43 protein-coding genes, 1 other RNA gene, 1 pseudogene and 1 other annotated feature (2 of these 46 running past the window's edge) are annotated in these 57,671 nt (G+C 52.4%); of the genes and pseudogenes, 3 read left to right on the forward strand and 42 right to left on the reverse strand.

Translation table 11 applies throughout. From position 1 onward, the window contains the following. On the forward strand, positions 1-335 hold the 3' end of the coding sequence (locus tag QTL79_RS02555; protein ID WP_346353371.1) for a cyclic nucleotide-binding domain-containing protein. 361 nt of this gene lie to the left of the window's left edge; only the last 335 of its 696 coding nucleotides appear in the window; the start codon falls outside the window, past its left edge; the stop codon is at positions 333-335. A gap of 290 nt (positions 336-625) precedes the next feature. On the opposite strand, the gene QTL79_RS02560 is transcribed toward QTL79_RS02555, so the two are convergent. The 32 genes and pseudogenes from QTL79_RS02560 to QTL79_RS02715 all read right to left on the reverse strand — a co-directional run bounded on the left by QTL79_RS02560 (position 626) and on the right by QTL79_RS02715 (position 45,386). After that, positions 626-1,411, reverse strand: a complete 786-nt coding sequence (locus tag QTL79_RS02560) for a hypothetical protein (RefSeq protein ID WP_346353372.1) — start codon at positions 1,409-1,411, stop codon at positions 626-628. 577 nt (positions 1,412-1,988) lie between these two features. After that, entirely contained in the window at positions 1,989-2,390 is a 402-nt protein-coding gene (locus QTL79_RS02565; protein ID WP_346353373.1) for a hypothetical protein, read from the reverse strand. Positions 2,391-2,455: 65 nt separating this feature from the next. Beyond that, the gene (locus QTL79_RS02570) at positions 2,456-2,869 is read right to left on the reverse strand and encodes a hypothetical protein (RefSeq protein WP_346353374.1); all 414 of its coding nucleotides are present in this window, start codon (positions 2,867-2,869) and stop codon (positions 2,456-2,458) included. 102 nt (positions 2,870-2,971) lie between these two features. Next, positions 2,972-3,169 (reverse strand): annotated as a pseudogene (locus QTL79_RS02575) (hypothetical protein); the annotation flags it as partial. Positions 3,170-3,745: 576 nt separating this feature from the next. Next, complete coding sequence (locus QTL79_RS02580; RefSeq protein WP_346353375.1) at positions 3,746-4,084, reverse strand: DUF7957 family protein; 339 nt, start codon at positions 4,082-4,084, stop codon at positions 3,746-3,748. A gap of 11 nt (positions 4,085-4,095) precedes the next feature. After that, entirely contained in the window at positions 4,096-12,276 is an 8,181-nt protein-coding gene (locus QTL79_RS02585; RefSeq protein ID WP_346353376.1) for a hemagglutinin repeat-containing protein, read from the reverse strand. A gap of 127 nt (positions 12,277-12,403) precedes the next feature. Beyond that, on the reverse strand, positions 12,404-14,107 hold the full coding sequence (locus tag QTL79_RS02590; protein ID WP_346353377.1) for a ShlB/FhaC/HecB family hemolysin secretion/activation protein: 1,704 nt from the start codon (positions 14,105-14,107) through the stop codon (positions 12,404-12,406). A 362-nt stretch (positions 14,108-14,469) separates the two neighbouring features. Next, positions 14,470-14,817, reverse strand: a transfer-messenger RNA (tmRNA) gene (ssrA, locus tag QTL79_RS02595). Between the two features lie 87 nt (positions 14,818-14,904). Next, on the reverse strand, positions 14,905-15,279 hold the full coding sequence (locus tag QTL79_RS02600; RefSeq protein ID WP_346353378.1) for a pyridoxamine 5'-phosphate oxidase family protein: 375 nt from the start codon (positions 15,277-15,279) through the stop codon (positions 14,905-14,907). A gap of 152 nt (positions 15,280-15,431) precedes the next feature. Next, a complete protein-coding gene (locus QTL79_RS02605; RefSeq protein WP_346353379.1) occupies positions 15,432-15,806 on the reverse strand; it encodes a pyridoxamine 5'-phosphate oxidase family protein in 375 nt (124 codons plus the stop codon). 202 nt (positions 15,807-16,008) lie between these two features. Beyond that, on the reverse strand, positions 16,009-16,482 hold the full coding sequence (gene smpB, locus QTL79_RS02610; RefSeq protein ID WP_346353380.1) for an SsrA-binding protein SmpB: 474 nt from the start codon (positions 16,480-16,482) through the stop codon (positions 16,009-16,011). Between the two features lie 31 nt (positions 16,483-16,513). After that, positions 16,514-18,886: a ribonuclease R gene (rnr, locus tag QTL79_RS02615; RefSeq protein WP_346353381.1), complete on the reverse strand. Its 2,373-nt coding sequence runs from the start codon at positions 18,884-18,886 to the stop codon at positions 16,514-16,516. Then, a complete protein-coding gene (locus tag QTL79_RS02620) occupies positions 18,883-19,284 on the reverse strand; it encodes a PaaI family thioesterase (RefSeq protein WP_346353382.1) in 402 nt (133 codons plus the stop codon). Before QTL79_RS02620 ends, rnr begins: the two co-directional genes overlap by 4 nt. Positions 19,285-19,286: 2 nt before the next feature. Next, on the reverse strand, positions 19,287-20,012 hold the full coding sequence (locus QTL79_RS02625; RefSeq protein WP_346353626.1) for an alpha/beta hydrolase: 726 nt from the start codon (positions 20,010-20,012) through the stop codon (positions 19,287-19,289). Positions 20,013-20,238: 226 nt separating this feature from the next. Next, positions 20,239-21,594: a TrpB-like pyridoxal phosphate-dependent enzyme gene (locus QTL79_RS02630; RefSeq protein WP_346353383.1), complete on the reverse strand. Its 1,356-nt coding sequence runs from the start codon at positions 21,592-21,594 to the stop codon at positions 20,239-20,241. A 202-nt stretch (positions 21,595-21,796) separates the two neighbouring features. Beyond that, positions 21,797-22,054 (reverse strand) — a binding site (T-box leader). Between the two features lie 470 nt (positions 22,055-22,524). Then, positions 22,525-24,525, reverse strand: a complete 2,001-nt coding sequence (locus QTL79_RS02635; RefSeq protein WP_346353384.1) for a sodium-translocating pyrophosphatase — start codon at positions 24,523-24,525, stop codon at positions 22,525-22,527. Between the two features lie 156 nt (positions 24,526-24,681). Further along, complete coding sequence (gene secG / locus QTL79_RS02640) at positions 24,682-24,912, reverse strand: preprotein translocase subunit SecG (RefSeq protein ID WP_346353385.1); 231 nt, start codon at positions 24,910-24,912, stop codon at positions 24,682-24,684. A gap of 512 nt (positions 24,913-25,424) precedes the next feature. Then, the gene (gene eno, locus QTL79_RS02645; RefSeq protein ID WP_346353386.1) at positions 25,425-26,705 is read right to left on the reverse strand and encodes a phosphopyruvate hydratase; all 1,281 of its coding nucleotides are present in this window, start codon (positions 26,703-26,705) and stop codon (positions 25,425-25,427) included. Positions 26,706-26,729: 24 nt separating this feature from the next. Continuing rightward, positions 26,730-28,265: a 2,3-bisphosphoglycerate-independent phosphoglycerate mutase gene (gene gpmI, locus QTL79_RS02650; RefSeq protein WP_346353387.1), complete on the reverse strand. Its 1,536-nt coding sequence runs from the start codon at positions 28,263-28,265 to the stop codon at positions 26,730-26,732. 12 nt (positions 28,266-28,277) lie between these two features. Next, positions 28,278-29,027 (reverse strand): triose-phosphate isomerase, encoded by a 750-nt coding sequence (tpiA, locus tag QTL79_RS02655; protein ID WP_346353388.1) that lies wholly within the window; start codon positions 29,025-29,027, stop codon positions 28,278-28,280. A gap of 28 nt (positions 29,028-29,055) precedes the next feature. Then, positions 29,056-30,240, reverse strand: a complete 1,185-nt coding sequence (locus QTL79_RS02660) for a phosphoglycerate kinase (RefSeq protein WP_346353389.1) — start codon at positions 30,238-30,240, stop codon at positions 29,056-29,058. Positions 30,241-30,311: 71 nt separating this feature from the next. Further along, positions 30,312-31,319 carry a type I glyceraldehyde-3-phosphate dehydrogenase gene (gap, locus tag QTL79_RS02665; RefSeq protein WP_346353390.1) on the reverse strand — a complete coding sequence of 336 codons (1,008 nt, stop codon included), beginning with the start codon at positions 31,317-31,319 and terminating at the stop codon, positions 30,312-30,314. 73 nt (positions 31,320-31,392) lie between these two features. Beyond that, a complete protein-coding gene (locus QTL79_RS02670; RefSeq protein WP_346353391.1) occupies positions 31,393-32,415 on the reverse strand; it encodes a sugar-binding transcriptional regulator in 1,023 nt (340 codons plus the stop codon). 292 nt (positions 32,416-32,707) lie between these two features. Further along, on the reverse strand, positions 32,708-34,450 hold the full coding sequence (pyk, locus tag QTL79_RS02675) for a pyruvate kinase (RefSeq protein WP_346353392.1): 1,743 nt from the start codon (positions 34,448-34,450) through the stop codon (positions 32,708-32,710). Positions 34,451-34,473: 23 nt separating this feature from the next. Further along, entirely contained in the window at positions 34,474-36,393 is a 1,920-nt protein-coding gene (gene phnD / locus QTL79_RS02680; protein WP_346353393.1) for a phosphate/phosphite/phosphonate ABC transporter substrate-binding protein, read from the reverse strand. A gap of 83 nt (positions 36,394-36,476) precedes the next feature. Then, entirely contained in the window at positions 36,477-37,688 is a 1,212-nt protein-coding gene (locus QTL79_RS02685; protein ID WP_346353394.1) for an anaerobic glycerol-3-phosphate dehydrogenase subunit C, read from the reverse strand. Between the two features lie 17 nt (positions 37,689-37,705). After that, entirely contained in the window at positions 37,706-38,950 is a 1,245-nt protein-coding gene (gene glpB / locus QTL79_RS02690) for an anaerobic glycerol-3-phosphate dehydrogenase subunit GlpB (RefSeq protein WP_346353395.1), read from the reverse strand. Beyond that, on the reverse strand, positions 38,937-40,553 hold the full coding sequence (gene glpA, locus QTL79_RS02695; protein ID WP_346353396.1) for an anaerobic glycerol-3-phosphate dehydrogenase subunit GlpA: 1,617 nt from the start codon (positions 40,551-40,553) through the stop codon (positions 38,937-38,939). The genes glpB and glpA overlap by 14 nt, the downstream gene beginning before the upstream one ends. 317 nt (positions 40,554-40,870) lie before the next feature. Continuing rightward, positions 40,871-42,364 (reverse strand): glycerol kinase GlpK, encoded by a 1,494-nt coding sequence (gene glpK, locus QTL79_RS02700; RefSeq protein WP_346353397.1) that lies wholly within the window; start codon positions 42,362-42,364, stop codon positions 40,871-40,873. Between the two features lie 115 nt (positions 42,365-42,479). Beyond that, positions 42,480-43,238, reverse strand: a complete 759-nt coding sequence (locus QTL79_RS02705; protein ID WP_346353627.1) for an MIP/aquaporin family protein — start codon at positions 43,236-43,238, stop codon at positions 42,480-42,482. Between the two features lie 811 nt (positions 43,239-44,049). Then, positions 44,050-44,634 carry a glycerol-3-phosphate responsive antiterminator gene (locus tag QTL79_RS02710; RefSeq protein WP_346353398.1) on the reverse strand — a complete coding sequence of 195 codons (585 nt, stop codon included), beginning with the start codon at positions 44,632-44,634 and terminating at the stop codon, positions 44,050-44,052. Between the two features lie 95 nt (positions 44,635-44,729). Further along, positions 44,730-45,386 (reverse strand): MgtC/SapB family protein, encoded by a 657-nt coding sequence (locus QTL79_RS02715; RefSeq protein ID WP_346353399.1) that lies wholly within the window; start codon positions 45,384-45,386, stop codon positions 44,730-44,732. Between the two features lie 159 nt (positions 45,387-45,545). Between QTL79_RS02715 and QTL79_RS02720 the strand changes: the two genes are divergently transcribed. Next, positions 45,546-45,908, forward strand: a complete 363-nt coding sequence (locus QTL79_RS02720) for an ArsR/SmtB family transcription factor (RefSeq protein WP_346353400.1) — start codon at positions 45,546-45,548, stop codon at positions 45,906-45,908. A 19-nt stretch (positions 45,909-45,927) separates the two neighbouring features. Continuing rightward, positions 45,928-47,997, forward strand: coding sequence for a heavy metal translocating P-type ATPase (locus QTL79_RS02725; RefSeq protein WP_346353401.1), 2,070 nt, complete (start codon positions 45,928-45,930; stop codon positions 47,995-47,997). Between the two features lie 144 nt (positions 47,998-48,141). Here the strand turns inward: QTL79_RS02725 and rpoN are convergent, their stop codons facing one another. The 10 genes from rpoN to QTL79_RS02775 form a co-directional block, all read right to left on the reverse strand. Continuing rightward, positions 48,142-49,503 carry an RNA polymerase factor sigma-54 gene (gene rpoN / locus QTL79_RS02730; RefSeq protein WP_346353402.1) on the reverse strand — a complete coding sequence of 454 codons (1,362 nt, stop codon included), beginning with the start codon at positions 49,501-49,503 and terminating at the stop codon, positions 48,142-48,144. Between the two features lie 67 nt (positions 49,504-49,570). Then, positions 49,571-50,581: a hydrogenase expression/formation protein HypE gene (gene hypE / locus QTL79_RS02735; RefSeq protein ID WP_346353403.1), complete on the reverse strand. Its 1,011-nt coding sequence runs from the start codon at positions 50,579-50,581 to the stop codon at positions 49,571-49,573. Next, positions 50,578-51,675: a hydrogenase formation protein HypD gene (hypD, locus tag QTL79_RS02740; RefSeq protein WP_346353404.1), complete on the reverse strand. Its 1,098-nt coding sequence runs from the start codon at positions 51,673-51,675 to the stop codon at positions 50,578-50,580. The genes hypE and hypD overlap by 4 nt, the downstream gene beginning before the upstream one ends. Next, positions 51,656-51,886, reverse strand: coding sequence for a HypC/HybG/HupF family hydrogenase formation chaperone (locus tag QTL79_RS02745; protein ID WP_346353405.1), 231 nt, complete (start codon positions 51,884-51,886; stop codon positions 51,656-51,658). Before QTL79_RS02745 ends, hypD begins: the two co-directional genes overlap by 20 nt. Beyond that, positions 51,877-54,141: a carbamoyltransferase HypF gene (gene hypF / locus QTL79_RS02750; RefSeq protein ID WP_346353406.1), complete on the reverse strand. Its 2,265-nt coding sequence runs from the start codon at positions 54,139-54,141 to the stop codon at positions 51,877-51,879. The genes QTL79_RS02745 and hypF overlap by 10 nt, the downstream gene beginning before the upstream one ends. A gap of 97 nt (positions 54,142-54,238) precedes the next feature. Then, entirely contained in the window at positions 54,239-55,588 is a 1,350-nt protein-coding gene (gene scfB, locus QTL79_RS02755; protein ID WP_346353407.1) for a thioether cross-link-forming SCIFF peptide maturase, read from the reverse strand. A gap of 312 nt (positions 55,589-55,900) precedes the next feature. Further along, positions 55,901-56,041 (reverse strand): six-cysteine ranthipeptide SCIFF, encoded by a 141-nt coding sequence (scfA, locus tag QTL79_RS02760; protein WP_346353408.1) that lies wholly within the window; start codon positions 56,039-56,041, stop codon positions 55,901-55,903. 63 nt (positions 56,042-56,104) lie between these two features. Next, entirely contained in the window at positions 56,105-56,605 is a 501-nt protein-coding gene (locus QTL79_RS02765; protein WP_346353409.1) for a hypothetical protein, read from the reverse strand. A gap of 69 nt (positions 56,606-56,674) precedes the next feature. Beyond that, on the reverse strand, positions 56,675-57,157 hold the full coding sequence (locus tag QTL79_RS02770; protein WP_346353410.1) for a chemotaxis protein CheD: 483 nt from the start codon (positions 57,155-57,157) through the stop codon (positions 56,675-56,677). Further along, positions 57,154-57,671, reverse strand: partial view of a CheB methylesterase domain-containing protein gene (locus QTL79_RS02775; protein WP_346353411.1) — the 3' portion only. The gene runs 157 nt beyond the window's last position; 518 of the gene's 675 nt are visible here — the last part of the coding sequence; its start codon lies beyond the right edge, outside the window; it ends in the stop codon at positions 57,154-57,156. The genes QTL79_RS02770 and QTL79_RS02775 overlap by 4 nt, the downstream gene beginning before the upstream one ends.

Raw genomic sequence — 57,671 nt, forward strand, 5'->3', positions numbered from 1 at the left:
ACACGCCGTTTTTGCGTTTTATGACCGCCCTGCTCTGTCATAAATTAATCCGCAACAATCAAAACCAATCCATCAACCTGCATTACACCGTCGAGCAGCGCCTAGCCAGCTATATCCTCTGCAGCCAAGATCAACACTGTTTTCGTGAAAATCACACCCGGCTAGCCGGCTATCTCGGCTGCAGCCATCGCCAATTGCTCCGCGCCATTCGCCACTTTTGTGAACAAGGCTGGCTCGCCAAAGACGACGTCGGCTACCGCATCTGCAATCCGTCAGCGCTGTCCGCGTCAGCCGGAAACGACCTCTACGAGACGCAGCCCTTTCCCTATCCGTAAAAAAACACCCGGGATCAACGCACTGTGCCTTGATCCCGGGTGTTTTCGCGATATCGTCAAGCGCTGCTAGACGCAAAAGGGACAGTTCGAAATCACTGAAAAAACCGCTACTTTTTAGATGCTTTCAGTCAGTATATTTTCGAGTTTCAAAAATGTGTTTTAAGGTAGTTTGGAAGATCAATAGCAGTTTGATGGCTCCGTGCCAGCTACTTTTTCAGTGGTTTCGAACCGTCCCCTTGCTTCTTCCTCGGGGGTCTTCATTTCTTTTTTTAATGGTAGACCCTAGGAGTTCATTGTTGCTTCATTTCCATAATAAACTCCGGCAGCAAATAAAACGCTTTAGAAAAACAAACGGTTTCTTTATTTTTCATCGTAACCTTATTGTAAAAAAAACATTTTTCGACTTTTTCTATTTCTCCTAAGGAAAGTACTTTAACCTGACCATCCTTTTTTCTAATGATTATATTTTCAGCTTCAATAAAAACGCTACTCATTTTATAGTAAGGTAGTCCTATACAGGCCAACGCGAACAGAATAAAAACACTATAAAATCCCCATAAATTAAATAGATCAATGTACATCACCCCTATTGCGATAACAAATACTAGAAACCCCCAAAGACTCATCATGAATGGAGCCATCGCATATTGTCCTGCAGGAGTATATGTAACACTAATATTAACACTATCGCTATTTTTGTTCATGGAAATTAATTTTCTATCCATATCCCACTTACTACATACGATTATTCTATTCATTCCTTTTTTTGCAAGTTTAACGATTTCTTTATCTTCTAAGCATATTTCTTCGGTTCTATTTTCAGTTCGTATTTTGACTAGTATAGTTTGAGCAATAAGAATGCTTCGATCAAATCCGCCTTCAATTTTTTCCACCTGTGAAAAATCAATTATCGATTCATCCGATTCTTTTTTTATTCCAATTTCCTCAACAGTCGCTTCCACTCTACAGCGTCGAAGGGCATCCCACAACTCACGCAAAAGTATATACCATAAAAATCCAATATGCGAAATTTGAACTAAAATGACAAACATTATTACATCTAAAAATCTATACAAAACTCTTCCTCCATTTTTATTTTTTTTAAAAAGAGAGACAATTGATTAGTACAAACAAGGGAACGGTTCCTTCGTTTGATTTTCATGTTATCTTTGCCGACTATCCTCTCACAAAATAATATGAGCAATCTCACTCTCGGCATTTTCACCCATCCGTTTTCCTCTATTTTATCATCATTCGGCAACGCCCTGTTACCCATTAAAAAACGCCTGACGATTATCATCATCAGTGTGACTTAAATCATAAAATGGCCACTTCTGATAGCATATCTTGTCCATAACGTTCAAAAAACCTCGTTTATTATGTTGTTACGTAATCTTTCTTGAATCATAAAATGGCCAAAGCAACAAAGAAATGGGGCCTTTTTGAGGTCTGAATGCGAAGAATGCAACAAAGCCAATCGGATTTTTTCACGTCCGTCACGTTGGCTTTGTTTTTTTGTCGTAGAAATGAAAAATGGCCCACGACATAATGCCGTGAACCACTGATTTCACTGGGCTCTTATGCTGTTATCTGTTGCTAGGCCGTTTGAGTGCAAATTCTGCGGCCTGGCTTTTTGTGCTTTTTTCCGGAGAATCAATTTATTTTCTCAACAATCGGCTCTGCTGTTGCAAGGACTTCAATGATTTCGTTTCCCGTAAGGAACGCATAATGAACTATATTGAATGTTTCGTAGATACTAAATGTTTGCTCATTAAACCACTCAATATAATCTGATTGAGTTACTTTAAATAACATCCATTCAGTATAAAAAGCCTTTCCGTAAGTTTCATCCAGAAAATCGATCAATTTCAATCGCTTTCCCTCATCTGTAACTCTAAATGCCAGTACACCCTCTTCAAAAGAAATTTTCAATTTTTTTTGCCACATTTCATTCACAAAAAATAACGTTAATCCGTCTTTATCATCAATCGTTCTGCAACCAAATAATTTAATGGGAGTATCATTTATAGGCTCCCATTTATTCCACATTTCCATCCGTATCACTCACCGCTCCTTCACTGGATTCTAGGGGTCAGGCTTGACTTGTTTAATAAATTGACTTATTTTTTAGATTTCCCCAACCATTCTTTGTGTACTCGTGTGACAACCGCCGGATCAATCTGCAGGTGTTCCGCAATTTCTGCCCGCTTCATATCACTGCGCAGAATCGCTTCCACGATCAACTGCTTGCGTATTTCTACCCGCCCGCGTTTTCGCGACGGCTCCAGCAGTTGTTGCGAGGAAATGTTCTCTCTTAAGCTTAGTTCCTCTACCAATTCCGTCCAGCTCGTTTTTTTCGGAAGGTTTTCCACTTCTTTTATTTTTTCGCTTGTTTGATTCATCCTCTCTTGATAGCTGGGGCCGTCACCATATTCCGCCTTTCCGACTTCAATTCCCATTAAGCGCTGATATTCGTGAATCGCTTTGCTTTTCTGCCCGTTTATCATTCCCAGAATAAAATTCGTTTCAACCAAACCCTTCGCGCCTTTTGATATAACGAATGACTGCTCCAACGATAATGGAGCCCTTCTGTCATTCCGCTTTTACAGGATTTTGATGAATATAGCAAAGCAGCGTCAGCAAATAAGTATTTTCGTTACACAGTTTTGCTTTATATCGTTGCTCAAATACGTGGCCGCTTCTCCCATAGCGTTGGTTATAATATCGAGTGTACCGTTGTTGGATTCCTGCATAATTTTTGCCAATTCAACTTCTTCTACTTGAACCAGCAGATGTGCATGATTATCCATAATCACATACGCATACAGATGAAAACCATATTTCTCTCAATAATCTGCTATGATTTGCAGGTACTTTCTTTTTTCTTCTTCATTCAAAAAAACTTGCGCTCGATTATTCCCTCGGACGATCACATGGTAAATGGCCGTTTCATAGTGGATCCGCTGCTCTCTCGCCATGCCCATCACCTCTGTTAGTTTCGTCTCTTCTGTTCTAGACTAACAGACGTTTTTAAACAAGTCAATTTTCCCCAATAACTCAAGCCTGACCCCAAGAGTCACTGCCGCCCCGCAAACGGTTTTGAAGTGCGGATGTCATCTTTGCCATACATTGTTTAAATCTGCTGATTTGCTCGTTTTTTCAAAGGTTACTTTGCGTTATTTTGCGTTATTTTGCGTTAAAAAACGCATGTTTTTTAATCGATTCACGGCAAAATTCACGGCAGATAAACCTAATCTCAGCCGAATTCACTCGCCCCCTCACCGCCGAGTTAGCCCGTGTTGGGTAAATATGAAAAATGGCCCACGGCGTAATGCCGTGAACCATTGATTTCATTGGGTTCTTATACTGTTGTCTGTTGCTAGGCCGTTTGAATGCAAATTCTGCTACAGCTATTTTACAATCTTACATCCTATTATTTTTCCAGTCCTCACATCTATCATATAACTTCTCCCATAAAAATCCGAAGCATGTAAAACTCCATCTTTCACCCCCATCTGCTCATATGGCAAATTTTTCAATTCTGGATAAAGCGCATTCAAATTTTCTGACTGCCATATTACTTCTCCATTTTTATTTAAGCAGTAAATATTATTAATATCATCCGCCGTAAACGGTATTCCTAGAAGGACTATTATTGAATCAAAACGTTCAATTGTATCCCTTATATTAAAATCAAACTTGACTTGTCTTGAATTAATAACAAGTGTGCTCCCTTTTACTTCATACATCGCTTCCCCTCCTAATCTAAAAGTCTTTCATTTGTAAAATTACCCACTCTTTTTCCAATCAGATCATATTGCGTACCGCCACCATTTCCCCAACCTTCAAGAGGATTAACTTCCCCGACTCGTACATGTGTGCCTGCATCCAATTTGACATCACACATATATCTTGGAGTATTGGGTAAAGCAAATTTATCTTGAATTTGCTTTGCTGTAAGTCCCTCAATGTCTGATGCTTTCATAACCCAACCTCCATACATACCTGAACCACCTGGCGTATTGTCATACACACGTACAAAGGTTGTATCGTTTCTCAATTCTATCTCTTTTACGACTGTTCCTGGCTTATATGGAGGCTTATAGTCTGGTTTTACATTATCTCTAAACCATTGGTTTGTTTCTTCTGCCGAAAAAGTTTTAACGTCCTTAAACTTTATGGCATTACTTACTCCACCAGTACCGTCTCCTATTGCATTTCTAAAATTCCCAACACTTATATCCGTGGCAGATACTGCAATCTTACCTGCTGAACGCAATGCTGCTGCCGTCGCAAGAATATCTACTGCCAACTCTGCCGTTTTGGTTCCTTTTTCCGTCGGGTCTGTTATTGTCTCTATTTCAGCTTCACGTCTTGTCCAATCTTCCAGAGTAACTTGATACATCTTTCCACCTACTGTAACAGCTACATCTTGAAGACTATTATCCTTAACAAATTGGATGCCATTTAAAATTGCGGCATCAATTTGTTTTGGTTGGACTGTCAATAAAAACTGCGAAACATCATCCGCCTTGTTTTTTAAACCAACTCCAACTCCCCATGTAAAGTTTGCTGCATATTCCACTGCAGATCCGGGTGGCGGCGACTGTGTCGTATACCACGGAATATTCGTCGCTGGATCTACGATTGACCATTGTCCATTGATTTTTACGAAAGTAGGATCTGCTTGCCCAGCCAGCACGTCACCTTTAATCGGCAAGCCAGAGACAGGCCAATCCGCGCCATCTGCAAAAATACATGGAGTACCCGCGCTATTGTATCGATCCTCAAACTTATACCCCTGGCTAATCAGATAATCGCCTCGGCCCGGCAGATTGGTGCAAACCGTTCCATCAACTTTCACCCATTGCCCTCTATCATTCCAGTTTCCGCCATTCGCAATCGCATTCTCTAGCGTTTCAAGGGGAGTCGGCGTCGGCTCATGAACCGGTATCGAAGGCGTTATTGTCGGAACATACGTCAAATTTGTCGATGCAAACATGTTTAATGCGCCTTGCAAATCGCCAAAGTCTGTTGAATGACCTGTCATTTTTGCCAGACGTGTTAGCTGTGTCAACAATGAGTCCTCTATGTCTTCTCTCATAAAAAAGTTATTGTTGCTGTTGGTCTGACTTTCATTGGTGTAGTCTGCCATGATTTTATTAACTTCACTAAAATCATGCGTATCCTTAGCCCTATCCAATGCTTCTTTTAATCGTCCTGCAAAAAGCTCTTGTCGATCATGCGACAGCCAGTTATTTCTTATCTGACTCAGCGCAATAAACGCCCCAACATTACCGCTGCCGCCCGTCAAATCAGAGGCCACCGCGCCAATTAAAGCCGATACCCATTGTTGCATGGCCGGGTCTTTGATCTTCATGATATACGTCATGGCCAGCTGGCTAAGACCGGCTGCTGCTGCGCCTTGGCCGAAGCCACCGCCGCCGAGCTGGGACATGATGCCGCCGACGACCATATCGACCGCGGCTTTTTCGGGACTGCCCTCTTTCAGTTTCATGTTGCCCACTGCATCATAAGCGACTTCGCCAAACAGTTTGATGAGTTGCTGTTGTTCTTCGACTGTTTGTTTGTCAAAGATTTTACCGAGCGCATTGATGGATTGTTTGGAGTCGCGACTCAAGGTGCTAAGGTCTTGTTTTTGATTGGCTTTGTCTTTGATTTCAATTGTTCCCAGCGCAATGGCGGATGTCGTGGTACTGTCGGCCTTACCGCTTACGGTTGGGCCAATGACCGGCGTTAAGCCTTGGTTCTTATAGTTTTTCGTATCTGTTTTCTGATATTTTTTGGAATCATAGGCCACGCCAAAGCTGCTGGCCTCATACGCCGCCTTGTTATGAATATCCGACCACGTCAACGTCCCGGTGGTGAGTTTGTTTTTCTCCGGCGTGGCGTTAGAGTCGATGACCGCTCCTTTGAGGTCGGTGTTTTTCCCAACAGTGACGGTAAAGCCTTGTTGTCCGGCGTAGATTCCGGCTTGGTTGGTAACGGAAGCATAGTTGGAATTTGTTTTACTGCTGTTGAAGGAACCGGTGACGCCGTTGTTGGAAACGTCTTTTCCACTTTTATCTTTTCCGTCTTTTTGTCCAACGGTAAAACCAAGTCCAATGCTGTCGTTCTTCGCGTTGTAGTTGTCGATATCCTGCTGGCTGGCGATGTTGAGATTGCCGCCGACGTTAACGACGACTTTGTCGCCTTTTACTTTGGAGCCGAGGATGTTGGTATCGTTCCCTGAGGTCACGGTCGCGGTGCCGCTGGCATCGATTTGGCTGGCGACGTTGGTGACGGTGTTGCCGTTTTCTTTGCCGTTGCCGCTGCCGAAGTTGCCGAAGAAGCCAACACCGATGGTGCCGCCGACAGACCAGGAAGAGGAGGTCGATTTGGTATCGAGCTGTGTTTTGTCTTGCGCTGCCGAAATGTTCACATTTCCTTTGGTCGACTCTAGGGTGACGTCGGTTCCTTTTATTTTGGTTCCGGTCAGGTTCAGGTCGCCTTCGGTGGCTGTGATTTTGACGTTTCTTCCGGCGGTAATGTTGGAGAGGTTTGTGGTTTCGTTGTGGATGTTGGTTTCGATTTTATTTTCGCTGCTGCCGACGCTGATGCTGACGCCGACTTTTGTGAGTTTTGTCGGGTCAGTCATTTTGCTTAGGTCTTGTACGGCTTTGTAGCCGTACAGGGCTTTTAGGCGTTCGTCTTTGACGCTGGCCGCAGCGTTTATGTTGCCGTATGCGCCAAGTACGCTGTCGACGATACCGCCGCCGACGGATACGGTCAGACCGCTTTGTTTGGATTCGTATTTGCTGTAAAGATCGCTGGTGTCGGTGGAGTTGGCAATGCTGACTTCTTTGCCGGTGATGGTGGTATCTAAACCGCTGACCATTTTTGTGCCGACGCTGTCGACTTTGTTACCGGCTGTGATGGTGAGGTTGCCTTTTTCGGAACCGACGAGGCTGCCGCGATTTGTCAGTGTTTTTTGTTCGGTATTCATTTCTTCCATGCGCGAACCGATGGTGATGCCCGCGCCGCCGGTGCTGAAGACGCCGGAACTTTCGGTGTGCCGGTAGTGTTCTTCTTGGCTGTTTTGTTGGGCGGCGAGGAGTTTGACGTCACCTTTTATAGCGGTTAGAGTGACGTCATTTATGCCGACTACGTCGCTGCCCTGCACTTTAAGATTGTTGTTGGCCGTGACGTTGATCCGGTCGCCGGAGAGGCTGCTGCCCACGGCCAAGTTCGCGAGGGTATGGTCGACTTCGTCGCTTTTGGAGGAGGAGAGGAATCCGCCGCCTGCGTTATGCAGTTCGCGTCTGGATTCGTGCTTTTCTGTTTCTTCGCTGATGGTGACGTCTTTATCGGCTGTGACGGTGATTAATCCTTTTGTACTGGCAACCGAGCTGCCGCTGATGTTGATGTTGCCTTTGTCTGCGGCAAGGGGTTGGGTCGCATCGACGGCTTTGACCGCGTTTAGGCTGACGTTGTTTGTGGCCAGGAGATTGGTGCCGATGACGGTTTCGTCGTAGTTGTTTTCTTTGTAGTCGCTGCCGTTATGGTTGTTGCGCACGGCGCTGGTTTTTATGTCTTTGACGGCGCTGATGTTGAGGTTGCCATTGGCAGTGACGGTTAGGGTATCGTCGGCGCTGACTTGTGCGCCGCGCAGGTTGGTGTCGTTTTTGCTGGTCAAGGTTATGTTTTTGCCGCTCACAGCGCTAAGGACATTAAGGGTGTCGCTATGGTCATAGGCGGCACTGTTGCTGGCCCGGTCGCTGCCGGTGTTGTGGGTCTGAACGGCGGCGATCTCGAGGTTATGGCCTGCGTTTATGGTAAGGTTTCCGCTCGCAGAGCTTACGCTGCCGCCACGCAGAGCAATGTCGTTACCGGAACTTAGTTTGACGTCGCCTTCGGCGGATATCTTGCCGGTAGCAACGACGGTGTTGCTGCCGCTCCAGTTGTGCGAGGCATCGCGATAGGATGCGCTGACTTCGCTTGTGGCCGCTTCGTTTTTGATGTCATGCGCGGCGTAGGCAAGAATTTGTTTGCCGCCGATGTTGCCGCCTTGGTTAAGGAGATCGTTTTTGGCGTTCAGATTGGTCAGGCCTTCGCTGCCGATCTTGCCTCCCGCTTGGTTTTTGATGTCGCGCGCTTCGATGTAGGTGCTGGCTCCGGCTACGCTCATATCGGTGTTTCCGGTATCGGCTTTGCCAATGCCTTTGCTGGCAAGGATGCTGCCGCTGTTGGTCAAATCGCCGCTTAGGCGGATGTCAATTTTATCGGCGGCAATCAGCGCGCCGCTGTCGGTTAGTTTAAGATTGTTACCTTGCGCTAGGTAGACGACGGGCACGAGCGCTTTCTGGCTGGAACCGTCGGGTAGTTTGACGTCTTGTTCGACCAGCCAGACCATATCACTGGTGAGCTTGGCTATCTGGTCTTTAGTCAGAGCCACGCCAAAGGTCAGGTTGAAGGCGGTAGCTTCTGCCGCCGCATGATCGAGCAAGGCTTTGTATTCTTCGTCAGCGCTGGCATAGCCGGTTAGAAATTGCCGTCCGGTCAGTTGGTTGACTTGTTGCGTCACCAGTTGCTGTTCGTAGAAGGCATCGCCGATGCGTTTTGCTGTCGTGGCGGGGTCCAAATGAAGCGCGCTAAGCAAATAGTCGCTGGAAATGAAGCTTTGATAGTTGGCAAAGCGCGAATCGGTTTCTACTAAGAAGTGAGCGGTTGGGTCTTTTTTCATGGTGTACAAACCGTTCAGACTGCCGAGGTTCATGCCTGTTCCCTGCTGCAAGGCGTCTACGGTTGTCGGTTTAACAATGGTCAACGCATGTTGTGCCGCAAAGGTCGGCGCGTTTAGTGTCGGTGTGGAACCTGGCTGCGGTCCCGGCGTACCGTCAGGCCGCTGTTGGATATTGGCAACGCCGTTACCGACGAGGTTGATGCTGCCGGCAGTAAAGGTGGCCGGTAGCCCGTCGCCGATTGGTTTTGTCACGACAAAGGGTCCTGTCGTCTGCCAGCCGTCCGAGGATTCGGTGTGCCCGTCACCGCCGGTTTGGAAGAGACCGCGAAAGTAAGAACGGACAATCGAGGTCGTCGTCTGTTTTAACTGATAACCCTGGTTTTGCAAGTTGGCGACCTGGCCATTGACCGCACCGCCAACTGCGATTTCGCTATATTTGTTGAGAAACTGCTGGCCGATGTTCAAGTTAAAATCTTGTCCGACGTGAAGTTTGCCTTTAACTGGCGTACCGCTGATGTATTCGGTCGCAATCGATGTGCTGGTGGTACGTGAATTAATCGGGCTGTCACAGTGATAAGTCGTCATTTTTTGCCAGTCTTTATCCGGATGCAAATATAGGTTTGGATCATAGCCTGGGTAGAAAGAAATCACATAGTTTCCGTTTGCATCAACTTTCATACTGTTGCAATAGGCAGTTGTTTGACCTGCAACCTTTCCCGGCCAATCTAGCGGCCCACGTCCATCTGAATACTGAACTGTCGCATTCCAGGTCCACGCACTAGGCCTTTGCTGTATTATAGGTATCGTAACTGGAACATCGTTAAAAGTAACTTTACTCTGACTTACATCAACTGCAATAACCTTATCCTTGGGCACAGTTACACTCACTGGATAATAAGCTGTATATGTAGAACGATCCTCAAAGTCACCATATGATATTAGCTGTTCTCCTTCAGTAGTCCCAAGTCTTGGGCTCTCTTTTACATAATGCGCCCAATACGTAAAATGGGGCGTCCGCGTCAACACCTTATCCGGCTGCTGTACGGTATTGGTTCCGATTGTCACCGGACTGCTGACGTTGTTGAGCTGCGTAGCAGTGATGTTCAAATTTTTCCCCGCATCAATCATCGCGCCCTGGTTGGTGACCACGGCAGTCGGATTGGTCAGTTTGCCGTTGCTGTCCACGGTCTGATCCGCGGCGATGTTGAGGTCGCCCAGAGCGATAATGGTTGCGTTATCTTGGTTGGTCAGCGTGTTTTTCGTCCACAAGTTCATTGTTCCAGCAGCGCCGATGACGGCCTGACTGCCTTGGTTGGTAAGATTGTTTGAGTTGATGGTGACCTGATTGCCAATAATGGTTGCATTGTTGGTGACGTCTTGTCCCTTGATTTCGACTTGGTCGCCTTCGATGCGTCCGTTGTTGGTTAAGTTGGCCGCGGCAGTCAAGTTGGTTGTCTTAGCGTTGATTTTCCCTTGGGCCGCATTGGCTAGGTTGGCTGCATTTATGGTCAAGGTCTCGCCGGATGTCAAGGTACCTTGGTTGGTGAAGTCTCCGTTGACGGTGAGGGTAAAGTCTTTTTTCGCCGACATGTCGTTGCCGGGATTGGTTATGCTGCCGGCGGTAAGCGCGAGTTTTCCTTCACTGTTAATTTTACCGGCACTGTTGTTTAGGTTGGCGGTTAGGTCTATTTTTAGGATTCCCGCTGCTTCACTCTTGTCTATGGTTCCGTTTTGGTTATCGAGCGCGGCGGCGCGCAAGGTCATGTCTTGCACGCTTTTTATTTCCCCGTTGTCTTTGTTTGTAATTGCGCCTTCGGCGCTGGCCTCCAGTTTACCTGCAGCGTTGAGTTTGCCGGAGTCATTGCGAATTGTCCCTTTGGCGGTTAGGGTCAAATTGCCGCTGGTTTGGAGTACGGCTTTGTCGCTGTGGTCGATATCACCTTGGGTTGCGGTCAGTTGTACGTCACCGCCGGCAAAGGTGTTTGCCTTGGCCAGATTTAGGTTCGCTCCGGTTAGGCTGAGGTTGCCGGCGGCTTTATTTTCGCCGTTCAGGCTTAGGGTATTGCTGGCCGTGACGGTCAGGTTTCCGCTCGCAGCCAGGGTCTTGTCTTGTTTAACGCCCGCTGCCAGAGCGCCCGTGGATTGGACGGTTTGGCCGTTCAAATCCAGATGGCTTCCCGCGCCAATAAAGCCGCTGTTTTGCAACGCGGCTTGGGTGTTGATTGTCGTCGTACCCGCTGCGTACAAAGTGCCTTGGTTCGTGACGTCGCTTTGTCCGCTAATCTGTACGTTCCCCCCGGCGGTGGTATTTCCGGTGAGATTGATTTTACCGTTTTGTTCAAGCCGAATATCGCCGCTGGCTTGGATTGTGCCTTGGCTATTCACGCCGACGCCGGTTTCGGTGCCGACGAGGGTGATTTTACCGGCGTACATGCCGCCGAGGGCCGCTACGTCGAGGGCGACGGCGGGTTTGGCTTCGCTGGGGTTAGCACTGATGGCCGCTGCCTGGCTGTTGGTCGCATTGACTTGGTTTGCGCCGGTGATGATGTTGAGTTCGTTGGCGTTGAGTTGTGCGTTGAGGTTGACGGAGCGTGCGATGATATCGACGCGGTCGGTCGTACTGGCATCGAGACCGCTGCCTTCGATCGCGATTTGTCCGCCGGTAACGCGAAAGGCTTCGAGGCTGCCGCTGCCGCCGAAGAAGGGGGTACCGGTGGTGAGGACGGCCCGGTTCACGTTAATAAAACCAAACCCATTGCCGACGATGCCGTTGGGGTTGGCTAGAATGAGGGTGGCTCTATTGCCGGCGATTTCTTGGAATCCGTTTAGGTTGGTGGGCAGTTTGCCGGTGACTTCGTTTAGAATGATCTGGGCGCTGCCGCCGCGCAGGTTGGGGTTGCCGGTAATCCAGCCTGCAAGCTTCGTGTTAACGAGACCGACACCGTTGTTGTAGATGATGCCGTTCGGTCCGACTTGGAGGTTCAGGTATTGGTTGTGCGACAGACCATTGGCGTTGGGCGCTAGGATCTGTACGACGGTGGTTCCGTTGGGCGCTTGGATGACGCCGGGATTTTTCCCGTTGCTGGGGTCGACGACGACTTCGGTCGCGGCGAGGACAGGTTGGGTGGTGAAGATGAGAATGAGTATCCATACTGCGAGTTGACGGACAAAGCCCACTCCCTTGTGCTTTGCTTTCATGCGTGTAATCTCCCCTTTATTCTTTTTTGCTCCCATTTTGCTTGTGATTTGGGTTTTCTGCTTTGGTTTTTCTTTGTTTTTCTCGTTTGTTTTTTTATTTATCGCTACGCAAGCTGCGCTCTTCTCCCTAGAGCTGCCAGCTGCATTGGAAACCGAAGGTGGGGTTGTCGCTTGTCATGGTCGGGGGTAGTTTGAGGGGCCAACCGACGAAGAGGTCGAGGTTGGCGCTCCCGATGGGGCCGCGTAGGCCGATGACGGCTCCCATGAGGTCGTTTCTGGTTTGGCTATTGGCGCTTGGGCCGCTGACGCGTCCATAGTCGAGGCCATAGTAGATTTCGCGTCCGTTTTCGCTAAGGGGAAAGCTGAGTTCGTTGCGCAGGTACCAGCCGTTTTCGCCGAGGAGGGTTTGTTCGCCGTCAAAGCCGCGTACGGTATAGCGGTTGCCGATGCTGAAGCATTCGCCGCCGTAGATGCGGCTGTTGGTGTATTGGCCGCGTAAGGTCATGTTGTAGCGGGCTTCTTTGCCGAATATTGTTACAGGGGCGTTGAGGTCGATTTCGGCAGTCCATAGTCCGTATTGGCTGGTGTAGGCTCCGCCGGATATGGCGTTGTCGTCTTGGGGACCGAACCAGGGCATGCCGCGCCGGTAGGCGATTTGGTAGTCCCAGGTGGCTTTGCCGATGTAGCGACGCTGGGAGAGGCCGAGTTCTAAGGAGGTGGTTTGTTTGCGCTGGTTGGTGATTTCAGCATCGTTGATGAAGTTGTGTCCGTTGTTTAGGGCGAGTTTCAGGTTGAGGCTGGTTTTGCTGGTTTTGTCGCGTTGTAGAATGCGTTCGATTTTGACCTCACCAGTTTCGCTTTCGCCGCTGTATTTGATGTCGCCGCCGAAGGCGGGAATGGTTTGTTTGTAGTTGCTGGTGCGGTAGCTGAGGGTGTAGGTGTAGTAGCCGTCGGGTACGGACCAGTAGAGGGAATGGCCGCCGGTTCCTTTGACGCTGGAATCGTCTTGGGCGTCGTTATTGAGGCTGATGTTGAAGAGGTCGTTTTTGCCGAAGAGGTTGTCGACGCTGTAGGTGTAGGAGGATTGAAGCTTTCCGGTGGCGCGGCTACCGGAGTCGTCGAGGGAAAGAACGAGTTTGTCGGCGACGCTTCGTTTCATGGTGATGACGACATCACTGGTGCCAGGCTTTTTACCGGGCAGGAGTTTGAAGTCGACGTCCTGGGAGGGTACGCGTTTGAGTTGTTCGAGGCCTTGTTCGAGGTCGCGCAGGTTTAAAAGGTCGCCGGTCGTACAGGGGAATGCCCCGCGCCAGTCGGCGCGGGCGACGGGTTCGGCAAAGCGAATGTCGCCAATGTATCCGGCGACAAGCTGAAGTTTTAGGGTGCCGCTGGCGAGGTCTTGTTCGGGTACGAGAATCCGGCTGGTGATGTAGCCGTGATCGATGAGGGCGTTGCTAAGGCGTTTGACAATGATGTCGATGCCTTGTTTGCCGATTTTTTTGTTGGCGTAGCGGTTGGCTTCGGCTTGAAGCCAAAAAAAGCGACGTGCATCGTCGCCGCTGATTTGAATGTTGCTGACAAGAAAGGCGGGGCTTTCGTCGGGCAGACTTTGCTCCTGGCTGGGTTTGTCTTTGGATTGTAGGAATACGTCACGGCTTTGCTGGCGCTGCTGGCGTTCTTGTTCTTGCTGGCGCGCGCGGCGCAGTTGTTCGTCGTCGTCACCGGGGGCGGCGAGTGCGGTGTTGGCTGCGCAAAAAAGGACGGCAACCGTTAGTACGAGCTGACTGATGGTCTTTTTCCAGGAGGATTTCGGAGTTTGTTTGGTAAGCAAAAGCATTCTCTCCATTCTTATCTTGCTATTCGCATAAAAAAAAATAGGCCTAAGCCTATTTTCATGTTTATATGGTTTGTTTTAGGCTAGATTGACCCTATTATAGGACATTTATCTCATTTTTGCTCGCTTAAAAAACTTTTTCAATCATTTTTAAGTATGTGTTAAGTTTTGGAAATTGTTTTGATGAGGAAGAGAAGACAGCTTTTTGTAGTTTTTTGTGTGTTTTTTTTGGGGGGAATTCTTTAATACTTTGAAAGAAGTATACCTTTGCCGCAAATAAATTGGAACCATCTCCTTGCCCGGAGGCAAAGCTATGGTTCCAATCACAATCAAGCGTTACGAATCGATTCGATTCGATTTGGTGGAGGCGAGGAGAATCGAACTCCTGTCCAGAAGTATCACCATATAGGTTTCTCCGAGCGCAGTCTACAATTTAAATTTCGCCCCGTTGCCGCCTATAGACAAGCTGCGCTGGCGCTATCTCGTTAAAGTTTCCCAGTCGGCCCGCGGAGAATGAGGCCTCAGGTATCCTGCATTATGACGTCCTATCCCGCCCCACAGGACGAGGGAGAGTAGAACGTTAGCATTAAGCTGCTAAAGCGTATTCGTTGTTTGCGTTTACTTATTTTCCACCGTGTCAACGGGCTGATGGAACCCCGGCTCGCTGCCTATACCACAACCACCCCTGTCGAAACCAGTACGCCCCCTTTTTAATATCGAGGAAATGCGCCCATCTCCTCTTCTTTAATTATAACACAGCTTACGCCGCTTGAACACTGGCAATGCGGCATTCATCAACTGCCGTAACCGATCAGCGGCAGGACTTTTTCGATGCGGAAGAAAACAAGATAGAGATTTTCACTCTTCGTCTCATCCTTCGGGCAATAGCGGCGCAGCGAAAAGAGCAGCTCTGTGTTCATTTCCTCGCGCACGCGGCGCAGATAGAGACGCTTGCCTCCCATCTTCTCCTTCTCGATGAAGAGATAGCACGCGGACGGATTCTCCGTCACATTGTGATGGCTTTTGCGTTCGCGCATGATGAACGCGATCATCCCGTCGTCCATGAAATGCGGCGTCGCATAGACCGCCGAATTGACTACCCCGTGACTGTCGGCCGTGGACAATATGCCATGCCCCTTTACGGCGGCAAAGTACTCTTTCAGTTCCATGACAAGACCTCCTTTGACTTAAAAAGTGTTTTAACCCATTATAAAAGATATTGGCATAAATTTCTATAGATAATATTTATTATTTAGAAATAACTTTGTATACAATTTAAAATGACCCCGGCTTTTTTCGCCGGGGTCATTTTTATGAAACGCTAAGAACCGTAGCCGATCAAAGGGCGCACTTGTTCGATGCGGAAGAAGACCAGATACAGATCCTCATCGATCGTCTCGTCCTTCGAGCAGCGCCGACGCAGTTTGAAGAGCAGCTCGCTGTTCTTTTCTTCTTTGATGCGCCGCAGATGCAGACGTTTTCCTTCCATCTTGCCTTCTTCAATGAACATATAACAGGCGGACGGATTGTCGACCACGTTATGATGGCTGATACGATGGCGCATGATAAAAGCGACGTTATGCTCATCCACGAAATGCGGCGGCGCATAGACCGCCGAATTGACCACGCCGTGCACATCGGCGGTCGACAGGATACCGTGCCCGCGCGCAGTGGCAAAGTATTCTTTCAGTGACATGATTCATACCCCCTCCATCAAACTAGCCTCTCTTTCCATTATAAAAGATATCGCCAAAAATTTCCAGAAATAATATTTACAGGTTGACAGACCCGCGTTTTTTTAAAGACGCGGTTTCAACACGACGAGGGGGAGAAGAGATAATGGCAAAGAAAAGCTGTCTTTCGTAGGCTGAAGCCTCTCAAAAGACAGCTTTTCTTTGTTATTCGCGCTGCCGGTCGCGCATTTCGCGTTCCATATCGCGTTTGGCGTCTTTTTCGGCCAAATCGTGACGCTTGTCGTACGTCTTCTTACCGGTCGTCAACGCCAGTTCGACTTTGACTTTGCCGCGCGTAAAGTAAAGTTTCAGCGGCACGAGCGTGTAGCCTTTTTCCTGCACCTTGCCGACCAGTTTGTTGATTTCATAGCGATGCATCAGCATCTTGCGCACGCGAAGCGGTTCATGATTGAAGCGGTTGCCCTGCTCATACGGGCTGATGTGCATGTTGTGCAAGAACAGCTCGCCGTTGTCGATCCGGGCATAGGCGTCTTTCAAATTCGCTTTGCCGGCCCGCAGGGATTTGACCTCGGTGCCGGTGAGGGCGAGACCGGCTTCAAAGGTCTCGTGGATGTGATAGTCATGCCGGGCTTTGCGGTTCTCCGCCGCGATTTTGATGCCCGCAGCTTTTTTTTCCAAGGGCTGCGCCCTCCTTTCGTTAGCTTACTCTTTATTCTTTCGTCTTTTTCGCTTTTTTCGGGCCGCGCCGCCGTTTCTTGTGATGCTTCTTGCCGGATTCGGCTTTCGCCGCCGGTGCGGTCAAATCGAGCAGCTGCGGTGCAGCGCCTTCGATTTTTGCTTTGCCCAGCTTATCGCTGCGCTTTTTATCGCGTCCCCGATCCAACTTGGCTCGTCCGCGTCCCTGCCCTTTCTTGGACGGCGCAAACGCTTTGCCGCGCGAGGTGTGTCCTTCCTTCAGCAGCAGGAAATCGATCTGGCGGTCATCGACGCTAACGCGGTAGACTTTGACCTTGACTGCGTCGCCCAAACGATAGACGTTTTTCGTCCGCTGGCCGATCAGGCAAAACTGGTCTTCGATGTATTGATAATAGTCGTCATCCATCGTCGCCAGGCGCACCATGCCTTCGATGCCGATTTCCAGTTCGACGAACATGCCAAACGACGTGACGCCGCTGACAAAGCCGGGCATAGTTTCGCCGACGAAGCGGGCCATGTACTCGGCCGCCTTAAGATCGACCGTGTCGCGCTCGGCTTCAGCTGCCGCACGTTCGCGCTGCGAGCAGTGCTGTACGAGTGGAGGCAGTTCCGCAGTCAGCTGTTCTTTGCGCTTTTCCGAAATGCCGCCGCTCTGCCAACTTTCGCGCAGCAAGCGGTGCACGATCAAATCCGGATAGCGACGGATCGGCGAGGTAAAATGCGTGTAAAATTCGGCCGCCAGGCCAAAATGCCCAAGATTGGCCGCTTCGTAACGCGCCTGCTTGAGCGAACGCAGCATCACGGTGCTGAGCATCCGTTCTTCCGGTCGGCCAATCAAACCCTGGAGTACTTTTTGCAGCGCCATCGGCTTGATCTCGGCGATGTTTGGAATCGTATGGCCGAAGTTATGCAACATGTTGTTGAGGCGGATCATCTTGTCTTCGTCCGGTTCTTCATGCACGCGATAGACAAAGGGAACTTTTAATTTGTTCATATGCTCAGCCACGGTTTCATTGGCAATGAGCATGAATTCTTCGACGATCGATTCGGCCAGCGTTCGTTCGCGTTTTGTAACGGCGACCGGCACGCCCTGTTCGTCGAGTTTTATCTTAAGTTCCGGGAAATCAAAATCGATCGCGCCGCGTTTCATCCGCCGCTTGCGCAGAATCGCGCAGAGCGTTGCCATGTTTTCCATGTGCGGCACAAGTTCCTTGTATTCTTCCGCCAGCGCCGCATCCTTGTCGACGAGAATTTTTTTCACGATCGTATAGGAAAGGCGACGGCAGACGCGGATCACACCGGGAAAGAGTTCATGCTTCACAACCTGGCCATGCGCGTCGATCTCCATGTGCGCGCCGAGAATCAGGCGGTCTTCGTTGGCGTTCAAACTGCAGATGCCGTTCGAAAGACGGGTCGGCAGCATCGGCACGACGCGGTCGGCCAGATAGACGCTGGTGGCGCGATTGCGGCCCTCGACGTCGAGCACCGAATTTTCCTTGATGTAATAGCTGACGTCGGCAATATAGACGCCGAGCAGATGATTGCCGTTCGCAAGCGGTTCGACATAGACGGCGTCATCGAGATCCTTTGCGTCTTCGCCGTCAATCGTGACGACCGGCAAGTGGCGCAGATCTTTGCGTTGCGTGAGCTCGTCTTCTTTGATCGTGAGCGGTACGCGCTTGGCGGCGTTCAAGACCTCCTCGGGAAAATCGACCGGCAGGCCGTGCTGCTTGATGATCGACAGCACTTCGACGCCCGCCTCGCCCTTTTGCCCGAGGAATTCGACGATGACGCCTTCGGCGCTGCGCCGCGCTTGCGGCCAGGAAGTGATCTCCACGACGACCTTGGCGCCGGTTTTCATATCACCGACATTGCTCTGCGTGATAAAGATATCCTGCCCGATTCGTTTGTCATCGGGCGTAACGAAACCGAGACGCGCGTTGGCTTCAAACGTGCCGACGATGCGGCTGTTGGCGCGTTCCACGATGCGCACGATCTCACCCTCGCGCGATCGCCCGCCCGCCGTACCGCCGCGCCCCAGACGCACGACGACCCGGTCGTTGTGCATGCCGCTGGCCAGATTGTCGGTTGCGATATAGACATCCTCTTCCTTGACGCCGTCAGGCGGCAGATCGGGAATGACAAAGCCAAAACCTTTTGCGGTCAGCGTAAGACGTCCGACGACGAAGCCGAGCCGTTCCGGCAGACCGTATTTCCCCTCTTCGCTTTTGCAAAGCGCCGCTTCGTCTTCGAGTTCCTGCAAAACTTCCCAGACCTCTTTTAGCGCATTGCCTTTTAACGCCAGTCCCTCGATCAACGTTTCGGCGCTGATCGCCTTGGCCTTCTCCTGTTTAAAAAAGGCCAGCACTTGTTGGCGCATCTTCATATTGATTCCTCCTTGGCCGCCATCACGGTGGCCTTGCCTTCGGCTGTAATTGTGCCATCCGGCAATCGTATTTCTCCTGCCATTTCATACATTCGGCCGCGCTTTTGCACGATGCGCGCCGTCGCGGTCAGCGGCTGACCGATCGGTGTCGGTTTTCGGTAGCGTACCTCAAGGCGCGCCGTGACCGCATTGAAGCCCAACGCATATATATAGCCAGCCATCACTTCATCCAGCACGGTGCTGACCAAGCCGCCGTGCATAATGCCGTCATAGCCCTGATGTTCCTGTTTCGGGGTCAGCGTCGTGCGATACTCTTCGCCGACTTGTTCAAATTCCAACTGCAAGCCGATCGGATTCAGTTTGCCGCAGGCAAAACACCAGTGATTGCGTTCTTCCATCTTCATCCCTCCAAAAAGCGGGTCACGGCCTCGTAGACCTGATCCCGTTCCATATCGAGCGTCACGATATGTCCCGATCTTTCCAGCCAGACAATTTCCTTCTCTTTACTGGCAATCCGCGCATATATATATTCAACGCTTTCCGGCTTCACCGTATGCTCGCGCCGCCCTTGCACCAAAAGCGCCGGTACGCTGACGCGCGGTAAAAATTCTTCCGCCTGCCTGATCAAGTCCAAAAGGCTGCTCAGGCTTCTGAGCGGCGTATAATCGTAATGAACCAGGTAGCAATCTTCGATTCCGGCGTAACGTCGCCGTTTCTTCGGCGCATAGCTGCGAAAAATCCGGTAGAACGGCAAACGCGCAATCCGTTTATCATAAAGAAAAATCGGCGCGCTCAGAGCCGCGACCTTCTCCACCGGCTGCAGCGCAGCCAAACGCAGCGACAGCAACGCACCGAGCGACAAACCGACGACCTGAACCGAATCGCAAAGGCCGCGCAACAAATGATAACCGTCTTCCACGCAGGCGTACCACTGATGCCAGTTTGTCTGCGCCAGTTCTTCCACCTTCGTTCCGTGTCCGGTCAGACGCACGCCGAGCACAGTAAAGCCGCGGCCATGCAGATGATCGCCTAAGAGTCTCATTTCAGCCGGTGTTCCGGTAAAACCATGCACCAGCAGCACGCCGCGCCGTCCGCCCGGCAATAAAAAGGGCTCAGCCCCCGTCATCAGAGCCAACGGCAGCGCCTCCTTCACATAAGCATTAATACTTTATTATACCATAAAGAAATTAATGTATGGTGGTAACGTTATTGAACCACAGATGCCTTTGCTATCACAGAAGTTACAGCGCGGCTTATCAGTACAATAAAAGGAAGACACGAAGAAGTTCGTTTATAGAAACATCTTCGTGTCTTCCCATTCTTCCTAGCTTCGTGTTAAAACTCCACCGTTCCTATACGTTCGGCAGCGACTCCAAGCTGGCGGCGAGATCTTGCGCGCCGCAGGGAACGTCCTGCAGATCGCCTGCGAAATAGCGGTCGTACGCCCCCATATCGAAGTGCCCGTGACCGGAGAGGCAAAAGAGAATCGTCCTGGCTTCGCCCGCTTCCTTCGCCGCCAGCGCTTCGACTATCGCGCCCTGAATCGCATGCGCGGATTCAGGCGCAGGCACCAGTCCTTCCGTGCGGGCGAAGAGGAGCGCCGCTTCAAACACTTCCTGCTGATTATAGGCACGGCCTTCGATAAAGCCGTCGTGGTACAGCTGGCTCACGAGCGCCGATTCACCGTGGTAGCGCAGTCCGCCCGCATGGATGCCGGACGGCATGAAGTTATGTCCCAGCGTATACATTTTCGTCAGCGGCGTCAGTTTGCCAAGATCGCCGTAATCGTAAGCGAACGTCCCCTTTGTCAGCGTCGGGCAGGCGGTCGGCTCGACGCCAACGGCTCTGACCTTGCCGCCGTTAAAGCGGTCTTTAAGGAACGGAAAGGCAATGCCGGCAAAATTGCTGCCGCCGCCGCACGCTCCGACAATCACGTCGGGATAGGCGTCGAGTTTTTCCAGTTGCTTCTTGGCTTCGAGCCCGATCACCGTTTGATGCAGTATGACATGGTTCAATACACTGCCCAGCGCATAATTCGTATCGGCGCGCCCGGCAGCTTCTTCGACCGCTTCCGAGATCGCGACGCCCAAACTGCCGTGTGAATCGGGATCTTTCGCCAAGAGACTGCGACCCGCTTCCGTCAGATTCGACGGGCTTGGAATCACGTCCGCACCGAAGATTTTCATAAAGGAACGGCGGTACGGCTTTTGATGGTAGCTGACTTTTACCATGTACACCTTGCATTCCATGTCGTAGAAACTGGCCGCAAGACTGATCGAACTACCCCATTGTCCGGCGCCGGTCTCGGTCGTCAGGCGGGTAATCCCGGCCTGCTTGTTATAATACGCCTGCGGAATCGCAGTGTTAACCTTGTGACTGCCCGCCGGACTGGTTCCTTCATTCTTATAGTAAATCTTAGCCGGCGTGCCGAGCGCTTTTTCCAAACCATAGGCGCGCACCAGCGGCGTCGGTCTCCAGATGCGGTACTTTTCCACCACTTCTTCCGGTATATCGATCCAGCGTTCCTGGCTCACTTCCTGTTTAATCAGTTCCATCGGAAAGATCGGCGCCAAGTCTTCCGCCTTTAGAGGCTGCATCGTTCCCGGATGCAGCGCCGGAGCCAATTTGTTCGGCATATCGGCTTGAATGTTGTACCACTGGCGCGGAATCTCCGCTTCGCTTAACGTCACTTTCTTTTCCATCGTCATATAGTCTGCCTCCCAATTATTATTGTTTTAAAAATTATTTTGAACCACAGATGGCTTCGCCATCACGGAAGCCGCATTGCGGCTTAACGGTTTACACCATGGCGGCCAACGGACGCCTGCGTTTCGCGCAGCGAACTGTGTCGCCGCAGGCGACTGTGGTTAAAACGGCCAATAAAAAAACTCCCGTCGCTCTTGCTTATGCAAAAGGGACGAGAGTTATCTCTCGCGGTGCCACCCTAGTTGATCATTCTACGAATGATCCTCTCCGTCAAAGTACGGGACAAAACGTCCGATACCCGCTTCCTGATAACGGCGGAAGAATCCCGGCAGCGCCTACCCCAAAAGGCTCGGACTGCATCTCCTGGGCCCATTCCATGAACTGAGCTTTATCGGCCTCCCACCCCCGCCGACTCGCTGAAAACCTCTTTTTTCATGTACTCTTCCCATTCGTCGATGTTGTTGTTTTCAATTCGTAAACTATTGTCATTTTAACAGAGACATCATTCTTCTGTCAAGAAACTTTTCTGGATTAATCGCCGATGGCTACGCAATCTTCGCAGGGTATCGTCATGGCCATTCCTCTGCGTTTCCCAAGCCCCGCGTCAGTGGTTTTTCCTGGCCATGGAGGACAAGGATGTCGGACAGGGAATGATTGGCAAGTTCGCCGAAACTGGCGACAGGGATGTCGCCGGCAGGCAGCGCGCCCGGACGGCGCATTCTGCCTGGAATTTCGCTGGACGCAGCCTTTCATGACCATGTCCGACCCGACGTCCGTTTGGGCCAGGTAAAACCACTTCTGCGGACAGAGCTAAAGACCTCATTATTTTCATCATTACCAAGTTAAATTTGCTAAAGCAAGCACCTCTCACGCTTCTCGCACAAAAAGACGCCCTTGCCAGCAATATGCCGACAAAGGCGTCTTCTCATTTCTTACATGTACAAAAGCGGCGCAATGATCAAGGAAATCGTACCGGCAACTTTGATCAATGGGTTCATTGCCGGTCCGGAGGTATCCTTGAACGGGTCGCCTACGGTGTCGCCGATAACGGCAGCCGCATGCGTCGGGGTTCCTTTGCCGCCATGATGGCCGCTCTCGATGTATTTCTTCGCATTGTCCCAAGCGCCGCCGGCGTTGGACATGAAGATTGCCATCAACACGCCCGCCACGGTTGCGCCCGCTAAGAAGCCTGCCAACGCTTTCGCTCCCATGATGAAACCAACCGCCAGCGGACAGCCGACTGCCAAAAGACCGGGAACCAGCATCTCTTTGATCGCTGCCTTGGTGCTAATATCGACGCAAGCCGCATAATCCGGCTTGCCGGTGCCTTCCATGATGCCAGGAATTTCCCGGAACTGACGGCGCACTTCGCCGATCATTTCAAACGCCGCTTTGCCGACCGCTTCCATCGTCAGCGCACAAACCAGGAACGGCAGCGTGCCGCCGAGGAAGAGGCCGATGATGACGTTCGGTTCGGTCAGGTTGATGACCAAGTGGCCATTCGAAAGTAAATGGCCCAGTTTCGGATTTTTCGTGATTTCTTCACCGAACGCGGTAAACAATGCCAGTGCGGTCAGCGCCGCCGAACCGATTGCAAAGCCTTTGGCAATCGCCGCGGTGGTGTTGCCGACCGAGTCCAGCTTGTCCGTCGTCTTGCGCACTTCCGGACCAAGTTCCGCCATTTCCGCAATGCCGCCTGCATTGTCGGCCACAGGACCGAACGAGTCTACCGCAACCACCATGCCGGCGGTGCAGAGCATGCCCATCGCAGCCATTGCGATGCCGTAGATGCCAGCCTGGTTGAACGAGACCCAAATCGCCACGGCAAAGACGAGAATTGGCAGCGCCGTGCTGCGCAAGCCATTGGCTACGCCGGAAATGATATTCGTCGCCGCGCCGGTTTCCGAGGCAGCAGCAATATTTCTCGTCGGCTGATGCGCCGATGACGTGTAATATTCGGTGATTGCGCCTACGGCCACGTTGACGACCAAGCCGCAAACGATCGCGATGAAGATGCCGAAGCCCTTATCGCCGAAAATATGAGTAGCCAACCCGTAAGCCAGGGCGGCGGTAATGATATTTGTGCCCCACAATCCGCGATTGAGCGCGGCTTGGGGATCGCCGTCCTCACCGGTACGGACGAAGAAGGTGCTGATAATCGCCGCGGCAATGCCGATTGCGCCGATTAAGAGCGGGAAAATGACGCCGTTAATGCCGTACAGCGTATTGCCGATCAGCATCGCTGCAATCGCGGTCGCGCCGTACGATTCGAACAGGTCAGCGCCCATACCGGCAGTGTCGCCGACGTTATCGCCAACGTTATCCGCAATAACGGCCGGGTTGCGCGGATCGTCTTCCGGTATGCCCGCTTCTATCTTGCCGACCAAGTCTGCGCCAACGTCAGCCGCTTTGGTATAAATACCGCCGCCGATTCTCGCGAAGAACGCGATTGCGCTGGCGCCAAAGGCAAAGCTGTTGATGACGACCGGATCGCGGAAGATGATGTAAAGCACCGATACGCCGAGCAATCCGAGACCTGCGACCGACATGCCCATGACGACGCCTGCCCGAAAAGAAACACTAAGCGCCTTGTTCAAGCTGCTGCGCGCCGCCTCTGTGGTGCGGGCATTTGCCTTGGTAGTGGACGTCATGCCTACATACCCGGCTACAGCTGAACAAACGGCGCCTACTAAAAAGGACACTGCCAGTTTATAACCTTCTACATAAAACAATACGCAGAAGATGATGACGGTGAAGGGGATCAACGTCTTGTATTGACGGTTTAAGAATGCCATCGCCCCTTCAAAGATCGCCTGAGATAAATACTGCATTCTTTCATTGCCAGGATCTTCACTTAACACGCTGTTCATACAATATGCTGCAAACAATAATGCCACAATACCTGCCAGTGGTGCAATAAATACTAATTCCATTCCTTTTCCTCCCTTATCATGGTAACCGGAACAAACCGAATCCAAATTTGGCGAAAAAGACCCACTCCTGAACCACTTCTACTACACCTAGCTCAATGGTTACCTAGCACGTTTTCTAGCGCGGCTATATCCTGTTTTCTGCTGCAAAGATTGCTGCTAACGCATCAATTTGGCCAATGCCAACGTGAGAATGACAAACAATGCTCCCAAGATCATGGTCAGTTTGGCTAAAGCTTGATCCATGCCCTTTTTCCGACCGCCGAAGAGAACATCGGCGCCACCTGCGATGGAACCGGACAAACCTTGGCTTTTACCGGACTGCAGTACGACAACGGCAATCAGCGCCAAGGAAACGATGGCTTCTAAAATCATTAATGTGGTAACCAACTTAGTAACACCCTCCTTCCAGTACATGCTTCTCTTATTTTAGCACATGTAACATTCTTTTGTATACAGCTGCTCTCGCGTTTTCCTAAATTTCAGAATAATCTTTCATAATAACTTTACTAATTGCACTACCCATGTTTGAGAAGATCTCCCAGTAAAAAGAATTCTATTTTATGACGTCTTTCCAGTGTAACATAAAAAATGAAAATCGATGCGCCTTCCATTAAAACTGACGACGAGATTTTAACGCGAAAAGGGGAAGAAAGGCAACGCTAGAAAAAATTCAATTTTATTTTTTCTTTGCACTCTTCTCAGCTTTCTTTTTCGCTTCGCAGCTTCGTGTTGAATCCCCCACGTTCCATAACAAGCCACTTCTTGCATGCCTTTAGTTCAAAAAAGCAGCCCGCTTGCGCGGACTGCTTTCAGCACTCTTTCTCACCATCCTGTTGATCTCAGACAGGCAAGCCTGTTTGAGGACCGGCCAACAGCAACGAAAAGAATCAACTTCTATCTTATTTTACGTTGTAGAATACTTTGCGGCCTTGGTATTGGCCGATGATGCTCAGTTCTTCCTCGATGCGCAGCAGTTGGTTGTACTTCGCTACGCGGTCGGTACGAGTCGGCGCACCGGTTTTGATTTGACCGGCATTGACTGCGACAGCGATGTCGGCAATCGTAGCATCTTCGGTTTCGCCGGAACGATGCGAGATAACGCAGGTATAACCGGCGCGTTTCGCCATTTCGATCGAATCGAAGGTTTCGGTCAATGTGCCGATTTGATTTACTTTGATCAGGATCGAGTTAGCCGTGCCGGACTCGATGCCGCGGCTCAGACGCTCGGTGTTGGTAACGAACAGATCGTCGCCGACCAGTTGGATTTTCTTGCCCAGTTTTTCGGTGAGCAGCGCCCAACCTTCCCAGTCGTCTTCAGCCATGCCGTCTTCGATCGAGATGATCGGATATTTGTCAACCAGATGCGCATAGAATTCAACCATTTCTGCGCCGGTCTTGATAACGCCTTCGCCAGCCAGGTTGTACTTGCCGTCTTTATAAATTTCGGAAGAAGCTACGTCAAGCGCCAGGCCGATTTGCTCGCCAGGTTTGTAACCGGCTTTGGTGATCGCTTCCATGATGACTTCCAGAGCTTGTTCGTTGGAAGCCAAGTTCGGAGCGAAGCCGCCTTCGTCGCCGATCGCGGTGTTCAGACCGCGGCCTTTGAGGACGCTTTTCAGCGTATGATAGATTTCAGCGCACATGCGCAGCGCTTCTGCAAAGCTTTCTGCGCCAACCGGCATGATCATGAATTCTTGGATGTCAACGTTGTTGTCGGCATGTGCGCCGCCGTTGAGGATGTTCATCATCGGAACCGGCAGTTGTTTCGCATTGAAGCCGCCCAGGTATTGATAGAGCGGCAGACCGAGCGAGATAGCAGCCGCTTTGGCGACAGCCATCGAAACGCCGAGGATTGCGTTGGCGCCGAGCTTGCCTTTGTTCGGCGTGCCGTCGAGTTCGATCATCGCTTTATCGACGCCGACTTGGTCGTATACGTTCATGCCGACAACTTCCGCTGCGATGATTTCGTTCACGTTTTCAACAGCTTTCAGAACGCCTTTGCCGAGGTAACGGCTTTTGTCGCCGTCACGCAGTTCGACCGCTTCGAAGATACCAGTCGAAGCGCCGGACGGAACAGCCGCACGGCCCAACGTGCCGTCTTCGAGCATAACGTCGACTTCTACCGTGGGGTTGCCGCGGGAATCCATGATCTCTCTTGCAATAACATCAGTAATAAACATAGTGAACCTCCAAAATTATCTTTCTTATTTTTCGATCAGGCTGACGCCATCCATTTCCTGCGGCGTTTTCAGACCGGCCATTTCGAGAATGGTCGGCGCAATATCCGCCAGAATGCCGGAGCGCAGCTTGACGCCTTTGTATTTTTCCGAAACCAGCACGAACGGCACCACATTGGTGGTATGCGCGGTAAACGGTTCACCCGAGACATGATCGAGCATGATGTCGGCATTGCCGTGATCCGCCGTGATACAAACGACGCCGCCCTTGGCGCGAATCGCTTCGACCACGCGGCCCACACAGTTATCGACCGTGCGGATCGCAGTCTTTGCCGCATCGAGAATGCCGGTATGTCCGACCATATCGCCATTGGCATAGTTAAGAATGATCAGATCATGCGTACCGGCTTTGATCTGTTCCAGCAAACGGTCGGTGACTTCCACCGCGCTCATTTCCGGTTTCAGATCATAGGTTGCAACCTTCGGCGACGGTACCAACAGCCGTTCTTCGCCTGCACTCGGCTTTTCATCGCCGCCATTGAAGAAGAACGTCACATGCGCGTATTTTTCCGTTTCGGCGATGCGCAGTTGTTTCAAACCGGCATCGGCAAACACTTCGCCCAGCGTGTTCTTCAGGTATTGAGGCTTGTAAGCGACTTCAACCGCAAGATTTTCTTCATACTGCGTCAGCGTCGCGAACTGGAGCGGGAAATAGCGGCGAGCAAAGCCGTTAAACTCCGGATCGACAAACACCTGCGTCAGTTCTCTCGCCCGGTCAGGGCGGAAGTTAAAGAAGACAACCCCATCCTTTTCCTTGATGGCGCCTTCCTTGCCGTTGCCGATTACGGTCGGCAGGACAAACTCGTCAGTTTCTCCTTTGGCATAGGACTGCTCTACGGCCTGCTTTGCGCTGGCGGCTGTTTCCCCCTGCCGCAGCACCAAAGCCTGATACGCTTTTTCCACCCGTTCCCACCGCTTGTCGCGGTCCATAGCATAGTAACGGCCGGATACGGTTGCAATTTTGCCGATGCCCATTTCCGCCAGCTTAGCTTCCAATGCGGCAACATAGTCAATGCCGCTTGAAGGCGGCACATCACGGCCATCCAGGAATGCATGCACATATACTTCGCGCAGCCCCTTCTCTTTGGCCAACGCCAAGAGCGCATAGACATGATCGATGTGACTGTGGACGCCGCCGTCAGACAGCAGGCCCATTAAGTGCAGAGCGCCGCCCGCGGCTTTGGTCTTCTCGACCACATCGCACAGCACAGGATTGGTGAAAAACTGGCCGTCGCGAATCGCTTTGGTAATGCGCGTCAATTCCTGATAGACCACACGGCCTGCGCCAATATTGAGATGTCCCACTTCGGAGTTTCCCATTTGCCCCTCCGGCAAGCCTACGGCTTCGCCGGAACACTGCAGCGTCGTATGGGGATACATCTCCATGAGCAGATCCATATGCGGGGTCGCGGTCTGCGCAATCGCATTATATGCGTCTTGCTGATCGCCAATCCCCCAGCCATCTAAAATCAACAATGCAATCGGTGCCTGCAATTTAGCCACAATCAATTCCTCCTAAAACTTTACAATCTTGCTGAAACCTTCAGCGTCAAGGCTTGCGCCGCCGACCAATGCGCCGTCGATATCGCTTTTGCCCATCAGCTCGGCAATATTGTCGGCTTTTACGCTGCCGCCGTATTGGATACGGACTTTGTCCGCTACCGCTTGGCTAAACTGAGCAGCCACGGTGCGACGCACAAACGCGCAAACGTCGTTTGCCTGGTCAGCCGAGGCAGTCAGGCCGGTACCGATCGCCCAGATCGGCTCGTAAGCGATGACGACTTTTTCCACTTCTTCGTTGGACAGGCCAGCAAGGCCCGCTTTGACCTGAGCGCCGACAACGGCTTCGGTGGTGCCGCCTTGACGTTCTTCGAGGCTTTCGCCGCAGCACATGATCGGGATCAGTTTGCCGTCGAGAGCCGCTTTGACTTTCTTGTTAACGGTTTCGTCGGTTTCCGCGAAGTACTGGCGACGCTCGGAGTGGCCGACCAAGACATATTCGCAGCAAACGTCGCGCAGCATTTCAGCGGTTACTTCGCCGGTGAAAGCGCCTTTTTTCTCGAAATGCATGTTTTGTGCACCCATGTGAATGTTCGTGTTGTTCAGCGCATTGGCCACTGCGACCAGCGTGGTGAACGGAGGGCAAACTACGATATCCACGTTTTTTGCATCGGCAGTCAGCTTGGCTAATTCCTGTACCAAAGTCACGCCTTCGCTGCTGGTTTTGTGCATTTTCCAGTTACCTGCAATAATCGGTCTACGCATGATTCATACCTCCACTGTTTTGTTATTTTTACTTGTCAGCCAAAGCCGCGATGCCCGGCAGAATTTTGCCTTCGAGATATTCGAGCGATGCGCCGCCGCCGGTGGAGATGTGAGTGATCTTGGCTGCAAGGCCCACTTTTTCCAAGGCTGCGATCGAATCGCCGCCGCCGACGATGCTGGTCGCGCTCGACGCAGCAACCGCTTTGGCAACGGTTTCGGTGCCGTTAGCAAACGCGTCCATTTCAAATACGCCCATCGGTCCGTTCCAGACAACCGTCTTCGAACCTTCGAGCGCTTTCGCGTAAATCTCAGCAGTCTTCGGTCCGATATCGAGCGCCATCCACTCGGGATCAATCGCATCGATCGCCACCGCTTTATGAGCCGCATCCGCCGCGAATTTCTCCGCGATGACCACGTCTACCGGCAAGAGCAGGTTGACGCCGCGTTTCTTGGCCATTTCAATCAGGCTCTTAGCCAGCTCGAGCTTGTCCGCTTCCACTAAGGACTTGCCGGTCTGATAGCCTTGTGCGGCCAGGAACGTATTGGCCATGCCGCCGCCGATAATCAGCGTGTTGACTTTCGAGAGCAGATTTTCGATGACGCCGATCTTGTCCGATACTTTAGCGCCGCCAATGATCGCAACAAACGGAGCGACCGGGTTGGCAACGGTATTGCCGACGAACAGGATTTCTTTTTCCATCAGGAAGCCGGCCACAGCCGGAATGAATTTTGTGATCCCTTCGACCGAAGCATGCGCCCGGTGCGAAACGCCAAATGCGTCATTGACCAGCACATCGGCCAATACAGATAATTGACGGGAGAATTCCGGATCGTTCTTTTCTTCTTCCTTATGAAAACGCAGGTTTTCTAACAGCAGGATCTGGCCGCCTTTGAGGGCTTTGGCCTTTTCTTCCGCTTCCGGGCCTACGCAATCATTGGCGAATAAGACTTCGCGTCCGAGCAGCTTTGCCAGACGCTCCGCTACCGGTTTCAGCGAAAACTCAGGGACGACCGCACCTTTCGGACGGCCCAGATGACTGGCCAGAATGACCGCTGCATTTTGCGCAAGCAAGAATTCCAAAGTGGGCAGCGTTGCGCGAATACGGGTATCTTCGGTGATATTGCCGGCCTTGTCCATGGGGACGTTATAGTCTACCCGGACGAGGACCTTCTTGCCCATGACCACGATATCCTTAAGACTTTTCTTCTCCATGCTTATCCCTCCAAAAAGGGTCACAGCAGAGTGTGACCCTTCTTCTGTTCGTTTTTCAATTACGAAACGACTTACAGACCTTTTTTCGCGATGTAGCCGATCAGGTCGACAACGCGGTTGGAATAGCCCCACTCGTTGTCATACCAGGAAACGACTTTCACCATGTTGCCTTCCATAACCATTGTCGACAGCGCGTCGATGATCGAGGAATTCGGGTTGCCGTTGAAATCTTTCGAAACCAAAGGCTCGTCGCAGTATGCCATTACGCCTTTCAGTTCGCCTTCTGCAGCGGCTTTCAGCGCAGCGTTGATTTCTTCAGCCGTAGCTGCTTTGTCCAATTCAACAACCAGGTCGACAACCGATACGTTCGGGGTAGGAACGCGCATTGCGAAACCGTTCAGTTTGCCTTTCAGTTCCGGCAGAACCAGAGCAACCGCTTTTGCAGCGCCAGTGGTCGTCGGGATGATCGACATGCCGGCAGCACGTGCACGACGCAGATCGCTATGCGGCAGATCGAGAATCATTTGGTCATTGGTGTACGCATGCACGGTGGTCATCAGACCGCGTTTGATGCCGTATTTTTCGTTCAGGACTTTAGCGAACGGCGCCAGGCAGTTCGTGGTGCAAGAAGCGTTGGAGATGACATGATGGTTTTTCGCATCATATTTATCTTGGTTAACGCCCATTACGATCGTGATGTCTTCATTTTTTGCCGGAGCGGAAATGATGACTTTTTTAGCGCCGGCTTCGATATGAGCGGACGCTTTTGCTTTGTCGGTGAAACGGCCGGTGGATTCTACAACCACTTCCACGCCCAGATCGCCCCAGCCCAATTTAGCCGGTTCGCGTTCTGCCAAAACTTTGATGCGTTTGCCGTTGACCAGGATGTCGCTGCCGTCAACTTTGACTTCAGCATCCAAAATGCCATGCACGGAATCATATTTGAGCAGATGAGCCAGCGTCTTAGCGTCCGTCAGATCGTTAACTGCTACGATCTCTACCGCCGGGTTTTTCAATGCTGCGCGGAAAACGTTACGACCAATACGACCAAAACCGTTAATACCTACTTTTGTTGCCATAATCGAATTACCTCCTGCTTGGTTTTAATTTTTATATGCCTAACAACGCCGCCGGACGGCGGCATGTTGCTGCCTAAACAATCTCCCGGATCGCTTTCGCGCCTGCCTCATCGGTGATGAGAACGTCCTGGCCTCCGGCTCTGGTCACCGCGACGATGGCTTCGGCTTTGCGCCGTCCACCCGCTACCGCAATGACAAGTCCGATTCCCGCCAGGTCATCCAGGTGCAGCCCCAGGCTGCTGGTGATATAGATCGCCTTACCCTCGAGGGTAAAATAATGTCCCAGAACCTCGCCCACCGCGCCGCTGCTTTCCAGTTTGGCGATGAACTCTTCGTCAAAGCCGCGTCGCGCCGCCATTTCTCTGGCCTGCCCGATGCCGTTGACCAAAATGTTCGCCTGTTTGATCAGTTCGGTCACTTCGAGAATATTGCTGTTCTTGGCCCAGACCGGACCGACCATATCCTCGCTGACGCCTTCCGGCACATGCAGCAAGCGGTATCGTCCACCCAGTTTGTTGGCCATCGCCGCCGCAATGGTGTTGGCTTGGTATTCCACCCGTTCGCCAAGACCGCCTCGGGCCGGTACCACTGTGGTACTGGTTTTATTGTAATGGATGGCCGCTGCGACTTGCGCCATTAGCGACCCGCCGCTGACCGCCACCGTCATATTTTCCTGTAAGCACTGGTAAAGCATCTGCGCCGCTGCGCGCCCCAAATCCTGGTTGACGCCGCTGTCGGCTTCACAGTCGCCGGGAATGATCATCACCCGTTTCAAGCCGAGCTTTTGACAAAGTTCCGTCTCTAACGCGCTCAAACCATGAAGTTCGCGGACATACTCGGCCAGTTCAAGAACCAACTGCTGCCCTTCCGGTGTGATCGTCATGCCAAGCGGCGATAAATCAATCAATCCCGCCTGCTTAAGAAAGTCGATCTGCGCACGCACGATTCGCTCGCTGCGATCCATCTGCGCCGCAAGACCGCGCCGTCCTACCGGACCGACATTGGCGATGTGGCGTAGCAGTTCATAGCGTTGCGCCAAACTTTCCACCAGCTCAGGAGCAATTTTGCGTTGTAATCTGACCACTTGATTCCACATTTATTCTCCCTGGGACTTTTTATGTCCCCCTGGAACATTTTATGTCCCATAAGCATAAAAAAATATATGCCGGTATTTTATTTCCTCTATCTATCTCTCTTTTTAAGTTTCGCTGTTGGAAATAAAACTCCTGCCGCCAGACGAAGAAAATTAAATATATACAAAATACCAAATAATTACATAATGTACAATAAAAATACGAAGACCCTACGCAAAGCAGGAGAATGCCAGAAGCGGCAGATCCGTTTCTCGGGCCTTCGTTATTTTATTTTAGCAACAGTCCAAAACGAGTTTAGCGCGCGTTGGTTTCACCACGGTAGACCAGACCGCGGCTGGTGTCAACCGTGACAATGCTGCCGTCCGTCAGGCGTTCGGTCGCGCCATCGACGCCGACCAAGACCGGGATACTGCAATTGATGCCGACGATCGCCGCATGTGAGGTCAGGCCGCCTTCTTCCGCAATAACCGCGGAAGCTTTTGCCGCATAGGCCGCCGTTTCTTCGTCAACGCCGCTGATGACCAGAATGTCACCGGCTTTGAACTTCGTCTGAACGTCTTTGAACGAATGCGCTACGCAAACTTTGCCGGTAGCGGAGGTTTGGCCGATGCCTACGCCGCGCAGCAGCACATTGCCGACCACATGAACGCGAACCATGTTCGTCGTGCCGCTCATGCCCATCGGCACGCCCGCAGTGATGACGACCAAGTCGCCTTCTTTGACAACGCCGGATTCCAGCGAACTTGCCACTGCCTTTTCAACCATCTCGTCGCTGTTTTTGACAGCGCCGCGCAGGATCGGCTGTACGCCCCAGAGGAGCAGCATTTTACGCAGTGCGGATTCGCTCGGCGTAACCGCGAGAATATTGGCTTGCGGACGATATTTCGATACCATGCGAGCCGTGTAGCCTGTTGTCGTATCGGTCAGGATCGCAGCCGCGTTCAGTTCTTGCGCGATTTGTACTGTCGCGTGGCTGATTGCCTCCGTCGTGGTACGCTGCGTTGCCGCGGTTATTTCTTTGTATTTCAAGGCCGCTTCGGTACGGATCGCGATACGCGCCATCGTTTCAACGGCTTCTACCGGATAATCGCCCTGTGCGGTTTCACCGCTCAGCATGATCGCATCGGTGCCGTCCATGATTGCATTGGCCACGTCGCTTGCTTCGGCACGGGTCGGACGCGGGTTATTGACCATCGATTCGAGCATTTGCGTCGCGGTGATAACCGGTTTGCCGGCCTTATTGCATTTCTCGATGATTTCTTTTTGTACGAGCGGCACTTCTTCGGCCGGGATTTCAACGCCCAGATCGCCGCGCGCAACCATGATGCCGTCGGAAACTTTGATAATTTCGTCGACATTCTTTACGCCTTCAGCATTTTCGATTTTAGGAATGATCAACATATCTACGCCGGCTTCTTCGAGCAGCTTGCGGATCGTAAGCACGTCAGCCGCACGTTGTACGAACGAAGGCGCAACGATGTCCATGCCCAGTTTCGCGCCGAACAGCACATCGGCAATGTCCTGCTCGGACAAAGGCGGCAGATTCAAAGCTACGCCAGGCGCAGCAACGCGTTTGCGGTTGCCGATGCCGCCCGTATTGAGAACGGTCGTATGGATGTCATCGCCTTCGATCTTGTCGACATTCAGGCAGACAAGGCCGTCGGAAAGCAGAATCTGGTCGCCGGCTTTCACTTCCTGCGGCAGGTATTTATGGTTGACGGAACAAATTTCAACCGTACCTTCCACGTCACGCGAAGTCAGGATGAATTTTTGATCCTTTTTCAAAACGACTTTGCCTTCTTTAAAGAGACCGAGACGCATTTCAGGTCCCTTGGTGTCAAGCAGCAACGCGACCGGCTTGCCTACTTTGGCAGAAGCGGCACGCACCATCTCGATACGGGCGCCATGTTCGGCATGATCGCCATGGGAGAAGTTAAAACGAGCGACATTCATGCCGGCTTCGATCATTTTTTCCATAATCCCCGGTTTTTCGGTACTAGGACCTTGGGTACAAACGATTTTAGTTTTTTTCATCATGTTTTTACATACACTCCACTTATTTATTTTGTTGCTTTGGCGGCTTTACGTATGACGTCGTAGACTTCGTCCTTCGCCTCAATAAAGCCGTTGAGATTGACGCGTTTCATCAAATCGGCCTGTCGGCCGACGCGATCGGTCGTTTCCATGAACGCCGTCTTGAGATCCGCCAGCAGCTTGGCATCCAAGCCGCCGCGCGCCGCAATCGCATCTTTAGGAATCGGCTCGGTGCGCGCGAGAATTGTCAGGCCTTGCACCTTGGCGCCATGCGCTTTCGCCGTATCAAAAGCTTCCGAGTAAGTTCCGCCGGCATCGACGACACCTTCGAGAATTCCGTCGATGACCCGGTTGTGACTGCCTAAGAAAGATGTCTCGCCGAAGAACGTATCCGGGTTTTTCCCCTGTTCCAACAGCATCGCCCTGGGATATACATACCCGGACGCCGACTGGCGGTCTACAAAGGCAAAACGTTTGCCCCGCAAGCTATCCAACGATGCAAATTCATTACGCGCCACAATATAACCGATATAGGAAGCATTGTTGTTGACCACCGCCGTTACCAGCGGAATAACATTGCCTCGTTCCTTAGCGGAAACATAGGCAAATGGAGAAAACCAGCCTACATCGATCGTTCCGTTCAACAAGGAACGTCCCAACGAATCATAGTCTGAAACGATGATCACCCTTGCCTGTCGGCCGACTTTTTTGGCGACTTCCTCCAAAATCGGACCATAGGTTTCTTTGATGATCTTCGGTGAAGTAAACGGATTAAAGCCGAATACCAGTTCATGCGGTTTCTTAAACAATACGGCCACTTCCTGGATCTTGTCAACCGCACGCGTCATCTCCGTCGTGAATTCACTGATTTCATCGATGCTCCGTTCCTGTTGACCGATGCTGGCCAGCGCCTCTTGCGTGCTGCCGGCGATTTCGACCGTACCATTGCCGATTGTCTCAACCGCGACCGCCATCTGTTCGGTTGTCGACTGTTGATCGGACGACAGTTGGCACAGACGGCTGACCGTCTCTTCAATACTGCGCACCGTGCCTACAATGCTGTCCATACTGGAGGCGGACTGCTGCGCCATCTGTTCCATGCCGTCAATTTTCGTCTTGCCGGCCTGCATGCTCAGTGTGGCATTATGCGTTTTTTCCGTGATATCTTTTACCGTAGTTTCGACTTCATGCGTGATCGCTTCGCTCTCACTGGCCAGTTTACGCACTTCCTCGGCTACGACGGCAAAACCGCGCCCTTGCTCACCGGCCCGGGCCGCTTCGATCGCCGCATTCAGCGCCAGCAGATTCGTCTGGCTGGCAATGCCTTGGATCTTGCCGACAAACTCGCCGATTTTCTTAGTTGCAGCGTTCAGCTCTTCCATCGCTGTTACCGAAGCCTGCACGACCTGCGCCACTTCGAGCATCGTACGGCTCGATGCCAAAATGGCCTGTTGACTTTGCGCCGCCATTTCCGACGATTCACGGCATTGTTTCATCGCATCGCGGGAGGCATTGGCCACAACGGCCGAGTTGGCCGCGATTTCCTCGACGCCCGCCGAAGTTTCTTCCGCACTGCTCGCTGTCGTCTCGCTTTCGCGCGCGATCTCTTTCGCCTTATTCGCCAATCTGTTGAGCGCTGTCCGGCTTTGACCGACCAACCATGCCAATTGCTGCGAAATAAAAGATAAGTTCTCGGCAATATCATACATATTGGCATCGGGACAATCATTGCTCACTGACGTTTGCGCCAAGGTCGCCGCCGGGCGCGTCTCTTTTTCTCCCGCCTCCGGCGTTATACCCTTGAGCACTGCCGCCGAGATTCCCGCAAGAATCACGACGAGCAGCATACTCCACAGACTACCGACAGACTGCGCCAGCCATACGGCCAGAGCGCCCGTCACCATGATCGCCGCCAGATGGAAAAACATCACCTTTCTCCCGTTCACTGGTAATCCCCCTTAACTTTCTACGAATTTATATCGCATTTTTAGCTTAGGTTCCTCTGGAGATCGATAGGGTTCGATAGACATTACTTTTTCGCTTCATACGCCTGACGCAACAGACTCATCGGATGAACAGCCTTAACGCCGGCACCGTGCGTAATCTGCAGACGGCAAGTGCCGCAATCGCAAACCGCAGTATCCACGCCGCTTTCTTTGATCGTTTCAAACAGTTTTGCGCCTACGGTCATTGCGATGTCATACTTATCCGCTTTGAAACCGTAATTGCCCGAGATGCCGCAGCAGCCCGCATCGGCGTTTTCGATCGTCAGGCCAGGAATCATTTCCAGCAAATCAAGCGCCGGCAAGCCGTAACCCTGCACGCGCAGATGGCAAGGCGCATGGTACATGTAGCGATGCTCGATTGCGCCGAATTCTTTATTCAAACGGCCTTTTTCGTCCAGGTTCACAAGGAATTCCGTCGCATCATAAAGCATCTTGGCATTTTCCGCCAGACCATCGATCTCGAACAGTTCCTGGTATTCCTGTTTCAGCATCAGACCGCAGCTGGTGCAGCAGGTGATCACAGGAATTCCTTTGTCAGTCCATTTTTTCATAATCGCGGTATTCTTCTTGGCGTTTTGCTCGCACTCTTCCAAATAACCGGTGACCAAAAGCGGCGAACCGCAGCAGACAAAATCTTCTTCGACAATCACTTCATACTTATTGGCCTGCATGACGGCGACGAAGTCCATGCCGACCTGCGGATCCTGATAGTTAATGAAGCAACCGGGATAAAAAACAACTTTGTCAGGGTAGCTGGTTTGCTTCAGTTCTTTGAATTGCTTAATAAACGAAGTGCCCGCGTAAGTCAGCGGCAGTTTGTCGGAAATACCGATCGCATTCATTATGCCGAACGCTTTGCCGACCTGCATGCCGAGGTTGGCAAAAAAAGCGCCCGCCGGCAATGCACTGATCAGTTTACCCATTTTTTCGCCGTGACCCAGCATCTCGTCGCGCATCGACTGCTTGCGCGTCTTAAAGTACTGCGCACGTGCCTTCATATTCAGCGTCGAGATCGGCACGCCGGACGGGCAAGCCATATCACAGTTCTTACAGTTCGAGCAATACTCGAGCGAAGGCTCCACGTCGTCTTGCGACAGACGCATCCGTTCCAAGGCAGGGCCCATCATTTTGGGACCGCGAAATTTGCGCGTCGCTGCCGTTACCGGGCAATGAGAAATACAAGACGTGCAAGCTGTACAACTATCTGGATTTATATCATTATGATGTTTGCTCATTTTTTCGTTTCCTCTCCTTACACCGACATAGCTGCTTTATAACCGGAAGCCATTGCCACGCCGTTGCCGGATTTTTCAAAGCAGAAATCGTAGCCGCACAGATTACGTCCGGCGATGAAGACATTATTTAATAAAACCTTGCCGTCGGCATCTACAGGACGCATCGTCTCATCCACTGCGATACCGATTTTTTCAAACGGTTGAGCCTCATTAGAGAACATTTGAAAATTGGACCAATCTTCCTGCGTCGTCGGTGCTGCAATCGGCAGGTTGAAGACCGGCTCGATCGCCTGACCAGGTTCCGCAACCAGACCGCCGCCGTAGAAACCGCCGCTGGCCAGGATGAAACTCTTCGCCTGGTAGGTACGTTCGCGATCAATCGCTTCCGTAACAACAGCCGTACATTGACCATTTTCCACGATACCGCGCGTAACCACCGCATGTTCGACGACCTTGACGCCCAGTTTCTTTACATGATTGAGCATCATGATGCGCAGACGGTGACCGGTGATGCCCGGCGGAACGACAACGCTTTCCACAAACTTGCAGTTGAGCGCCTGTTCCAGCTCGTCGCGCACAGCATGGCTCGGCGCAGTGCCCAGCACCGGCGCAATCACAGCAACGCTACCCGGTTTGATCGTAGCGCGCAATTGCGCCACAAACGCCTTGCGGCCTTCAGCGCTGTCGAGCCAACGTGCGATATCGAGATTGGTTACATCGCGGCCAGCCGGCAGTTTCGGATCCACCATCAGCATTTCATACTCCTGGTCATAACCCGGCATATTGCGCAGATTTTTCGCCACCAAATGCGGATAAAAATCCTTCAATGATTCAAAGCCAATGATATAAGCCTTGGACGCGTTCTTCAGCGCACTGGTGTCCATCGTCATCGGCACCAGGCAGGTCGGTTTAAGCGTACCGGCCGCGGTCGGGATCCATTGTTGCTGATCCAGGCTGCCTTTGTATGCGTAGCCTTCCTCTTTCGTCAGTTCAAGAAAGAACTGGACCGCTTCTTCGAGGCTCTTTTGACCGATCTTATTGTACGGATGGTCCGCCGCAACGGACGACAAACCGGCTTTCGGATTGGCCACCGGTTTACCGTTTTTGTCATAGCCCAGCACATCGACATTGCCGCTGGCAATCGACAGGGTGCCTGCTCCTAACGATAAGACCGTAACTTTTTTCCCGCGTTTCGCGGCAACAGCGGCAGCCATCAGGCCGGAAAATCCGCCGCCGATTACAATTACATCATTTTCCTTCATCGCTGATCGCTCCATTTATGTTTAAAGTTCCTTCGTAAATTCCGCGCGTCAGTTGCGTTTCACGCATCACGTTGCCCCACAGGATCGGACGAATGCCTTTCCAGCGCGCTTGCAAAAATTCCTTGAACAAACCTTGCGTGTCCTTGCCCCAGGCCAAACCAGCGGCATCGACCGCGCCGACGCTGCGGAACGTGCAGAATGCGCCCTGGCAAGTGCCCATGCCCATGCGCGTCTTACGCCGCACATCGCTCAGCATATGACTGGTTTCATCGGCCGCCGCTTCTTCCACTTCGGCCATCGTGACGTTTTCACATTCGCAAAGCAATTGGCATTTTTCCGGATTGTCCTGCATGCGCTTGACAACCTTTTCCAGCCCTTCGGAGCCAAGCCGAGACGCAGCCAGTTCGGTGCCGTAAGCCGGGAAATATTGTTTCGCCTTGCTGATCAGCGCCGGCGACGCATCTTCCACGAGCGGTTCTTCCGCCGTGCGGCAAGCCGTCTTGTTGTTTAAGTACTGGCAAACCAAGTCCGTTACTTTTTCCGCCATCAGGCGATAAGTGGTAAATTTGCCGCCAACTACGCTGATGAAGCCTTTCAGTCCGTCATGCGCATGGTCAAGCGTCACGAAACCGCGCGACGCGCCGCGACCCTTGGCATTCGGATCCGCGCTGTAGAGCGGACGGGTACCGGCAAACGCACGCAGCATCCGGTAGCTATGAATGTCTTCAAACAACGCTTCGCCGATCTTGAGAAGCTCAACGACTTCTTTCGCGGTCGGAACATTGTCATCCGGATTCTTAACCGAAGCCGATGTGGTACCGAGAATCGTAATCGAGCCGTGCGGCACGAAAATGTCGCCGTCGGACGCCGGGCGCAGACGGTTCACAATACGACTCGTAATTCGATGGTTGAACGCGACCAAGGTGCCGCGGTCCGGTTGAACGTTAACGTCGATGCCAGCCAAATGTGCAATTTCGCCAGCCCACGAGCCGGCAGCGCTGACAACGAATTCACAGGCAATCTTCGTAACGACGCCGCTCAGCGTGTTGCGTACCGTAATTCCAGTCACTTCACCATTCGTTTGTTCGATGCCAACCACCGTGGTGTAGGTCATAACACGGCCGCCGTATTTACGGGCCGAAGCCACGTTCTGCCAAACCATGCGGAAGCCGTCGATCGCAGCGTCAGGCACGCGGTAAACCGCTTGTATCTTAGGGCTCAGGTTGGGTTCCAAGCGGCGCGCTTCTTCCACGGAAATAGGAATCGTGGGAATGCCGACGTTCTTACATGCTTCCAGCCATTTGCCTTCAAAGTCTTCTGGATCTAAAGGAGTTCGTACAAAAAACCCTTCGGTTTGCTCAACGCAATGTCTGCCGATTTTTCGTAAAATCGTATTTTCTTCAATACATTCTTTGCCTGCTTCGGCATCTTTTACCGCATAACGTCCGCCGCTATGCAAGAGTCCATGATAACGGGAGCTTGTCCCGTAAGCCAAATCCTGCTGTTCAACCAGAACAGCATCAATACCGCGCATACACAGGTCGCGCAGGATACCAACCCCGGTGGCGCCGCCACCAATGACAACTACTGTAGCCTTTTGCATCGCAATACCCCTTCTATGAAATTAAATAACATTACCCATATTTCTCGATTACTTCGCCAGAAAACCAGGCCATTGACAATATAATGGCCTAGCTTCTCGCAATTTTTTTCTCAAAGTTGTATACTATTCAACATCTTTTGCTAAAATCCTGTTTCGCTTTTCTTTTTTTCGACGTGCCATTTGTCGCTCGTTACATAAGCATTCATTTCATAAAGACAAAAGGACAGAGGGAATCCCCTTGCATCCGCATGATTCGCCGAACGCAAAGGGACTCTCTTTCACTTTAAGCCCTTACGACTTATGCAGTTAAGGGGATATTAGTCAACCCAATCCATCGAGCGTTTAACCGCTTTTTGCCAGCCTTTGTAAAGAGCTGCGCTTTGATCAGCAGGCATCTTCGGCTCGAAGCGATTATCCAGCTTCCAGGTGTGCAGCAGATCGTCAGTCGATTTCCATACGCCGACTGCAAGGCCAGCCAAGAAGGCAGCGCCCAGAGCCGTAGTTTCGGTAACTTTAGGACGATCAACCGGCACGCCCAGGATGTCAGCTTGGAACTGCATCAGAACGTTGTTGGCAACAGCGCCGCCGTCAACTTTCAGAGCCTGCAGTTTAATGCCGGAATCCAGTTCCATTGCACTGAGAACATCCTTCGTTTGGTAAGCCATGGAGTCCAGCGTAGCGCGGACAACATGGGATTTGGTGGTACCACGGGTCAGGCCGAGGATCGCACCGCGAGCTTTCATATCCCAGTACGGAGCGCCGAGACCAACGAAGGCCGGTACAACATACACGCCATCAGCGTCTTTAACTTTTTTCGCAACATACTCGGAGTCAGGAGCCGCTTCGATTAAACGCAGGCCGTCGCGCAGCCATTGAACTGCGGAGCCGGCAACGAAGATGCTGCCTTCCAGAGCATATTCCACTTTGCCATTCAGACCCCAAGCGATGGTGGTCAGCAGGCCGTTTTTGGACTCGTATACTTTTTCGCCAGTATTCATCAACATGAAGCAACCGGTGCCGTAGGTGTTTTTCGCCATACCAGGTTGGAAGCAAGTTTGGCCGAACAGGGCGGATTGCTGGTCGCCAGCAGCGCCGGCCAAAGGAACAGCAGCACCGAAGACTGATACGTCGGTATTGCCATACACTTCACTGGAAGGACGGACTTGCGGCAGCATGTTAGCCGGTACATTCAAGTAGCCCAGCAGCTTTTCGTCCCACTTCAGGTCGCGGATGTTGTACATCAGCGTACGGGAAGCATTGGAGTAGTCAGTTGCATGCACTTTGCCTGCACTCAATTTCCACATCAGCCAGGTGTCAACAGTACCGAACAGCAATTCGCCTTTTTCGGCTTTAGCGCGAGCGCCTTCTACGTTGTCCAGAATCCAAGTTACCTTGGTGCCGGAGAAGTAAGCGTCGACAACCAGACCGGTTTTTTGTTTGAATTCAGCTTCCAGGCCTTTTGCTTTCAGATCATTACAGATGTCCATCGTTTGACGCGATTGCCAGACAATAGCATTGTAGATCGGGCGGCCAGTCGTCTTATCCCAAACAACAGCAGTTTCGCGTTGGTTTGTGATACCAATCGCAGCGATATCGGAAGGTTGGAGGTTCGCATTGTGCAGCGCTTCTTGCGCAACAGCCAGTTGCGTAGCCCAAATTTCATCCGCATCATGCTCAACCCAGCCAGCTTGCGGGAAGATTTGCGTGAATTCTTTTTGTGCGACCGCAACGATATTGGTTTGGTCGTCGAATATGATTGCACGATTACTAGTAGTACCTGCGTCAAGCGCCATTACGTATTTTTTAGTCATTTTAAAGCGTCACTCCTCTTATTTTCTCTTTTTCAAAACAGGAATTACGTGGGTTTTCTCTTTTAACTCACCATTTGCTTCAAAAGGAACCGATACGAGATACTTTAGTTACTACTTATACCAAACCGATCGCTCTGCAGACCACGAAGGCCAGCGTAGCGCCGAGCATTGGTCCAACAACAGGAATCCAGGAATAACCCCAATCCGAATCACCTTTGCCAGCGATCGGCAGAATGAAGTGAGCGATACGCGGGCCAAGGTCACGCGCCGGATTCAACGCATAACCGGTAGGACCACCCAAGCTCAAGCCCAATGCCCAGATCAGCATAGCAACCATGTACGGGCCAACGCCGGCTTGGAAACCTTCTTTGCCCATTACGCCTTTGCTGAAGATAATGAAGATGCCGATCAGCAGGAACGCAGTGGCCAAGATTTCGCAAAGCAGGTTAGCCATCGTGTTGCGGATAGCCGGGCCAGTCGAGAATACAGCCAATTTCAGGCCTTTGTCAGCGGTAGGCTCCCAATGCGGCAGGTACATCAGCCAAGTGATGATGCCGCCGGCAATGCCGCCAGCGATTTCTGCAAACATGGTAGCGATCGCGCCGCCCCAGCTGCCGTAAGTACCAAACGCCAATTGTTTGAACAGGGTAACTGCAGGGTTCAAGTCAGCTTGCGGAGCTCCGGTCGCGATAGCGCCGAAAACACCAAGTAAAACTGCCAAAGCCCAGCCTGTGGTAATAACGATCCAGCCACCGCCATTACCTTTCGAATCTTTCAGCAGGACGTTAGCAACAACGCCGCAACCGAAGGTCAGCAAAATCATCGTTCCAAAAAATTCACCAAACAAATTTGTCATAAGTCCAATCCTCCTCATATTTTGTGATACCGGCGAAAAAGTCCCTCCATCAATAACCAATAAGTCCAAATGACACGTCCTCTGTTTTACCACCACCTTTCACAGCTTGCTATCTAGATAAAAAAGAAGTCCCGTTTCAAATCGCTGCGATTGACATCACAACGCCAATCACAGCAAAATAAAACGGACTTCTCTTCATCCCTGTCCAACGATATTCCATTACAGTCAGCATCAAAGCTGCGGCGCACAAGCATAAACACCCGACGCCAGACCGGTTAGTTGCATCATCCATTGCCGCATCGTTTTACACTTTTCGTAAGACAAATCCGGTTCCCTGTAGGAACATCGATCCTTCCGCTGTAGCAATCGATTGGTTGTCAGCAGTGAAAACTCGCCAAGATAAATCAAACATCGACTTTTTCTCTGTAGGATAATTTCTCCACGTTCTTGCTGATATCCTGCCCGAATTTACCGAAAATTGAAAAACATTTATCGACATAAAACTACATCCATGTGAAATTATTCGATTACTTCGCTTTTGACTGAATTCAGCGACTTCTTTTTCGGGCATAAAAAAAGAAGTCAGTTCCATAGACCGCCAAGTGATTGCTTGCGGTTCGATAAAACGGACTTCTCTCCCTTACGGACTCTAGCCCACTATTCCTTTGTCAAGAAAACAGCTAGTTTTTTAACTTCAGCATGGCACTTTTAAAACTTTTTTAACTTCTCTCTGTTACATTTCGTCATCGTTTTCCATTTTCCTGCTGCGCTTTCCGATTTTTTCTGCACATTTTCAAACGATTGGCAAAATAATAACAACAGGGATTGATCAAGTCAATAATATGTCTTTCCACAATTCCTGGCGACTGGTCGTTACCGCCGCAATGCCATTTTGCACCGCATGATTCACATCATCCATCGTGCGGATCAATCCGCCTGCCAACACGGGCAGTCCGGTTTCATCCTGAATTTCTTTTACGACGCTGGCGGGCACCGATCCCGGCAGAACTTCAATCGCATCCGGTTTAAAATTGCGGATTAGATTCAACCCAGTGCGCAGTGATTCCGAATCCATTAAGAACAAACGCTGTACGACAATCATGCCCTCTTCTCTGGCAAAACGGCAAAGATGCGATTTCGTCGTGATAATCGCGGTAAGACCCAAACGAGCCAAAAACTTGATGCCCGCTTTGTCCTTGCCTACGCCGTCAAACAGATCGAGATGAAGCACGATCCGCTTCTTATGCTCCTGCGCCTGCGCTAAGAGCATCGGCAGGCTGTTGATGTCGCCGAATAACAAAACAACGCTGGGGGAAACCGTCTGGGTCAACGCCGCCTTGAAATCATCCATGGAACGTGCCGCCGGAATAACCGGGCCACTGGCTAAAATTTTAAGAACATCTAAAGACGCCAAGATATGCACCTCTTTCTCCAAATTTCAATTTCCGCCTGCCTGAAGCAGCAAAGTTACTGCTTCATCTTATCACAGGGTTTCGGGACTGGCAACCGTCAGTATTCCCGCTGAATGCTGTGTACGCCGGGAATTTCAACCAACTCGCTCGTCATGTCATTATAAGGTAATTTCTCCGGCGCTTCAAGAATAAAATGAATAATCAACCGCGCTTCATTTTGATCGATGCGGATGTCGCGGATGCTCACGCCGTACCGGCCGAGCAAACTGGTTATTTTTCCGATCTGCCCAGGCGCATCCAACGTCAGCACCGCTAAGCTCAAAAGTTTTCCATGGTGATGTTTCTCAATGCGCTGTAAAATCGACAACGTCAAAAAGACCAGCGCCGTCGTCATCAACGCGCCCATATAATAACCGCAACCGACCGCCAGACCGACGCCGGAGACGACCCACAGGCTGGCCGCCGTAGTCAGGCCTTTGATATTGGGGCCTTCCTTCATGATGCTGCCGGCGCCGAGAAAGCCTATGCCGCTGACAACCTGCGCGGCCAGTCGCGCCGGATCGGCATTCGTCATTCCCTGCACCGATTCATAGAGCTTAATTGATAAGATCATAATCAGGCAGGAGCCTACGCAAACCAAAATATGCGTCCTCAGTCCCGCCGCTTTTTGGTGGGACTGCCGTTCGTAGCCGATCACGCCGGCGAGCAACGCCGAAACCAAGAGTCGGCTTCCCATTTCCCATTCAATCGACATCTGCGTTCTCCTCTCTTTTTGTCATTTTTATCATTCTACCTTTTTGCTAAAAATTCCTTGTTTTCGCAGTTGCACACCTCTTGACACTCCGTTCGCCGCGCGTTATGATTTAAGAAACATATGAATATATGTTCATATGTAGAAGGGGAGGGGATTCTAATGGACCGCGAAGAATGCGCCACTTGTGAACAATTATGTGAACATCCGCACATCATTTGCAGCGCCAAGCAACAACTGCCGAATGATGCCGCGATTCGAGACCTATCCGAACTGTTCAAGCTGGTCGGCGACCCGACTCGCCTTAAAATCTTAACGTTGCTGCAAAGTCACGAACTTTGCGTCTGCGATATCGCGGCCGCACTGAGCATGGGCCAATCCGCGATCTCGCATCAGCTTCGCCTGTTGCGCGGCGCCCGTCTTGTTAAATTTCGCAAAGAAGGAAAATCAGCGTGGTATGCACTGGATGATGAGCATGTGCTGCGCTTGATTCTGCACGGTTTGGATCATGTACAGCATGACTGAAGAAAGGGGGCGCGTTACGATGAAAGACGCAACCATTTCCACTTATTACGTTTCCGACTTAGACTGCGCCGATTGCGCAGCCAAACTCGAATCACGCATTGTCGCACTGCCCGGGGTGACGCAAGCCTCGCTTAATTTTGCCTCCTCGCGTCTCGTCGTACGCCACAGCGCAGCGAAGGCAACAATCGAAAGCGCGATTGTTCAGGCCGGTTATAAGGTGCGCCAGGCCCCGCCCTTAGCGGAAAAGAAGAAACGCTATCTGGTTCCGTTCACCGCTGCGTTCAGTTTTCTCGTCGCCTTCTCTCTCGAAACACAACCCCTCGCCACGCTAAGCACGATGTTCTACGCGATCGCAATCCTGATTGGCGGCTTTTCGATCGCGCGCAAAGCATTCTACAATCTCAGCAATTACAGCATCGATAGCAATTTCCTGATGGTCATCGCAGTCGGCGGCGCTATTTTCATCGATCAATGGAGCGAAGCCGCTGCCGTCGTCGTTTTATTCTCGCTCGGACACGCGCTGGAACATTATACTTTGGAAAAAACTCGCCGGGCCGTGGGCAATCTGATGGCCCTGGCGCCGGAACGCGCGACCTTGCTTTCTGACGACGACAAACAACAGGACGTCGACGCCCGCCAGGTCAAGCCCGGCGAACGCATCCTAATCCGTCCCGGCGAGCGCATTCCGCTCGATGGTCAGGTTAGTGCGGGGATTTCCGCCGTTGATCAATCGCCTATCACCGGTGAATCGCTGCCGTGTGAAAAGGAACCCGGTTCGCTGGTTTTCGCAGGCAGCCTAAATCAAAACGGCGCACTCTATGTAACGGTCAGTAGTGCGTACCAGGATTCGACATTGGCATCGCTTGCCCGCCTCACGGAAGAAGCGCAAAGCAAGAAAGCGCCGATCCAGCAAGCCATCGACCATTTCGCCCGTTATTACACGCCATGCGTAATTATCGCCGCCACGTTGACTCTTTTGCTTCCCTGGTTGCTTTTTCAAGAACCGTTTTCCCTCTGGCTCTATAAAGCATTGCTGCTGCTCGTTATCGCCTGCCCCTGCGCACTGGTGATTTCCACCCCGGTTGCCGTCGTGGCCGCACTTGGCAACGCGTCAGCCCGCGGCATCCTGATTAAGGGCGGCGTCTTTCTCGAAGCCTTCGGCAACATACGCAGTCTGGCGTTTGACAAAACCGGCACACTGACGCACGGCAGCCTCAGCGTAACGCAGGTCATAACCGACGGCAGTTTATCGGAAAAAGAGCTTTTATCGCTGGCCGCGAGACTGGAGGCAGCCTCCGAACATCCGCTCGCGCGAGCCATTCGCAATGCCTGTCCTGACCAGACTCCCGCCGATGATTTCCATGCGCTGCCGGGACTCGGCGCCGTCGGACGGATTGCCGGCGAGCACTATCAGATCGGTTCGCCGCGTCTGGTCGCCGACCTCTTGCGCGGCGACGCCTTAGAAGCCTCAGTCGCTGCGGCGATGCAAGAAGGCAACAGCGTCATCTGGCTTAGCAACGAAAGCCGCCTGCTCGGCGCGATTCTGTTTCAGGATACGCCGCGTCCGGAAGCCGCGGCAACGCTGCGCGAACTAAAAGATTTGCTGCCCGGTTCGATCGTCCTCCTGAGCGGCGATCAACCGTCGACCGCCTCTGCAATCGGCAGACAGCTCGGTTTATCCGACATCCGCGCCGGATTGCTGCCGGCAGAAAAAGTAAAGGAACTGCGCAACCTTCAGTTGCAGCATGGCCGCGTCGCAATGATCGGCGACGGAATCAATGACGCACCGGCCTTGGCTGCCGCGGATATCGGCGTCGCGATGGGCACCGGCGGCAGCGACGTCGCTTTGGCAGCCGCCGATATCGCACTGGCCGGCGATGATCTCAGCCAACTGCCGTATCTGATTCGCCTCAGCCGACGGACGATGCGCCTGATCAAGCAAAATATCGTCTTCGCTTTACTCCTAAAAGCCATTTTCATTCTCGCGGCTTTCAGCGGTCACGCCACCTTGTGGATGGCGGTCTTCGCCGACACCGGCGCGACGCTGCTCGTCGTCGCCAACAGCATGCGACTGATGAAAGCCCAATAAAACGAACGAAGCTTTCAACACGAAGGCGCGAAGATGTTTTGCAAATAAAGCTTCGCGCCTTTCTTTTTTCTCCCCCTCTTCGTGTTAAATCCCCATAAAAAAAAGCGTCTACGCACCGGATTCGGTACATAGACGCTTTTCTTTTTAGTAGCGTTTACGACGGCTGGAAGTAGCAATACCCATTTCTTCGCGATACTTTGCTACAGTACGCCGTGACAATTTAATGCCTTTGCCGTCGAGCAGTTCCGCCAGATCCTGATCGCTGAACGGACGGTTCGTATCTTCTTTGGCGATCAAATCGCGCAGGTTTTGCTTGACGTTGGCCGCCGCCATATCGGTTCCGGAATCGGTATGCACCGGTGTCGGGAAAAAGCTGCGCAAGCTGAGCAGACCGCGCGGCGTCGCCGCGTATTTTCCGGCAATCGCCCGACTGACCGTCGATTCATGTACGCTGATGATTTCGGCAACCTGACGCAGCGTCAGCGGTTGCAGGTACGCCGGGCCATGATCGAAGAATTCGCGCTGTAATTCGACGATCGTCTCCATCACGCGAAATAAGGTCCGCCGCCGCTGTTCGATGCTGCGAATCAGACCAACCGCGGCCTGCAAGCGGCCCGAGACGAATTTTTTCAGATCCTCATCGCCGTTTTGTACCATGCGTCGATACGCGGAATTGATCGTCAGGCGCGGCACCACGGTGTCATTGACCAGAATCACATACTGATCATCGATCTTTTCCACCGTAAGATCCGGCAAGACATAGTTGGCGGTGCTGCCGCCGAAAGCCAGGCCCGGTTTGGGGTCAAGACGACGAATCAGATCGACCGCCTCCTGCACTTTAAGCGGGCTGCACTTCAGCTTGAGCGCCAAGGTTCGGTAATGTCCCTGGCCCACTTCATCAAGATGCGATTCCACCAGTTGCAGCACCAGCGGATCGCAGCACTCTTTCTGTCGCAATTGCAGGAGCAGACATTCGCGCAAATCACGCGCCGCAACGCCGGCGGGATCGAAGCCTTGCAACAAAGCCAATACTTTTTCCACTGCTTCCGGCGCTACGCCGATGCTTTCGGCCGCCTCATCAATGCTGCCCGACAAATATCCGTTATCGTCGATGCAGCCAATCAGATATTCGCCGATGCAGTTTTCCTTTTTATTCAAAGACAGCAAGCTCAGCTGCAATTCCAAATGTTGATGCAGCGTGCTTTCCTGGCTTAAGAAGCGCTCCAGCGGGTTGCCGTTGTCTTCCCGTTCGATTCGCCCGCCGCCTTCCGCAGCGCTGCGCTCGCCGGACTGTAAGTATTCGGCCAGTTTCACGATATTTTCCGGCGAAAATTCTTCGCGTTCCTCTTCCATTTCCAGGACAGGGTTTTCCAATAATTCCTGCTCTACCATGGTCGCCAGTTCAAGCGCCGGCAACTGCAAAATGGCAATCGCTTGCCGTAATTGCGGCGTCATCACCAGTTTCTGGCTGAGATCCATGCGCAAGCCATATTCCATTTGGGGCATGATGCGGTCCTCCTCCAGCCTCTCAGAGACTATTGCACGACACAAACTCTGTCGAAACAGTCTCGTCTCAACAAATTCGCGGCAGCAAATCCCCCAGCGGCATATCGAGTATCCGTTCTCCGCCCACCAGAGTCTTCAGCACCACGCGGCCAGGCAATCCATTGCCGACCGTCCCAATGATGCTCGCGTCACCGCTCTTTGCATGTTGCTGCAAAATATCTACAACTCTTTGACTGTAAGTAGATTCGACACAAATCAGAAATTTCCCTTCATTCGCTAAATATAAAGGATCGAAACCTAACATGTCTGCCGCGGCACGGACTGCCGGATGCACAACGATCGCCTCTTCTGCGATCGTAAGCGTCACGCCGGACTGCTCTGCGATCTCATGCAAAGTGGTCGCCAGGCCGCCGCGCGTCACATCGCGCAGCACGCTGATCTGCGGCACGGCCTGCAACAATTCTTCAATCACGCCATTTAAGGGCGCGCAGTCACTGCGGATTTCCTCCGGCAATGTCAGTCCATGCCGCTGCGCCATGACCGTCATCGCGTGCTCGCCCAAGCTGCCGCTGAGAATGATATCCTGCCCTGCTTTCGCAAGACTTCCTGATACCGTGATTCCGGGCAGACGCTGTCCGATTCCGGCAGTCGTGATATAGAGCCCGTCGACATTGCCGCGTTCGACGACCTTCGTATCGCCGGTGACAATCTGAACACCCGCCTCTTTCGCCGCCTGCGCCATCGATGCTACGATCTCGCTCAATTCGCGCCGGGAAAAACCTTCTTCGATAATGAACGCTACGCTAAGATAGAGCGGTTTCGCACCGCAGACCGCTATATCGTTGACGGTGCCGCAGACCGCAAGTTTGCCGATGTCGCCGCCGGGAAAAAAGCGCGGTTTCACCACATAGGCATCCGTAGAAAAAACCAGCTCCGTGCCTGAAATTTGCACTAGCGCGCCGTCGTCCCTCGCCGCTAAGGCAGAATTTTTAAACGCGGGCAGCATAATCTCTTCCACCAGTTCTTGCGTCAATAGGCCTCCGCCGCCATGCGCCAGTAAGATCAAATCATCCTTCATGCGCCTTCGCCCCTTTTCCCGTAATTATACCAGGCACTGCAAGCGCCTTCACGCGATACCATGCAGGCTCCGACCGGTTTTAGCGGCGTACACTCCCGCGCAAAAAGCGGACATTGCGCCGGTTGCATGCGACCCTGCAGGACAAGACCGCAGCAGCAGCCTTTCGGTTCCACCGCAGGCTGCGTCTTCAGCTGTAGTACGAGCGAGGCATCGTACACTTGGTATGCGGGGCGCAGGACGAGTCCTGATTCTTTTAATAAGCCGAGACCGCGCCATTCGACATCGACAGGCTGATACACATCCAGTAAAATCTTCATCGCCTGCGGATTGCCCTGCGGCAAGACGACGCGCCGATACTGATTCTCCAGTTCCGCTCGTCCAGCGGCGATCTGCCGGGCTAGCGCACGAATCGCCGTTAAAATGTCCAGCGCTTCAAAGCCTGCCACTACGCTCGGCAGCGCGAACTCATCGACTAAAAAGCGATACGGCGCGAGGCCGATGACTGCACTGACATGCCCCGGCAGCAAAAGACCGTCGAGACAGGCCCCTTGCGTCAGCAAGCTGCGCAGCGCCGGCGGCACCGTCTTATGCGCGGAGAGCAGCAAAAAATTCTCCACACCCGCTTGTCTTGCCGAAAGCAGCGCCGCCGCCGCGGTCGGCGCGGTCGTCTCAAAGCCGACCGCGAGAAAGACAACCTTGCGCTGCGGCTCTTGCCGCGCAATCGCCAATGCATCAAGCGGCGAAACGACAACCCGCACATCCGCGCCTTGCGCCTTAGCCTCAGCCAGACTCTCACGGCTGCCCGGCACGCGCAGCAAATCGCCGTAACTCGTAAGAATAACGCCGGGCTGTTTTGCGCAAGCCAGCGCAGCATCGATGTAATTCGCCGGCGTCACGCAGACTGGGCAGCCCGGGCCGCTGATCAGTTCGACCGCATCGCCAAGCAGTTGACGGATGCCATGGCGAAAGATCGCCACCGTATGCGTGCCGCACACTTCCATGATTCGGATTGTCCGCCCGCCAGCGAGCTTTTTGATCTCAGCCGTCAGACGGGCCGCTGCGCGACCGGTTTCCTCAGCCGTCAACATCTGCATGATTTTCCAACTCCCGCCACAAAGCCAATGTCTCTTCCGCTTCCTGTTCATTGATACGCTGCACGGCAAATCCGGCATGCAACAAGACAAAATCACCGACCTGCGCCTCCGGCAACAGCATCAGGCTTGCCTCTCGTCGCACACCGTTAATTTCCAACGTCGCCATATATTCCTTCCGCTCTACAATCCGTCCCGGTATCGCTAAACACATGACTCTTCCTCCTTCAACCGCGAAGCGGCAATCCATGCTTGCCCCAAGGATAGCCCGCCATCGTTGGCAGGCACTTGCTGATTGCAGTATACCGCAAAACCATCCTCCGGTAAACAGAGCAAGGCCCGCGCCAGCAAATGACGATTCTGCCAGACGCCGCCGCTCAACAAGAGGGTGTTAAGACCCGTTTCAACGCGCAGCAAGAGCAGCATTTCGCGCAGCGCCTGAAACAGCGTCAGATGAAAGGACGCCGCGAGATGAGCGGTTTCTTTTCCGGCAAGAACGCCTTCCGCTAAATCTTTGAGCAGCGGCAGCAGATCGATCTGGCGCGGCGTTCCCGGCAAGATGGCGTAGTGCAGCAATTCGCCTTCGCCTTGCACCGCTTCCGTCAGCAGTCCCGCCAAATGACCTTCATACTGATTCTCCCTTCCCAAACCCAAGATGACGGCCGCTGCATCAAACCAACGCCCCGCGCCGCAGGCAGGCACGCTCGCCAAACCCTGGCGGACCGCTTGACGCAAAACTGGCCAGCCTTCAGGCAGTTCCAGCTGAATCGGCCACGCTACCGGATTGTCGCCGTACAGTTCGCTCAGAATCCAGGCCGCCAAGCGCCAGGGTTGCCGGACAGCCTGTTCGCCGCCCGGCAACGGCAGATAAGAAAAGTGAGCCAAGCGTTTGAACGAAGCGCCGCTTAGCGCTAAAAACTCGCTGCCCCACAGGCTGCCGTCCGTCCCGTAACCGGTACCGTCAAGCACGACGCCAAGCGCCGGTCCGGTGAGGCGATGTTCGGCCAAAACCGACGCGGCATGCGCATGATGGTGTTGGATCGAAAGCGACGGCAGCAACGTTTTCCGAAACAGGCGCTGCGAATGATAAGCCGGATGAAGATCATACACCACTGCCGTCGGTGAACAATCGAGCAGCTTCTGCAATTCCTCTTGCTGTTGCCGATAATTTTCCTGCGCGGACGCCTCCGCCAGATCGCCCATATGGCCGCTCAGAAAAGCCATCCCTTCGTCAGCCAGACAGAAAGTGTTTTTCAAATCGCCGCCTGCCGCCAAAATCGTCTGCGTCGCTGGCAGGCACGGCAGCGGCTGCGGCGCAAAGCCTCGACTGCGACGGATCATACAGACGCGCGCTGCGACGATTTGCAAGACCGAGTCGTCAATCGGCCTGACAATCGGACGATCATTCAACAGCCACGCGTCTGCCAGACCGAGTAAACCGCTGCGCATTTCCGCATCGCGATACAGCATCGGAGCATCCGCGTCGTTGCCGCTCGTCATTACCCAGACGTCCTCTTTTTCGAGAAGCAGCGCATGCAGCGGCGTATAAGGCAGCATCACGCCGAGGCGTCGCTGTCCGGGCGCGACCCCTTCGGCTACAAGAACGCTCTCCTGTCGCTCCAATAGGACGATCGGACGCGCCGGACCGCTCAGCGCCTCTTCCTCCTGTTGCGAAACCCTGCACAGTTCCCGCGCCGTCTCAAGACTGCCCGCCATAAGCGCGAACGGTTTCAAGAGGCGCTTCTTGCGCCGACGCAGCTTCGACACCGCGTCCTCCTGTCGGGCATCGCAGGCCAGATGGCAGCCGCCGATTCCCTTAATCGCCAAAATCCCTCCAGCGGCGATCAATTGTCGCGCGGCCTCGATCGCCGCCTTGCCTTCGCTGCGACTTCCGTCCTCTCGTTCCAGCCAGTACGATGGGCCGCACTTTGGACAGGCGATCGGCTGCGCATGAAAACGACGGTCAGCCGTGTTTTCATATTCTTTTTTGCAGTCCGGGCAGAGCGTGAAATCCGCCAGCGAAGTATGCGGCCGATCATAGGGCATTTGTCGGATGATGCTGTAGCGAGGGCCGCACTGCGTACAGTTCAGGAACGGATAACGATGACGCCGTTCTGACGGATCGCGCAGTTCACGCAAACAATCCGAACAAGTCGCCAGATCGGCCGCTACCCAGGCGCGCCCCGCCCGCTTAGCTTGGCTCGGCAAAATAACAAAGTCTTCTTCTTCTATTTCTTCGCGATAGAACTGCTGCAGTTCACCGATAAGCGCGGCGGGCGGCGCTTCTTCCTGCAGCGCATGCAAAAAAAGGCTCAGGTCTGCTTTTCGCCCCTGAACCTCTATTTCTACGCCATGGTTATCATTGCGCACCCAACCGCTGAGTCGGTGCGCACATGCCAAACGATAGACAAAGGGACGAAAACCGACCCCTTGTACGATACCGCTTATGCAAATTTGCAGACGAGGCATACGACCGCCTCCTTCAGATATTGGCTAATAACTATCGGCAGTACGGCTGGCTCATCGCCATTAGCCGTTTCCGCCCACAGCCAGCAACTTTTCGCCGTTACCCTTCAATCGCCCGAATCGCCTGAATCATAATCGCGCATTCGAGACGTTTCTTTTGCAGTTCACAGCCGATTTCATACGGCTGCTCGATCGTGCCGTGGAACTGATGGGCATTGGCATGGCAGCCGCCGCTGCAATAAAGACGTGCCCAACAGGTGCTGCACGCTTCTTTTTTCATGACGTGCGTCTGCCGGAATTGTTGCGGCAGTTCTTGATTCTGCACGCCGGTGAACACGTCGCCGAGTTTGAACTCTTCCCGCCCGACAAATTGATGGCAGGGGTAGAGATCGCCTTCCGGCGTCACGGCCATATACTCATGTCCCGCGCCGCAGCCGCTGAGCCGTTTCGCGACGCAGGGACCGTTGCTGAGGTCGAGATTGAAATGGAAGAAATCAAAGCCGTTACCGGCCTTGCGCCGCGCCAAATACGCTTCAGCCAGTTTCTCATATTCCGCAAACAGTTGCGGCAAATGTTCCTCGGTAATTGCATAATCGACATCTTTGCCGACGACCGGTTCAACCGACAGCTGGCTGAAGCCGGCATCGGCCATTGATAGCACATCGGCGGCAAAATCGAGATTATGCGCCGTAAACGTACCGCGCAGATAATAGTTTTGATCATTGCGCGACTGAACGGCAGCCTGCAGGTTCGCCAGCACTTTGTCATAGCTGCCGACCCCTTCGGTAAACGGACGCATCTTGTCATGCACTTCCTTGCGACCATCAAGGCTGAGCACCAGGCTGATCTCATTGGCGTTAAGATATTCGGTGATTTCCGGCGTCAGCAGTACGCCGTTCGTCGTCAGCGTGAGTTTAAATTTCTTGCCGGTTTCCTGTTCGCGGCGTCTGACATGTTCGATCGCCGCTTTTACGGTCGGCATATTCATCAGCGGCTCGCCGCCAAAAAAGTCGATTTCGCTGTTGCGGCGCGAACCGCCGTTTTCAATGATGAAATCGATCGCCCGGCAGGCGACTTCCGGCGACATCAAGCCGCGGTCATGGCCGAAATCACCGGTTCCGGCGAAACAGTAGCCGCAGCGCAGATTGCAGTCATGCGCCACATGCAGGCAGAGTGATTTCAGCAGCGGTTTTTCCTGAAACGTGGTCGGGATCGGCAGATCCGGGGAAAACAGACGCTCTGCCGTCACCAGTTCCGCCAGCTCAGCCAATGCCTCGTTCAGTTCGGCCTGCGGATAACGTCCCGTCAAAGCCTGCGCGGCCGCTTCACCATTTTCGCCGTCGTATACGTCAAGCAGGTCGTATACCATCTTATCGACGATATGGACCGCCCCGCTGTTGATATCCAGTACGATATAGAGTCCGTTGAGAAAAAACTTGTGAATCTTCATCTTTTTGCTTAATTCCTTTCATTTTAAGAAAACCGCCGCGCGGTCTTTTAGATAACAAGAAGGCTTACGGCGCAATTTTAACACGAACAGAGAAAGAAAGGCAAAGATAGAAAAAACTGTTTTAAAACCACAGCTGGCCGCACCATCACAGAAGCCGCATTGCGGCTTAGCGATTACATTTCTTCTCCCTGCCTTTCGTCTCTTCCCTTCCCTTTTTCGTGTTAACCGTTCTACTCTGCAACCCTCGCCAAGAATGTTTTCTTACACACAAAACCCCATGCCAGGGTCCCTGGCATGGGGTTTCCTTGCAGCCTACTTCTGGCAGACCTGGTTGCCAACGGTGCAAGACGTCTTGCAAGCCGACTGGCAGGAAGTTTGGCATTCGCCGCAGCCGCCGGTGTGTACCGTCTGTTGCAGGGAAAGCTTGTTTACCGTGATGATGTGCTTTGCCATCAATGTATCCCTCCTTGCCGAAATAGTTCACTGCTTTCATTGTACTGTTTTTTTCTTCAATAATCAATAGTCAATCCGCTCCGTCCATTCGTTTTCCTTGGCAAAAGCAGATGCTTGCTTCTCTTTCGGTTGATGCCAACTGACGGAAAGAATTTTTTCTTCCTGCTCGAAACGGCAGCTGACGCTGCAACTTTCCCGCTCGCCGCCTATCCGTTCCTTTGCTTTGTCAAACGCTTTGACCGCTTTCGTCTGCAGCACTTTTTCCGCGACCGCGTTAAGAATATCCGCCAGCACTTCGTTTTCCATATCTTGCGTTACTTCCTCCTTTTCTGCGCCATAGAGAATTTGCACAAGATCCGCCAAGAGCAGCTTCGTGATCAAAACCTGGAACTCGGCATACTGCGGCGAACAAATCGTCAGGCTGGCCCGTTCGACCCGCTCCTTTTGCAGCGGCACTTGCAACGGCTCCTCCACACAGCAACCGCCCTCCAACAAAGACATGTTTTCAATGGTCTCGATCACGGCTTTTTGCAAAATTCCGCGCCGTTCCTGCATCGTTTTCATGCCTGCACCTCCTTTTGCTTTCCCGTTCGTGCCCGAATTCGCCACCCTTGTCTTTGCGCTGCTTTGCTCTTATAACAGCCACTCGCCGCGGCCCGGCGAAGAGAGCAGCACCGCTCCGTCACTGACGCGTACGGTGACGGTGCGACTGTAATCAGCCCCGACATCTTCCGCCGCAGCGCCAAGACGATAGTACTGCAGCGTCTCACGCACCGCCAGAATATTGCGTTTGCCGATCGCAAAAAAGCTTTCCTGATCCTTGATCGTAGCACCGCCTGCGAGTTTGATGATCATATCGCACGGCCGGCAGCCGTACTGCGCCATGAGTTCTAAGAGCAACGGAACGCCGGTATCGGCAAAACGCGCCGGTTCACGCCTGGCCAGCTCCCTGTTGATCTTCGATTCCGGCAAAGCCAGATGCAAGAGCGCCGCCGCTTTGATTTTCGGTGCAAAGGCGATCACGCCGACGCAAGAACCAAGCGCAAAGGTGCGGAGCGAATCTTCTTCGCGATTGGAGCATTTCAGTTCACCCACTCCGACAATCAGCATGCTCATGGCCAGACACCGCCCAGGCAGCGCACGATCGAAGCGGCAATGCCTTCGAGCGGCTGCACCACTTCCACACCGCCCAGATCATCGGCGACCTTTGGCATTCCATACACGATGGAACTTCCTTCATCCTGGCCGATCGTCTTCGCACCGGCCCGGCGCATCGCAACCAGACCGGCAGCGCCATCGGCGCCCATGCCGGTAAGGATTACACCGACCGCGTTGGCCGCCGCAGCGTTGGCAACCGAATGAAAGAGCACATCGACCGACGGACGATGTCCGTTAACAGTAGCGCCGTCACTGCACTGTACAATGTAGACGTCGCCAGAACGCCGCACCGTCATATGCTGCCCGCTTGGCGCAATCAAGACCTGCCCCGGCCTGACGCAGTCTCCATTCTTGGCTTCCGCGACTTTAAAACGCCCCTCTTGATTCAGGCTGTCCGCAAAACGTCTGGTAAAGCCGATCGGCATATGCTGTACGATGAGCATGCCCGGCAAATCGAGCGGCAGTTCGCGAA

The sequence above is a fragment of the Azotosporobacter soli genome (assembly GCF_030542965.1).
In the GTDB taxonomy this organism is placed as follows: domain Bacteria; phylum Bacillota; class Negativicutes; order SG130; family SG130; genus Azotosporobacter; species Azotosporobacter soli.

Bases quoted from the DNA above. Each gene is read 5' to 3' on its own strand.
- QTL79_RS02565 (WP_346353373.1), bottom strand. From the start codon at position 2,390: ATGGAAATGTGGAATAAATGGGAGCCTATAAATGATACTCCCATTAAA.
- QTL79_RS02580 (WP_346353375.1), bottom strand. From the start codon at position 4,084: ATGTATGAAGTAAAAGGGAGCACACTTGTTATTAATTCAAGACAAGTC.
- QTL79_RS02585 (WP_346353376.1), bottom strand. From the start codon at position 12,276: ATGAAAGCAAAGCACAAGGGAGTGGGCTTTGTCCGTCAACTCGCAGTA.
- QTL79_RS02600 (WP_346353378.1), bottom strand. From the start codon at position 15,279: ATGGAACTGAAAGAGTACTTTGCCGCCGTAAAGGGGCATGGCATATTG.
- QTL79_RS02605 (WP_346353379.1), bottom strand. From the start codon at position 15,806: ATGTCACTGAAAGAATACTTTGCCACTGCGCGCGGGCACGGTATCCTG.
- rnr (WP_346353381.1), bottom strand. From the start codon at position 18,886: ATGAAGATGCGCCAACAAGTGCTGGCCTTTTTTAAACAGGAGAAGGCC.
- QTL79_RS02620 (WP_346353382.1), bottom strand. From the start codon at position 19,284: ATGGAAGAACGCAATCACTGGTGTTTTGCCTGCGGCAAACTGAATCCG.
- QTL79_RS02625 (WP_346353626.1), bottom strand. From the start codon at position 20,012: ATGACGGGGGCTGAGCCCTTTTTATTGCCGGGCGGACGGCGCGGCGTG.
- QTL79_RS02630 (WP_346353383.1), bottom strand. From the start codon at position 21,594: ATGACGATGGAAAAGAAAGTGACGTTAAGCGAAGCGGAGATTCCGCGC.
- QTL79_RS02635 (WP_346353384.1), bottom strand. From the start codon at position 24,525: ATGGAATTAGTATTTATTGCACCACTGGCAGGTATTGTGGCATTATTG.
- eno (WP_346353386.1), bottom strand. From the start codon at position 26,705: ATGTTTATTACTGATGTTATTGCAAGAGAGATCATGGATTCCCGCGGC.
- tpiA (WP_346353388.1), bottom strand. From the start codon at position 29,027: ATGCGTAGACCGATTATTGCAGGTAACTGGAAAATGCACAAAACCAGC.
- QTL79_RS02660 (WP_346353389.1), bottom strand. From the start codon at position 30,240: ATGGAGAAGAAAAGTCTTAAGGATATCGTGGTCATGGGCAAGAAGGTC.
- gap (WP_346353390.1), bottom strand. From the start codon at position 31,319: ATGGCAACAAAAGTAGGTATTAACGGTTTTGGTCGTATTGGTCGTAAC.
- QTL79_RS02670 (WP_346353391.1), bottom strand. From the start codon at position 32,415: ATGTGGAATCAAGTGGTCAGATTACAACGCAAAATTGCTCCTGAGCTG.
- pyk (WP_346353392.1), bottom strand. From the start codon at position 34,450: ATGATGAAAAAAACTAAAATCGTTTGTACCCAAGGTCCTAGTACCGAA.
- QTL79_RS02685 (WP_346353394.1), bottom strand. From the start codon at position 37,688: ATGAGCAAACATCATAATGATATAAATCCAGATAGTTGTACAGCTTGC.
- glpB (WP_346353395.1), bottom strand. From the start codon at position 38,950: ATGAAGGAAAATGATGTAATTGTAATCGGCGGCGGATTTTCCGGCCTG.
- glpA (WP_346353396.1), bottom strand. From the start codon at position 40,553: ATGCAAAAGGCTACAGTAGTTGTCATTGGTGGCGGCGCCACCGGGGTT.
- glpK (WP_346353397.1), bottom strand. From the start codon at position 42,364: ATGACTAAAAAATACGTAATGGCGCTTGACGCAGGTACTACTAGTAAT.
- QTL79_RS02705 (WP_346353627.1), bottom strand. From the start codon at position 43,238: ATGAGGAGGATTGGACTTATGACAAATTTGTTTGGTGAATTTTTTGGA.
- QTL79_RS02715 (WP_346353399.1), bottom strand. From the start codon at position 45,386: ATGTCGATTGAATGGGAAATGGGAAGCCGACTCTTGGTTTCGGCGTTG.
- QTL79_RS02720 (WP_346353400.1), top strand. From the start codon at position 45,546: ATGGACCGCGAAGAATGCGCCACTTGTGAACAATTATGTGAACATCCG.
- QTL79_RS02725 (WP_346353401.1), top strand. From the start codon at position 45,928: ATGAAAGACGCAACCATTTCCACTTATTACGTTTCCGACTTAGACTGC.
- rpoN (WP_346353402.1), bottom strand. From the start codon at position 49,503: ATGCCCCAAATGGAATATGGCTTGCGCATGGATCTCAGCCAGAAACTG.
- hypE (WP_346353403.1), bottom strand. From the start codon at position 50,581: ATGAAGGATGATTTGATCTTACTGGCGCATGGCGGCGGAGGCCTATTG.
- hypD (WP_346353404.1), bottom strand. From the start codon at position 51,675: ATGCAGATGTTGACGGCTGAGGAAACCGGTCGCGCAGCGGCCCGTCTG.
- QTL79_RS02745 (WP_346353405.1), bottom strand. From the start codon at position 51,886: ATGTGTTTAGCGATACCGGGACGGATTGTAGAGCGGAAGGAATATATG.
- hypF (WP_346353406.1), bottom strand. From the start codon at position 54,141: ATGCCTCGTCTGCAAATTTGCATAAGCGGTATCGTACAAGGGGTCGGT.
- scfB (WP_346353407.1), bottom strand. From the start codon at position 55,588: ATGAAGATTCACAAGTTTTTTCTCAACGGACTCTATATCGTACTGGAT.
- scfA (WP_346353408.1), bottom strand. From the start codon at position 56,041: ATGGCAAAGCACATCATCACGGTAAACAAGCTTTCCCTGCAACAGACG.
- QTL79_RS02765 (WP_346353409.1), bottom strand. From the start codon at position 56,605: ATGAAAACGATGCAGGAACGGCGCGGAATTTTGCAAAAAGCCGTGATC.
- QTL79_RS02770 (WP_346353410.1), bottom strand. From the start codon at position 57,157: ATGAGCATGCTGATTGTCGGAGTGGGTGAACTGAAATGCTCCAATCGC.